Origin of the sequence: Pseudoalteromonas sp. PAR1 (assembly GCF_947311895.1) — a bacterium.
Classification (GTDB): Bacteria; Pseudomonadota; Gammaproteobacteria; order Enterobacterales; family Alteromonadaceae; genus Pseudoalteromonas; species Pseudoalteromonas lipolytica_C.
Map to the genome: position 1 here is coordinate 57,672 of NZ_CAMZMY010000017.1, position 54,631 is coordinate 112,302.

38 protein-coding genes (1 of these 38 running past the window's edge) are annotated in these 54,631 nt (G+C 40.8%); 20 read left to right on the forward strand and 18 right to left on the reverse strand.

Annotation, left to right across the window (positions count from 1 at the left end; genetic code table 11):
- On the forward strand, window positions 1-105 hold the 3' portion of the coding sequence (locus QL229_RS14485; protein WP_138558276.1) for a DUF1852 domain-containing protein. It extends 873 nt beyond the left edge of the window; the window shows 105 of its 978 coding nt (coding positions 874-978); its start codon lies beyond the left edge, outside the window; it ends in the stop codon at window positions 103-105.
- An 11-nt stretch (window positions 106-116) separates the two neighbouring features.
- Window positions 117-1,154 (forward strand): methionine synthase, encoded by a 1,038-nt coding sequence (locus QL229_RS14490; protein WP_138558277.1) that lies wholly within the window; start codon window positions 117-119, stop codon window positions 1,152-1,154.
- A gap of 635 nt (window positions 1,155-1,789) precedes the next feature.
- Here QL229_RS14490 and QL229_RS14495 read toward each other — a convergent pair.
- Window positions 1,790-2,203, reverse strand: a complete 414-nt coding sequence (locus tag QL229_RS14495) for a VOC family protein (RefSeq protein WP_138558178.1) — start codon at window positions 2,201-2,203, stop codon at window positions 1,790-1,792.
- Between the two features lie 494 nt (window positions 2,204-2,697).
- Here QL229_RS14495 and QL229_RS14500 point away from each other — a divergent pair, with 494 nt between their 5' ends.
- On the forward strand, window positions 2,698-6,456 hold the full coding sequence (locus tag QL229_RS14500; protein WP_199527478.1) for a TonB-dependent receptor: 3,759 nt from the start codon (window positions 2,698-2,700) through the stop codon (window positions 6,454-6,456).
- Between the two features lie 345 nt (window positions 6,457-6,801).
- A complete protein-coding gene (locus QL229_RS14505; protein WP_138558180.1) occupies window positions 6,802-7,137 on the forward strand; it encodes a hypothetical protein in 336 nt (111 codons plus the stop codon).
- Between the two features lie 419 nt (window positions 7,138-7,556).
- Here QL229_RS14505 and QL229_RS14510 read toward each other — a convergent pair whose 3' ends face one another.
- On the reverse strand, window positions 7,557-8,402 hold the full coding sequence (locus tag QL229_RS14510; RefSeq protein ID WP_249930236.1) for a hypothetical protein: 846 nt from the start codon (window positions 8,400-8,402) through the stop codon (window positions 7,557-7,559).
- Window positions 8,403-8,644: 242 nt separating this feature from the next.
- On the opposite strand from QL229_RS14510, the gene QL229_RS14515 reads away from it, so the two are divergent.
- Entirely contained in the window at window positions 8,645-10,456 is a 1,812-nt protein-coding gene (locus tag QL229_RS14515; protein WP_281547104.1) for a diguanylate cyclase, read from the forward strand.
- Window positions 10,457-10,636: 180 nt separating this feature from the next.
- Window positions 10,637-11,113, forward strand: coding sequence for a hypothetical protein (locus QL229_RS14520; RefSeq protein ID WP_135926760.1), 477 nt, complete (start codon window positions 10,637-10,639; stop codon window positions 11,111-11,113).
- Between the two features lie 3 nt (window positions 11,114-11,116).
- Here the strand turns inward: QL229_RS14520 and QL229_RS14525 are convergent, their stop codons facing one another.
- Window positions 11,117-12,322: an anhydro-N-acetylmuramic acid kinase gene (locus tag QL229_RS14525; RefSeq protein ID WP_138558182.1), complete on the reverse strand. Its 1,206-nt coding sequence runs from the start codon at window positions 12,320-12,322 to the stop codon at window positions 11,117-11,119.
- A gap of 258 nt (window positions 12,323-12,580) precedes the next feature.
- Between QL229_RS14525 and QL229_RS14530 the strand changes: the two genes are divergently transcribed.
- The 3 genes from QL229_RS14530 (at window position 12,581) to QL229_RS14540 (ending at window position 16,699) form a co-directional block, all read left to right on the forward strand.
- A complete protein-coding gene (locus QL229_RS14530; RefSeq protein ID WP_138558183.1) occupies window positions 12,581-15,316 on the forward strand; it encodes a TonB-dependent receptor in 2,736 nt (911 codons plus the stop codon).
- A gap of 164 nt (window positions 15,317-15,480) precedes the next feature.
- Complete coding sequence (locus QL229_RS14535) at window positions 15,481-16,476, forward strand: hypothetical protein (RefSeq protein WP_138558184.1); 996 nt, start codon at window positions 15,481-15,483, stop codon at window positions 16,474-16,476.
- Window positions 16,466-16,699: a helix-hairpin-helix domain-containing protein gene (locus QL229_RS14540; RefSeq protein WP_138558185.1), complete on the forward strand. Its 234-nt coding sequence runs from the start codon at window positions 16,466-16,468 to the stop codon at window positions 16,697-16,699. Before QL229_RS14535 ends, QL229_RS14540 begins: the two co-directional genes overlap by 11 nt.
- Here QL229_RS14540 and QL229_RS14545 read toward each other — a convergent pair.
- Both QL229_RS14545 and QL229_RS14550 read right to left on the reverse strand, forming a co-directional pair.
- Complete coding sequence (locus tag QL229_RS14545; RefSeq protein WP_138558186.1) at window positions 16,696-17,541, reverse strand: SMP-30/gluconolactonase/LRE family protein; 846 nt, start codon at window positions 17,539-17,541, stop codon at window positions 16,696-16,698. The two genes, QL229_RS14540 and QL229_RS14545, sit on opposite strands and share 4 nt — an antisense overlap.
- 10 nt (window positions 17,542-17,551) lie before the next feature.
- Complete coding sequence (locus tag QL229_RS14550) at window positions 17,552-17,953, reverse strand: hypothetical protein (protein WP_138558187.1); 402 nt, start codon at window positions 17,951-17,953, stop codon at window positions 17,552-17,554.
- 185 nt (window positions 17,954-18,138) lie between these two features.
- Here QL229_RS14550 and QL229_RS14555 point away from each other — a divergent pair, with 185 nt between their 5' ends.
- Together QL229_RS14555 and QL229_RS14560 are read left to right on the forward strand one after the other, a co-directional pair.
- Window positions 18,139-19,170 (forward strand): NADP-dependent oxidoreductase, encoded by a 1,032-nt coding sequence (locus QL229_RS14555; protein ID WP_138558188.1) that lies wholly within the window; start codon window positions 18,139-18,141, stop codon window positions 19,168-19,170.
- A gap of 47 nt (window positions 19,171-19,217) precedes the next feature.
- A complete protein-coding gene (locus tag QL229_RS14560; protein ID WP_063527596.1) occupies window positions 19,218-19,835 on the forward strand; it encodes a glutathione S-transferase in 618 nt (205 codons plus the stop codon).
- A 74-nt stretch (window positions 19,836-19,909) separates the two neighbouring features.
- Here QL229_RS14560 and QL229_RS14565 read toward each other — a convergent pair whose 3' ends face one another.
- From QL229_RS14565 to QL229_RS14575, 3 genes are all read right to left on the reverse strand, one after another.
- Window positions 19,910-20,818 (reverse strand): diguanylate cyclase, encoded by a 909-nt coding sequence (locus tag QL229_RS14565; protein WP_199527471.1) that lies wholly within the window; start codon window positions 20,816-20,818, stop codon window positions 19,910-19,912.
- A gap of 99 nt (window positions 20,819-20,917) precedes the next feature.
- Window positions 20,918-21,586, reverse strand: a complete 669-nt coding sequence (locus QL229_RS14570) for a response regulator transcription factor (protein WP_135926753.1) — start codon at window positions 21,584-21,586, stop codon at window positions 20,918-20,920.
- Window positions 21,579-22,883 (reverse strand): DUF4118 domain-containing protein, encoded by a 1,305-nt coding sequence (locus QL229_RS14575; RefSeq protein WP_235404338.1) that lies wholly within the window; start codon window positions 22,881-22,883, stop codon window positions 21,579-21,581. The genes QL229_RS14570 and QL229_RS14575 overlap by 8 nt, the downstream gene beginning before the upstream one ends.
- Window positions 22,884-23,060: 177 nt before the next feature.
- On the opposite strand from QL229_RS14575, the gene QL229_RS14580 reads away from it, so the two are divergent.
- Together QL229_RS14580 and QL229_RS14585 are read left to right on the forward strand one after the other, a co-directional pair.
- Window positions 23,061-23,720 (forward strand): TrkA family potassium uptake protein, encoded by a 660-nt coding sequence (locus tag QL229_RS14580; protein WP_054553462.1) that lies wholly within the window; start codon window positions 23,061-23,063, stop codon window positions 23,718-23,720.
- Window positions 23,717-25,084: a TrkH family potassium uptake protein gene (locus QL229_RS14585; protein ID WP_138558189.1), complete on the forward strand. Its 1,368-nt coding sequence runs from the start codon at window positions 23,717-23,719 to the stop codon at window positions 25,082-25,084. Before QL229_RS14580 ends, QL229_RS14585 begins: the two co-directional genes overlap by 4 nt.
- A 56-nt stretch (window positions 25,085-25,140) precedes the next feature.
- Here QL229_RS14585 and QL229_RS14590 read toward each other — a convergent pair whose 3' ends face one another.
- The 3 genes from QL229_RS14590 to QL229_RS14600 form a co-directional block, all read right to left on the reverse strand.
- Entirely contained in the window at window positions 25,141-25,986 is an 846-nt protein-coding gene (locus QL229_RS14590; protein WP_138558190.1) for a DUF3037 domain-containing protein, read from the reverse strand.
- Window positions 25,983-26,693 carry a HipA family kinase gene (locus tag QL229_RS14595; protein WP_062564731.1) on the reverse strand — a complete coding sequence of 237 codons (711 nt, stop codon included), beginning with the start codon at window positions 26,691-26,693 and terminating at the stop codon, window positions 25,983-25,985. Before QL229_RS14595 ends, QL229_RS14590 begins: the two co-directional genes overlap by 4 nt.
- Before the next feature lie 119 nt (window positions 26,694-26,812).
- Window positions 26,813-28,747 (reverse strand): RecQ family ATP-dependent DNA helicase, encoded by a 1,935-nt coding sequence (locus QL229_RS14600; RefSeq protein ID WP_138558191.1) that lies wholly within the window; start codon window positions 28,745-28,747, stop codon window positions 26,813-26,815.
- Window positions 28,748-29,006: 259 nt separating this feature from the next.
- Between QL229_RS14600 and QL229_RS14605 the strand changes: the two genes are divergently transcribed.
- From QL229_RS14605 to QL229_RS14615, 3 genes are all read left to right on the forward strand, one after another.
- Window positions 29,007-30,311 carry an NAD(P)/FAD-dependent oxidoreductase gene (locus QL229_RS14605; RefSeq protein WP_281547105.1) on the forward strand — a complete coding sequence of 435 codons (1,305 nt, stop codon included), beginning with the start codon at window positions 29,007-29,009 and terminating at the stop codon, window positions 30,309-30,311.
- A gap of 125 nt (window positions 30,312-30,436) precedes the next feature.
- Window positions 30,437-32,560: a hypothetical protein gene (locus QL229_RS14610; RefSeq protein ID WP_281547106.1), complete on the forward strand. Its 2,124-nt coding sequence runs from the start codon at window positions 30,437-30,439 to the stop codon at window positions 32,558-32,560.
- Between the two features lie 88 nt (window positions 32,561-32,648).
- Complete coding sequence (locus QL229_RS14615) at window positions 32,649-33,221, forward strand: manganese efflux pump MntP family protein (protein ID WP_135926747.1); 573 nt, start codon at window positions 32,649-32,651, stop codon at window positions 33,219-33,221.
- On the opposite strand, the gene QL229_RS14620 is transcribed toward QL229_RS14615, so the two are convergent.
- Entirely contained in the window at window positions 33,218-35,689 is a 2,472-nt protein-coding gene (locus tag QL229_RS14620) for an EAL domain-containing protein (RefSeq protein WP_281547107.1), read from the reverse strand. The two genes, QL229_RS14615 and QL229_RS14620, sit on opposite strands and share 4 nt — an antisense overlap.
- A 118-nt stretch (window positions 35,690-35,807) precedes the next feature.
- Here QL229_RS14620 and QL229_RS14625 point away from each other — a divergent pair, with 118 nt between their 5' ends.
- From QL229_RS14625 to QL229_RS14635, 3 genes are all read left to right on the forward strand, one after another.
- Window positions 35,808-36,755 (forward strand): diguanylate cyclase, encoded by a 948-nt coding sequence (locus QL229_RS14625; RefSeq protein WP_281547108.1) that lies wholly within the window; start codon window positions 35,808-35,810, stop codon window positions 36,753-36,755.
- A 42-nt stretch (window positions 36,756-36,797) separates the two neighbouring features.
- Window positions 36,798-40,316: an ATP-binding protein gene (locus QL229_RS14630; protein ID WP_281547109.1), complete on the forward strand. Its 3,519-nt coding sequence runs from the start codon at window positions 36,798-36,800 to the stop codon at window positions 40,314-40,316.
- Between the two features lie 128 nt (window positions 40,317-40,444).
- Complete coding sequence (locus QL229_RS14635; protein ID WP_199527463.1) at window positions 40,445-41,950, forward strand: DUF2235 domain-containing protein; 1,506 nt, start codon at window positions 40,445-40,447, stop codon at window positions 41,948-41,950.
- On the opposite strand, the gene QL229_RS14640 is transcribed toward QL229_RS14635, so the two are convergent.
- The 6 genes from QL229_RS14640 to arfA form a co-directional block, all read right to left on the reverse strand.
- On the reverse strand, window positions 41,947-42,699 hold the full coding sequence (locus QL229_RS14640; protein ID WP_281547110.1) for a transporter substrate-binding domain-containing protein: 753 nt from the start codon (window positions 42,697-42,699) through the stop codon (window positions 41,947-41,949). The genes QL229_RS14635 and QL229_RS14640 overlap by 4 nt on opposite strands.
- Window positions 42,700-43,258: 559 nt before the next feature.
- The gene (locus QL229_RS14645) at window positions 43,259-44,086 is read right to left on the reverse strand and encodes a MipA/OmpV family protein (protein WP_281547111.1); all 828 of its coding nucleotides are present in this window, start codon (window positions 44,084-44,086) and stop codon (window positions 43,259-43,261) included.
- A 247-nt stretch (window positions 44,087-44,333) separates the two neighbouring features.
- The gene (locus tag QL229_RS14650) at window positions 44,334-46,967 is read right to left on the reverse strand and encodes a glycosyl hydrolase family 18 protein (RefSeq protein ID WP_281547112.1); all 2,634 of its coding nucleotides are present in this window, start codon (window positions 46,965-46,967) and stop codon (window positions 44,334-44,336) included.
- A 65-nt stretch (window positions 46,968-47,032) separates the two neighbouring features.
- Window positions 47,033-48,640, reverse strand: a complete 1,608-nt coding sequence (locus QL229_RS14655; protein ID WP_281547113.1) for a lytic polysaccharide monooxygenase — start codon at window positions 48,638-48,640, stop codon at window positions 47,033-47,035.
- 52 nt (window positions 48,641-48,692) lie between these two features.
- Window positions 48,693-51,725 carry a glycosyl hydrolase family 18 protein gene (locus QL229_RS14660; RefSeq protein ID WP_281547114.1) on the reverse strand — a complete coding sequence of 1,011 codons (3,033 nt, stop codon included), beginning with the start codon at window positions 51,723-51,725 and terminating at the stop codon, window positions 48,693-48,695.
- 463 nt (window positions 51,726-52,188) lie between these two features.
- Complete coding sequence (arfA, locus tag QL229_RS14665) at window positions 52,189-52,380, reverse strand: alternative ribosome rescue factor ArfA (protein WP_054563243.1); 192 nt, start codon at window positions 52,378-52,380, stop codon at window positions 52,189-52,191.
- Between the two features lie 232 nt (window positions 52,381-52,612).
- On the opposite strand from arfA, the gene QL229_RS14670 reads away from it, so the two are divergent.
- Window positions 52,613-54,439, forward strand: a complete 1,827-nt coding sequence (locus QL229_RS14670) for a cation:proton antiporter (RefSeq protein WP_281547115.1) — start codon at window positions 52,613-52,615, stop codon at window positions 54,437-54,439.
- Window positions 54,440-54,631 lie beyond the last annotated feature (192 nt).

Sequence of the window (54,631 nt, forward strand, 5' to 3'; positions counted from 1 at the left end):
GAGCGCAGCCAACTGGCTGTTGCACAAGGTAAATTTACTGAACAACACTTTATTAAGCCTTATCAATCAGTACTTGAGAAGTGGTCTGCTAACTACACTATTTAATGAGAGTAAAAATGAAAAAGTTATTACCGACATCTACAGCAGGCAGTTTACCAAAACCTGCTTGGCTTGCTGAACCTGAAACCTTATGGTCACCTTGGAAGTTACAAGGTGCAGAGCTTACCGACGGCAAACAAGACGCACTACGCGTTGCCTTACAAGAGCAACAACAAGCTGGCGTTGATATCGTGAGCGACGGCGAGCAAACTCGCCAGCACTTTGTGACCACCTTTATCGAACACTTAAATGGCGTTGACTTTGAAAACCGTAAAACCGTAACCATTCGTAATCGCTACGAAGCAAGTGTTCCGAGTGTGATTGGCCCGGTATCACGCAGCAAACCAGTGTTTGTTGAAGACGCCAAGTTTTTACGTTCGCAGACCAAGCAACCTATAAAATGGGCGCTGCCAGGGCCTATGACCATGATCGACACCTTGTACGACGCGCACTATCAAAGCCGTGAACAACTGGCGTGGGAATTTGCCAAAATACTCAATCAAGAGGCAAAAGAGCTCGAAGCCGCGGGTGTTGATATTATTCAATTTGATGAGCCTGCGTTTAATGTGTTCTTCGATGATGTTAATGACTGGGGCATTAAGTGCCTAGAAAGAGCAATCGAAGGCTTAAAGTGCGAAACCGCCGTGCACATTTGCTACGGCTACGGCATTAAAGCCAACACTGATTGGAAACAAACACTGGGCAATGAATGGCGTCAATACGAAGAAGTATTCCCAAAACTTCAAAAGTCGAATATCGATATTATTTCGCTGGAGTGTCACAACTCTCGCGTACCCATTGAGCTATTAGCACTGATACGCGGCAAAAAAGTGATGGTTGGTGCCATTGATGTAGCAAGCAATAAAATTGAAACCCCTGACGAGGTAGCGCACACATTACGTGAAGCGCTTAAATATGTTGATGCCGACAAGCTTTACCCATGCACAAACTGCGGTATGGCTCCCCTCCCTCGCAACATAGCAAGCGCCAAGCTCAGTGCGCTAAGTAAAGGCGCAGAGATTGTGAGGGGGGAGATTCTAGCGGCTAGGCTCTAGCTCTAGGAGTAGTTGCGAGTTACTAGGGAAAGGGGGAAGTTGCGAGGATCGAGGTGCGAGGTGCGCATCTCCCTCGAGCCTTGTCGCCATAAATGACGACCTACATTGTAGGTCGGGCTTTAGCCCGCCAGATTTTAAATTTGAAATGGACCTGATTCTGTAGCAGCGATTTCACATCGCGTTTATGGTTTTATTTTTACGAGAGTAAGTTAGCGAGTTTCTAGGGAAAAAGCTAGCGAGTTACTAGGGGAAAGGGGAAAGTTACGAGGAGCGAGATGCGAGATGCGAGATGCGCTTCTACCTCATCCCTTGTCGCCATAAATGACGACCTTGTAGGTCGGGCTTTAGCCCGTCAAATTTTAAATTTGAAATGGACCTGATTCTGTAGCAGCGATTTCACATCGCGTTTATGGTTTTATTTTTACGAGAGTATGTTAGCGAGTTACTAGGGGAAAGGTGAAAGTTACGAGGTACGAGGATCGAGGTGTGCACCTACCTCATCCCTTGTCGCCATAAATGACGACCTTGTAGGTCGGGCTTTAGCCCGTCAAATTTTAAATTTAGAATAGAGCCGGATTATACGTAAGCGTGAAACGTATTTCGCGCGCCCGAGAACTTAATCCCTAGCGCCACTGTTAACCTTTAGGGTGTTTAAGCTCAAGCAAGTCCCATTTGTTGCCATATAAATCCTGAAACACCACCACAGTGCCGTAAGGCTCTTCTCTTGGTGATTCATTAAATACAACACCTTTACTTTTCATGCTGTTGTAATCACGCCAAAAGTCATTGCTGTGTAAAAACAAAAATACTCGACCACCGGTTTGATTACCAACAGCGTGCATTTGCTGTTGATTACTGGCTTTTGCAAGTAGCAGGTGTGTACCATTAGAACCCGGTGGCGAGACTAAAACCCACCGTTTTCCCTCGCCTAAATCGGTATCTTCAATCAATGTAAATTGTAACTTTTCGGTGTAGAAGGCTATGGCTTCATCGTAATCATTTACCACCAGTACAACACTGCCGATGTGTTGCTTTATCTCATTTTTCATTACAAAACCTTGCTGCATAAAACCCATTTGGATTATCAGTGTGCCTATTAACGAAAAACAAAATAACTGATTAAGTGAATGACAGTTTAAAGCCGCAGCACAGCAATATCAGCGGATAAAAAACAAGAAAATAAAGAATAAAATATTCAAAGAAAAGACACCAAAAAAGCTCAACCAATTGTTTTAATTGATCATGTATATATAAACACCAGAAAAACCACCTCGTCCCCAAAACGAAAAAACCCAATTAAATACAAAAAGTTAAATGCTTTTAGGTACAAAACAAAAGAAAATTCAAAAACATCAAATAAATAATAAAATATTCTTGATCTGTTCTATATTTGTACTATTTTAATTTAAGCAGCGACTGTATAGGTGTTGTATTTCGGTCACTGGTAATTAAAAAGTAAGATCCTTTAAGGGTCTTAGTTTCGCTATTAATGCTCAGTAACAACGAGTCAGATTAAAATAATAACAAATTTGAAAGGTGCAAAATGAAAGCTCTTCGCTTATCTAAAATGACCATTGCAGTTCAGTCAGCAATGCTATTGACTGCAAGTATGTCAATGCCAACCTTTTCACAAGAGGTGAAAAAGGACTTACCCACAAATAAAAATTCAGAAAAAAATCTCAAAGATGAAGAAATCGAAGTTATTCAAGTAACAGGTATTCGCTCATCTTTGCGTGAGAACTTGAATAATAAACGATATTCAGATGTTATTGTTGATTCTATTAATACAGAAGATATTGCCAAAAACCCTGATAAAAATATGGCTGAAGCGTTGCAACGTGTGGCTGGGGTACAAATTGAGCGACAATTTGGTGAAGGCTCGAAAGTGTCTATTCGTGGCACGTCACCCGAACTAACCAATACCCTAGTTAATGGTCAATCAGCCAAATCAGCATCCTATTTACCAGGCCAATCAGAAAGTAATGCCTTTGATTTTTCAAATATTCCAGCAGAGCGTGTTTCTAAAATTGAAGTCCATAAATCAGCTCGTGCCGACCTTGATGCCGGTGGTATTGGCGGCACCGTCATATTACATACTAAAAAACCTTTGGAACAAGAAGATGGCTATGGGTATTTTAATGTTGAATCAGAGTATAACGACTCTTCAAAGAAGTATTCACCACAAGTATCAACAGCCTATAATTTTGTCTCTGAAAATAAAAAGTTTGGCGCTTCAATTAGCGTAAGTCATCAACAACGCAAGGCATTTCGTACCGGTTTTGAATCAGATGGTATTGCTGGTAATGAAGGCGCGATCAGCACAGGCTTTGCACAAACAGATGCAATAGAGTGTCCAACAGAAGCATGTGCCAGCAGCGATATCAATCTGCGCCATATGAACAATCATGCCCTAATCATTACACGTCACATGGCGTTAAATGGTTATACCTACGGTGACTTAGAAGCAGTCGCAAATAATGGTGCTTATTGGCCAACAGAAGATCCCAGTAACTCTGGTGTATGGAACAACTATACACAAAATTGGGGGCAACTAGATGAAGTGATAGACCCAACTTATATTGACCCAGTATGGGGGCTTTTTTGGGGTAGCAGAAGAGAAGCAGGGTTAGGTCAAACTCCTGCTAGAACATTAGGTAACATGGTCTACGCGCCAGCTTTCTCAACCGATGAAAGCCGCCTAGATACAACTTTAAACTTTCAATGGGCACCTATTGATAACTTAAGTTTAAACCTAGAGATAAATCAGAATAAATCTGATCGAGATAATAAAAATGACAATTTATATGCTCAACCACACCGTATTGTACAACTGCTGTATAGCAACGAAGTGCCTGGCATCGATCCCCGACTCGTGATGGATCCTGAACGCGATATTGTTTTATCAGCAACCTACCCTATTGATGGCACAAATTTAGTTCGCGGTGCAGGCATGGTCTGGGATGGTAACAACTATTACGATGGCGATATTCGATGGGGCGAAATGATCCGTCGCGACTCAAACGATAGAAGTGGCACCGAAACTGAACAAAATCGCTACCATCTTACTGTTGATTTTGAACACGATGACTTTGTAATGAAGTTTCAAGCTGGTCACACAGAAGCAGAGAGTACCGTACTCGATCGTGGAACCACACTTGCCAGTCGTTATGGGGATTACGAAACGCTTTACTCAGGTGACGATGCATCTTTAAAAATCCCAACTTATGAAGGGGTCAATTTAGGGTATGGATATAACCCCGATACCGGCAAAGTATATTGGGGGCTTGAGGCTGACCCATCACTAACAGGGCAAGCGCTTATCGATGCACAACAGCGCGCTAAAAACTTCTTGCTTGCGCCTACTAACGAGTTTTATTTACTAACGGGTGGCTTAAATAACTCTGCTCGCTACCGTGAAAACACCGAAGATTTTCTGCAAGGAGATATTACGTGGTCTTTCGAGAATGACTTTTATATTGATAGCATCAAATTTGGCGCTAAGTATCGCGATATAGAACGTACACAGCGCTACTATACAGAAGGAGCGCGTTTTCATGGCTATGCAAATGAATCAAGTGATTTTCCTCTCATTCTAGCAGAGCAAATTGTAGGTGGTACAGTATCTGGCTTAGACTCTGCGGGTCATGATATACCTAATGAATATTTTGATATCGACCAAGCAAAACGTGACTCGTTGCTCAATGATCACTTTTTATTACTCAATTCAGAAGGCACACCGAATGAAGGTGCTTGTGTAGATGCAATCGCAAACTCAGCAAACCCTGAAAACTATTATGGCTGTCGTTCTGGTTTAACTGAATCGGCAGGATCAGCCTATAAAGTAACTGAAGAATTACTAGCCTATTATGCAATGGCAAACTTCAGTGGTGAAAAATTCAGAGGTAATGTAGGTATTCGCGTAGTCGACACACAACGAGAATCTGTCGGTAATGAAGTGGCAAAAGATGAAAATGGTCAGCTTCTTTCATACCCTATTGATGAAACCGATCCAAATTATGTCGCGGGTCTTGCTGGTTTTAATCAGTATTCGCCGCTTGTGCAAAAAAGTAGTACTAAAGACTATTTACCAAGTTTTAATATTGCTTATGACCTTGCTGACGATCTTGTTCTAAGAGCCGCCGCGTCAAAGAATATTTCTCATCCGAGCCTTACTCAGCTCAGAAGTAACTTTAGCTTAGTAACCGAACGCTACCGATTCTACACTGACGGTAGACAGCAAGATTTAACCCCAAATGGAGATGCTGAGCGCCTACCAATGGATTCGCAGCGCCGAGGATCGGTTGGTAATCCAAACTTAGGTTCATATTCATCAGTCAACTCTGAAGTAGGCGTAGAATGGTACTTTGCTGAGTCATCTATTTTTGCCATTACAGCCTTTCAAAAAGATATTAAAGATATGGTGCGATCATCATCTCAAGTTCAAGACTTAAGTTACCTAGGGGATGAAGGGAAAACAGATGATAACGGTTACTCAATATACGGAGACTACGTTGTTAGTTCTTACTTCAATACAGGTGAGCAAAAAGTAAAAGGGCTTGAATTTCAGTTACAACATGATTTTGGTAATGGTTTTGGTGGCTTAATTAATTACACTTATACAGATGTGCCGGACCAAAAGTTCAACACCTCAACCTTTTCATATGAAATCGCTGATATGACTGATACAGAAACTCATTTGAGTGATCCGTCTCAACGTGAGTACTTTGAAGTTACTGGTTTTAATACTCAAACAGTTAGCCAAACAGAACCTATGTTTGGACAGTCACAAGACACCCTCAATGCATCTATTTATTTTGAAAATGACACTTTTTCGGCACGGTTGTCATATAACTATCGAAGTGAATTCGCTAATGCCAGCTTTACAGACGGTATTCGTTACACTGATGCGCGCCAACAACTCGACTTCAAAGCGACCTATCAAATCCTAGACAATTTAGTAGCAAGCTTTGCAGTAACAAACTTAACCAATGAAAATGTTGTGCAATACATAAAAACATCACAAATTGTTAATGACCCAGTTATTAATAAAATGAAATGGATCGACGAAATTGGCGAAGATGGTGTCGCAACAGGCAATCGCGTTGTTGCTAAAGATGAAAATGGCAACAATATTGTTGAGTCTTCTGTCTCAGGAGAAGAGGCCTTTGCCATTTTATCGCAAGCAAGTGGTATTCCTGTTGAAGAGTTAAAACCTTATTACCAAAATCATTTAGATAAGATATTTGTTAATGAGTGGACTAATGGCCGTCGCTACTACTTAGGCATAAACTGGACCTTTTAGCGATTATTTTTCTATTAAGTGGTTATTAAAATAGCCACTTAATAGTTTACATCTAGCCTTCGCACCTCATTTACAGCAACTCGATTAAAGTAACTACTCAATACTTGTTAATCATCTGCAAAATAAACAAACCTGTTCTAACGCCCAACTATCAATCTAACTTTTAAAAAAGAAATTCTTTAAGCAAATAACCCACTACTAAAAACTTAAGCCATTATTTAGCAATACTTATTTTCTAAACCCTCAATAAAATAATAATAAAGAAGTAAGCCTGACTGGATAACCTAGCATCTTTTTGCTAAATTCATTTGGACCATGGAGTGGGATTTAGTTAAAGGAACAACAATGAACGAATTTGATATTTTCATTAAAAATATTGTTTTAAATTGCATACGTGAGCAAGGTAGCTGCAGTGATCTTCATGAAGAAGATGAACAACTAACTTTCTATGTGAACATAAACAGCAGCGATAAGTTATGCTCCCAGAAACAGTTTAAAATAACTTACCCAATTAGTTACTCAATTGAGTCTGCACTTAGATACGAAATCGATTTACTCAGATACCTAGATTCAGGTGAAATAAGAACCCCTTTTACATCAGATATTATTGAAGTACTAAAATCAGAACTTGAGTATTTTGTATCAAGCAGCAAACCGCAGGGTGAGTACCATATTTGTTGATACCTGAGTGATAGCCTGATAAAAAAAGTTTTATCAGGCTGTTACTAATCAAGTTACTGCCATTTCTTGCTGTAGCAGTGACGTGGATCATTTTATTGTATACACGCAATTAAATGGCAAGCTCTTCATTAATCTAGCCAAACATTGCCGGTTTGATGTGTCCAAAATATAGATGCTTTGCCATCACTACGCTGATAAAAATGCTTTACCTTTATCAGATGACTAACTTTTGAAATGACCTTTATATTGCCTTGAACAAACGCAGTTACTCGTTGCTGTATTTTAAGTTTGCTGGTTCTTCCTACTAAAGACTGCTAAGTGAAACTTTTAAACACAAAATGAGAATGCTTTAATTGGCTATTTTCAAACATCCTCATTGTGTATTCCAATTAATTCATCAGCTTATTGGTAAAGTAATTTTAATTTGTTTGGTAATAAAAGCTTGTTTTAGAGAGTGGTTTTATTATGTCGTACTCTAGACCAAAAGCATTTCTATCACCGCTTTTAGGTATAGTGTATTTGTCTAAAAGGACTACTCCCCAATGATTATCGCTAAGGCCACCAAAGATCACATTGACGCTGTCATACTCATCTTTTGTAATAGCTGCAACCTTATACTCAACCATTAAATCTCTGAGTTCTTGTGTATCAGCTGATAGCTCCATCAAGTTTGGCTCTGCATCAGGGCTTAGAATTTTATAATCGGCAGAGGGTACAAACCCAGCATATCTTGATGGTGTATAGCTTATTAATTGGGTGGGAGAATAAAAAGTATTGTTAACACGGTACACGTGCGGCGCAGATTGCTGGACAAGTTTTAAAGTTTGGCTATTTTTAAATGCCAAAATCTCTGCCTCCGATACATCTAAAAATGACCGAATTAACTTAAGTCTTTGTTCAGTACACTTTTCTTTTTTACAAATAACTAAATTTGGAAGTTTTGTTCCAACTTGCTCTTTAACATTTAAAAACTGGCTACCAAGCACTCCTAAGTTAAAGTTAGTGAACGCTTGCTTATCTTTGTCATTTTTAAATTTAGTGGCATGAATATCAAAGATGCTAAACGGATAAAAAGAGGGTAAGTAGGCAAGCTCTAAATCGGTTTGCGGCATCATTTCATCCATGTGCTTTAATACCGCGCGATACTCTTTATCTATTTCATCATTAAAATAGTCTGGTCTTTCAGCCAGTGCTGTAACAGAAAATAAAAAAGCACTACAAAGTAATATTTTGTTTAACATGAAAAAATAAATCCTTTTGATCAAAACTATTTTGAAAACCATACCATTTGGGTAAAAAATTACATAATTTTCAGTTGAGCCACTTTCAAGCTTGAAAGAAAATCAAAACAGATTAAAGCATTAAATTATTTATATTTTTTCAACATAAAATCTTATAAGCAACAATTTCATTATGCTAAGCTAGCTGCAATTATAAAAAAATATCATTGATTGGTATCAGAGTAGCTGTATGGAGTAATGCTCAGATGATAAGGATATTGTGCATATTGCTATTTGCAACCAATGTGGCTGCAAATGATGTTCAGAGTGAAATCAACCGTGTTCTTCACGGTAATACAACATATTCTGAATCTGTCGAAATTTTAGCTAGATTAGAGCAGCAAATGCCTTATGCAGATGTGCAAGATGATGCGCATGTAATGGCATTTAAATGTTGGTTTTCTAATACATCTACTCCTAGCGGGCTTAGTGAATATAAACATTTTCTAGAAACAGCCAAGCCAATCATCCAAAAAGCAAATAATATTACCTTAAAACATGAGCTTGCTGTCTGTGAAGCAAACCAAGAGTATACACAAGGTGATTATCAAACAGCTCTTGAGCACTTAAAGCCTATAATCAACACTACATCAGTAGAAAAAACAACCTCCCCTAAGCAATTATCAACCATCGCTACTGCTCACATTGTACTTAACCGAATTCAGTTAGCTAAAGGCAACTATCAAGAGGCATTCGACTCTGCAAAAACAGCTTATCAGTTATTTGAAAAAGCAGGTAACGACTACGAAAAAGCACTCGCATTAAAAGAAATCGCCGATATTCACATAGCGTTGTACAACTATGAACTTGCAATTGAACAATTGCAGCGTGCTAAGTTAGCGCTATCGAAATTTAATGAGCAAGAGCAATACAAGGTACTCGATTTACTCGCGTATGCTTATGAAGAAAAAGGCGACTTAATAAAGGCGGTTGAATTATACGAGTCGATTAAAAAAGATGTTCGTCGTTTCGAAAGTGATAATGGCTATGCTTACATATTAATAAAGCTGACAGAACTCAATATAAATTTAAACAGGTTATCTCAGGCAGAGCCATATCTAACTGAGCTAAAAACACTTTCTGTTGATGACAGTTGGATTTTGACTCTTTACAACTTCACTAAATCAGAATGGTACTTGGCTACAGCTCAGTTGCAAGCAGCCGTTACATCTCATGAGAAGATAGCCGGGCAACAACAATCTTGGCCCGAGAGCTTACAGGAGCGCTATTTAAATTTAACCTCACAGCTTGCCGCTGCAACAGGAGATACTTTCTTACAAATAACATCTCAGCGGCAATTAATCGATTTAATAAATAAAAAACAGCAGGCTTTAGCAAATAACATGCTTATTTCTGCCAGATTAAACTTTAACTATGAGCAACAAAACCGTGAAATTACTCGTTTAGAACATGAGTCAAAGCTACAACAAAAGCTTTTAGCAGTAGCAGAAGATAAGTCATTTTGGCAAGGCTTAACGGTGATGATAACTTGCTTATGTTTACTGCTATTCGCTATTTATACCTTCAAACAAGTTCGCCAGAAAAAGTATTTTGAAATACTCGCTTTAAAAGATGAGCTTACCGGCATACCAAATCGAAGAGCTATTCTAAATTTAAAACGAAGTGTCATGCAGCAAAACAAACTCAATAAACAAGTCAGCTCTTTGATTTCTATCGATATTGATTATTTCAAAGCGGTCAATGATCAATACGGTCACGATATAGGTGATGAATTAATCATATCCATAGTCAATACGATTGTGCACACAGTCCGTTGCTCTGACCGGGTAGGTCGTGTTGGTGGCGAAGAGTTTTTAATTGTGCTTGAGAATCAATCTTTAGAAAATGCACAGGAGATTGCTGAGCGTATTAGGCTTTCTGTTGCCGAAAAGGAGCATACCTCATTATCAATAAGCGCTACTGTTAGTCTGGGTGTCATTGAAATTGCACCTAACGAAACAACGGAGCAGGCCGCGAAAAGGGTCGATTTACACCTTTATAAGGCAAAAGAAGGGGGGCGAAATACTGTTTACTCTTAACTTTTGTAGGAGTTCAACAACAATCAAATAAATAGACTTAGGTTTTAACAAACAAATTAAACATTCAACTTTGTTCTGATTTTACGATAAATAATACGTAATATGACAATAGTCATAAATCTGTAATTTAATTAATTCATAATTGGCGCTAATTTAATCACCTAATGTAATGAACAAGTAATGGACAGTGCCTTGGTGCAACTTTCGTTTGCACTCCCCTCTAATGAAGACCCTTTATGTGCAGCGCTTGCGCACACTATGGAATATGAACAATTGCATTTTGCTGCCAATGAGCAAAAGCGTGTTGTATTTTGTTGTGTGCTACCTGACGATGCTCACGAAGGTGATGTGATCTCTATTAGTGCAACACGCCCTGATGCCCGCGAGTCTGCCTATTTTACTGCGTACACGTTAACACAACACGATTTAGAACAGCACGTGATCAGCCTTACTTTAGAAAATGTCACGCACAGTGGCGAATTTGTGCTGCAATTAATGCTGCATGGCATGCATGCAACACTTAAAGACAGCGCCCAATTCGATGTTAGCATTGCTGCAAGCACATCAGCAGAGCTTTTAACTAGCGAGCAAGCTAAAAACCAAGGTCTACGCCGTTACATCAGCAATATTGGCGCAACCTTTTTAGCTTTTTTTTAGGGCCTAGTCAGCAAAGCTAATTTTACCCATGGTAATATCGGGGATCCCTTGCTCGGTATTACCAAAGCGTTGTTGCCCACCCGACAAACATTCGTTCGCTAAAATCGCAAATAACACAGCCTCTTTTGCATCTGGATTTATACCTAACGAATCAGTGTTATTTATTACAGTAAGCTCTGGGCAATGAGCCAAAATAATCTCCATTAATAATGGATTATGAACCCCACCACCACTGGCGTATACAGCCACATCAGTTAAGCCTTCACTGCATTGGTTAATTGCTTTAGCAATCATAACTCCTGAAAACTGCACTAAAGTTGCCATAACATCTAAGTGCGATAACGCTTGCGTATTTGAACGTGCTTGTGCCGCTGCTAAATAGTCTAGATTGAACACTTCTGGCCCGGTGGTTTTTGGAAACCCTAAACCAAAAAATGCATCATCACACAGCGCAGTGAGTAAAGCTTCATTTACCGCGCCTTTTGTTGCAATAGCGGCATCTTTATCATAATGAAGGGGTGCAAAGTAACGCTGTACATAGGCATCCATAATGGTATTACCTGGGCCAATATCAGAGCTAAAAACCGCTCGTGGATCAGCCGATTTTGGCAAGTAGGTTAAGTTTGCAATGCCGCCCATGTTTAACAATATGCGGTTTTCACTGGTACTTGTGAAGTACAAATAATCACCATATACAGCAAGCGGTGCACCTTCACCACCCGCTGCTATGTGTTTTTGTCTAAAATCACCTATGGTGGTAATGCCAGCAGTCACTGCAAGATGATCGCTATCGCCAATTTGTAGCGTTGCATTGCCATATTCTGGGCGCTTATGTTGGTTTTTAGGGCAGTGATAAATTGTTTGACCATGACTGGCAATCACATCTATCTGCTCATTTTCGACCCCCCAAGAGGCTAACGTTTTTGCGACCATTTCACCATGTAACTGGCCAATCCATGGATTGAGTAAAGTGACTTCTTCAAGGTCGCACTCGCGTTTGGCAAATACTCGTTTTACACGCGTTTTATAATCATCGTCATAATCGACGGTGGTAAACTTTAATACTTCTACATGGGTGTTCATACCCTGCCCTGATACTTCACACAGTGCGATATCAAGACCATCTAACGAGGTACCACTCATCAGACCAATAATTAATTTTTTTTCTTTTTTTGCGCTTAAATACAGTTTCTCAATATGTTGATGCATAAATAAATCACTTAAAATCAGCTTATTAGATGTAAATAAGCGGGTTGACGACTTGGAATAGTTTATATTTTAAAATAATAGATTTAAAGAATAATTATTGCAAAGATTTTTAAATTGCTTTAAAACTGTACCAGTGTTCTCCCCAAAAGGAGAACACGACGTATCATAACAAAAAGTATGACTCTTTAAATTAACTAAATGGTCTAGGTAGTAAACCAACCTGCGTTGATTTAAATGATAAAACGCAAGGGAATCATCATGAAAGCAAAGACAACAACCGGACATCGCTCACTATTGCTGCTCTCGCCTTTAGCTCTCGCTGTAAGCTCAGTAATTAGTTATGCCCACGCAGAAGAAAGCACTGAAGCAAAAAAACCTGAAGTGATCACCGTAACAGGTTCACGTATTCAACGAACTGAGCTGGTTTCAAGTAGCCCAGTGGTGAGCGTTGATGAAGCACAAATTCACCTAGACCGTGCAGTGAACGTTGAAGATATTACCGCAAAACTGCCACAAGCTGCGGCGGGTGCCAACAGCACCGGTGCCACAGTCGGTGACTCATTTGGCTCATCAACGATTGATTTACGCGGCCTAGGCCAAAACCGTACATTGGTACTTATTGACGGCACTCGCGCCGTACCATTTAGTTTTCGTAACTCGGTTGACGTAAATACCATTCCTGCCGGATTAATTAAACGCGTTGATGTATTAACTGGTGGTGCAGCGGCGGTTTACGGTGCCGATGCCGTAGCTGGTGTTGTTAACTTTGTTTTAGACGATGATTTTACTGGCGCTGAATTCTCAACCAGTTACGAAAGTGCCGACGGCGGTAACGAAAAGCTTAACTTTGAAGCTATTTTTGGTGGTGACATCGCAGATGGCAGCGGTCATGTAACAGGCTATATTGGTTATACTGAGCGTAAAGAGCTATTAGCCGGCGAGCGTGACTACGCGCTTGAAAACTCAACAGCCATGATCAACAGCGGTGGTTATTATACTGACGTTGCATCTGGCAATAGTATCGGTATTGCTGATTCTGGTGCTGTAACAAGTGAGCGTCAAACAGCTAATTTCACTCCTGATCGTTATTTAACTCAACCAATGGACCGTTTTTCTGCGGGCTTATTATTCGACGTTGATGTCAGCGACAGTGCCATTGCTTATGGCCGCGCAATGTATTCTAAAGTGACCGTAAATGGTGCTGGTGCCAGTGGTCAAACCCCGATTTTTGTTAACGAGCAAGTAACCCTAACGCAAGACAATGCATATATTCCTGATGAACTACGCAACCAACTGACGTTTGACAGTGAAGGCAATGCCCTTGTTAATGTTGAACGTAACCTAGGTTTAGGTGTGCAACACACCGAAGCGGTACGTGATTCAATGCAATTTCAACTAGGTTTAAAAGGTGATATAACAGACTACCTATACTATGACGTATACGGTCAGTACGGTAAAACCGACGAAGTAGCCACCATTTATAATAATGCGTATCGCAATGATAACAGTGGTAATAGTCGCTTTGCTGCCCTTGCAAACTCGGTAGATATTTTTGATCCAAACCATGATTTCAGTGACTTTAGCGACCCACTGCTATATACCACTCGCGACCGTACACAAAGCGTAATCTCAGCAACGTTATCGGGTGATTCTGGGTTCTTATTTGAATTACCAGCCGGTGCTATTGATTTTGCAATTGGTTATGAATACCGTAAAGAAACCGGTAAACAAACACCGGGCGATGCATTTAGAAACGGTACCAGCTTCGCATCTATTAGCGCATTTGATATGGATGCAAGCTTTAGCTCAGAAGAATTCTATGCTGAAATTTTAGTGCCTATCTTGGTTGATAAACCATTTGCTGAAGAGCTTAGCTTTGAAGGTGCCTACCGTATTTCTGATTACTCAAATACCGAAGCAGAAGACACCTACAAACTAGGTATCAACTGGGCAATTAACAGCGATATTCGTATTCGTGCAAACCGCTTAACCGCGTTTAGAGCACCTAACTTAGGTGAGTTTGCCAGCCCAATCACAGCGCTATCGTTATCATTATTTGACCAAAACAGCGATCAATTTGTACCACGACTAGCAGGGCGTTATAACGGCGATCCATGTTTACTTGGTACCGGTGATGCGACCCAATGTGCTGCGCTTGGTGCACCGCCAGTTGGCACTGAGTTCGACTCAAGTACAGCAAAATATACCTATGGTGGTAACCCAAATATTAAGCCAGAGCAAGCCGAGTCAGATACATTAGGCATTGTTTACACACCTAGCTATTTAGAAGGCTTTGACTTATCACTCGATTACTACAGTATTCGCGTAACAGATGCGGTAAGCCAAATTCAGCCAGGTGCTGCGCTACAAAGCTGTTATGTTGACGACCCGAACCCGAACAACCCATTGTGTGGAGCGGTACTTCGTGATCCAAACACCGGTTTCATTAGCACAGCTATCGTTAATGACTTTAACTTAGCCGCAATTGAGCAAGAAGGTATCGACGTTGCAGCAAATTATGTCATTGATGCACCAGAGCAAATGGGTGGTCGTTTTAGATTCTCGTACCAAGGTAACTTTGTTACTAAACAAACGCGCCAAAACAACAGCACAGTGCCTGAAGTTGACTGTAAAGGAACTTATGGCAGTGCCTGTTCGGGTGACTTTGCCAGTGTTTTACAAGCTGACTACAAACACCGAGCAAGCATTGATTGGCAGTTAGATAACATGAACTTCCAACTTGGCTGGCGCAGAATTGGTGAAGTAGAGTATGCTGTTGACCGTTCAGAAACAATTTCAGCACAAAATTACTTAGACTTTGCCGCTGCATGGCAAGTTAATGAGGAACTTGCTGTTAACTTTGGTGTCGATAACTTATTAGATCGTGAACCACCAACACCTGAAATAGGCGCAAACCACTTTAACACTGTGAGTGATTATAGTGTGATTGGCCGCTCGGTCGGTGTTTCACTAAGATATGCTCCAAGCTTTTAATTAATCCTACTGTTTTAGCTACACAGGATTGATCCCCTCAAGCGCACCCTGCCCGGTGCGCTTTTTTATTTTAAACAGGCAGTCATTATATCAACAATAAAAAAGGGACAGCGTTTAGATTGTTGGTTATGATATGAGCAACAAAAAGCAGCAAGGAAGATGTAATGCTCAAATCAATAAAGTCAAAAATCCCATTTATTTTCCTGATTAGTATTAGTCTTTTTTGGGGTATGTATTACCAAGGTAGCCACCCATTAAATGACTTTGGTAAAGCAAACTTTGAATGGTTATATCTACTTGATGCACTGATAGTATTACCTGTACTTTGCTTAATATTAATTAAAAATAAGAAAGAAGCGACTTTTAAAGCATTGATGCTGTGCTCACTCGCTATTTTAGTGGGGAGTTACATTATTCCCGAACAAAACAAATTTTTAATGAATTACTTAGAGCAAGGTCGTTACGGGCTTTTAGCTTTGATTGTAATTTTAGAGCTAAGTGCTCTCATTACTGTGTACCTGGCAATAAAATCCGCTTTAGGCAAGCAAGCCGATCCAGATATAGCTATAGAAAGGCCAATTAACAAACTTTTCAAACAAAGTGCTATTGCAAACTTTTTATGTTTCGAAACACGGATGTGGGCTTTCTTATTTTACGCTAAACACATTAAACCAAGCTATTTCACTGGTGAACAACATTTTAGTTACCATAAAAAAGATGGATCACAAGCTAACTTACTTGGCTTTATTTTTATTATCTTGTTAGAACTGCCACTGATGCATTTATTTTTACACTTTGTATGGTCATCATCAGCAGCAAACATTATCACTGGTTTAACTATTTTTAGCCTTTTATTCTTTACTGCAGAGTATCGAGCGGTTGCAAAGCGTCCTGTTTCTATCAGTAAGTCGCAACTCGTTATTCGCTATGGGCTATATCCTGCTTACAATATTGCTTTAGCAAATATCAAAACTATTGATTTTAATACCGACTTCATTGCACGCGCACGCACAATCAAACGTTACAACTACTCTGGCTACCCGAATATTAAAATCACGCTCATTGAGCCTATTGGAGATATCAACACTGTTTTTCTAGGACTAGATAACCCTCAGCATTTTATAAACTTAATGAAGAAGGAACGAAATTATGCCATTTAGCGAGCAAGAGCGCAGTGCGCTTTTAGCACTCAAAGGTGTTGGGCCAACGGTGATAAAACGGTTTGAAGAAATTGGTATTGAATCGTTTGAGGAGTTAGCCGGGTTTGATGCCAACACAATTGCTGAACGTGTAGCGTCAATGCTGCATTCAAGTTGTTGGCAAAATAGCCCGCAAGCGAAAGCGGCAATCAACGCCGCTATAACGCGATCAAAGCAAGGCTAAAGTTCAATCACTTCTATTGCACCGCGCTTTTGCATGGTGACATACACTTTGCTTTGCGTATCGTTAAAGGCCAAATTAGTTGGATGCTGGCCTTTTAATTGGTAGCTATTTAATAGCTTGCCGGTAGGCGATACTTCAAGCACCTTTCCTGCACCGTAACGAGTGATAAACACATGTCCTTGATTATTAACGCGCATGCCATCTAAGCCATGCTCAGCAAACTTAATCAAAGCTTTTTTATTACTAATGTTTAAGTTCTCATCTAAGTCATATTGCCAAACAACTCGCTGCACACTCTCGTTCACATAAAGCTTGGTGTTGTCGTTATTAACCGCTACCCCATTGGTGGTACCCATGTTTTTTTCGAGTAAATGAGTGCTGCCATCTGCATTAATACGCCACAGCTGGCCCGTTTCGTTCGCCCAGTTAGGGTCACTTGCAAACAGCGCCCCGCTTTTGGTGATAGCAATGTCATTGGGTTGATTCATTTTACTATTATGGGCGAACACTTCTGCTTTATTGCTGCCAGCAGGTACTTTTAAAATATTGTGGTTAACATAATCAGCAATAAACAAATTGCCTTGTGAGTCAAACTGTAGGCCATTACCAACGCTGTCATTTGGTAGCCTTACAAATAACGATGTTTTGCCCATGTTATCAACGCGGCCAATGGTTCCTTGCTGGGCATAGTTCACCGCGTACAAGGCACCGTTATACATGGTTGGCCCTTCAACGCCTTGCGTAAAAACGTTATCTTTAACAAAGTCTTGGCTATCTATCGCTAGCGCAGTTGGTGAGCAAATAAGTGCGCTCAAAACGAAAAAATGACGCGTTGATTTCATGGTAATCCTTTTAATTATCTAAGCTGGTATACACTGCTAATATGGGATATTCGTTTTCACCAAAAGACAAAGTCAATGAGCGCCTTTCACCATCATCTAACTTAATGCCTTCGTCAAAGCTTTGCGGATGTACACGACGCCCATCAGCAAACAGCGCCATAATGTGGTCAGCCTGTAAAATACGCGAGCCTGATGCTTTGTTTTCAATCGTCACAACAGCTAAACGACGACCACTTTCACTGCTCATTAATACACTATGGACAATGCTAAATTGACTTTGCTTTGGGTAATGTTTGTCATCATTTTCAAATGCAAAATTACCGCTTTGCAGCATCACTGGATCAACCGATAACACGTCGTTATTTGCATAAGCATTAACAGTCACCAAGCCCACTAACAAAATACGCTTCATTACTATCCTTTTAAGTTAGCTTAATTTTAAAACAGCATACACCGTTCCCATATTTAGCGCAAAAACTCATCCTAAAAAAGGGGATGCGTTATCAAGTAATTACAATTTTAGTGTTGATTTTTAATGTTATGCCCGCAAAACGTTAAAGGCGTATCTTAATTTACTGCTGGCAAAAGGAGCCTAGTATGTCTGATATTCAAAATCGTCAATATATTCTTGAATCTCGCCCAAGTGGCGTAGCGAATGAAAACAATGTTGTTTTAAAAACTAACTCAGTATCAGCGCCAAAAGATGGCGAGGTATTACTCAGAACCATTTATCTATCACTTGACCCCTATATGCGAGGACGAATGAGCGATGCTGAATCATATGCTGCTCCTGTAAAGATTGGTGATGTGATGGTAGGCGCAACCGTATGCCAAGTTGAGCAATCAAACCACCCCGACTACCAAGAAGGTGAATGGGTATTGGCCTATACGGGCTGGCAAGAATACGCAATAAGCGACACTGAAGGCTTAATGAAACTGGGGAAAAACCCTGAAAATCCTTCGTATGCACTTGGTATTATGGGTATGCCTGGTTTTACCGCCTACATGGGGCTTTTAGATATTGGTGAGCCAAAGCAGGGCGAAACAGTCGTGGTTGCTGCAGCTACAGGGCCTGTCGGTGCAACTGTAGGGCAAATAGCCAAATTAAAAGGCTGTAAGGTCGTTGGCGTAGCTGGCGGTAAAGAAAAATGCCAACATGCCGTTGAAAACCTAGGCTTTGATGCCTGTATTGATCACAAAGCAAATGATTTTGCAGAGCAGTTAAGCGCAGCGTGTAATAATGGTATTGATGTTTATTACGAAAATGTCGGTGGCCATGTATTTGATGCCGTGTTACCCCTGTTGAATACAAAAGCACGTATTCCGTTATGTGGTTTAGTATCACAGTACAACGCTACCGAGCTGCCGCCAGGTCCAGATCGCTTATCTATGCTTATGGGTCACATTTTAAAGAAACGCATTAAAGTGCAAGGGTTTATTATTTTTGATGACTACGCCCATCGTTATGAGGAATTCGCAAAAGACATGCAAACATGGTTAAGCGAAGGAAAAATCAAATATAAAGAGCATCTTGAAGCTAATTTCGAAAATACGCTGAACGCCTTTAATGCGATGTTAAATGGTGAGAACTTCGGTAAAACTGTCGTGCAAGTTCAGCAGCCAATTTAAATTTCAAGGCGTAGTCAGCTTGGCTACGCCATTTTTAAGGATAACGAATGATTAAATTACACCATTTAAATAAATCACGCTCTAAACGTATTATTTGGTTACTGGAAGAGCTTGGTGTCGATTACGACATTGTTGCTTATCAACGCAATAAAGAAACCTTCTTAGCACCTGATGAACTAAAACAAATTCATCCGCTGGGTAAATCGCCCGTTATTGAAGATAACGGTAAAGTAATTACCGAGTCTGGCGCAATTACTGACTACTTAATTAGTAAGTACGGCAAAGGCAAGTTTATGCCAAGCCAGCAAAGCGACAGCTATGTTGACTATCAGCAATGGCTGCATTTTGCTGAAAGCTCTGCCATGGTGCCTCTTTTACTAAAACTCTTTATTACTAAAGACGGCTGTCAAACTAACTTTATTGCCGACTATGCCGATAATGAAATTGCAAAAATACTGAGCTATGTTAATCAGCAATTACAAGGTAAGCAGTACTTAGTCGATGACACATTGACCGGTGCTGATTTCATGATGTCTTTTGTTGTAGAGCAAGTTGCTCAGGCGGGTAAGCTGTCGTACTTCCCTGAAATCGAACGCTACTTTGAGCAGCTAAAAACTCACGAAAGCTATCACACAGCCAATGAGTTAGAAGCAAAATACGACTGATCTAATATGCAGTGACAATTTATAAACTGTCACTGTTTTCCTTCTTCAAGAAAATAAAGCTGCAAAGCTACCAATCAGGTTACACACACTTGGTTGCGTCCCGATTCTTTTGCCTGATACATAGCTTTATCCGCAGCCTCTATTGCTGTTTCAATATCATCGTCAGCGCGAATAGAAGAGACCCCAAAAGAGCCGGTAATTTTTATCTGTTTATCTTTACCTATATCTATTTCAAGTTCTTCAACACCGACTCTCAAGCGCTCAGCAAATGATTGAGCACCTTTTAGGTCTGTTTGTGGTAAGCATACTAAAAACTCTTCGCCGCCATAGCGATACAGATGATCATATTTTCTTAGGTGAGAGTTAATACACTTAACAAGAGCAACCAATACTTTATCTCCTACGGAATGACCATATTGATCATTAACACGTTTAAAATGATCGAGATCGATCATAATCAACGCACAGCTAAGTGACTTTCTTTTCGCAAGCTCATGCTCCTCTCGCAGATTGCTAAGTAAATGAGTGCGGTTGTTTGCACCTGTTAGGGGATCACGATTATGCAAAAGTTTAGAGAAGTCTTCATTCACTGCCTCAAATAAATAGCGGACTCTATCTAAATCTTCATGAAATTGATCCAAAAGATTGACCGGGATTTTTGAATTAGCTTCATTCAAAGATAAAAGTACTTTAGCCCCGTGGTGCATTTTTTGATGCGCAATTTCAATTTCAGCAAAATACGGGTGTAAATTTTTAGAACTAGAGGGGAGTTTATTAAACCAAAGGCCAAATTCGCATAATGCATGAGCATTATCGTCAAGATCTTCTTCACATGCTGGTACATTGGCAATAAGGCTACGCAGTAAGCGTTTGTACCAACATTGATGCCATTCAATTGCTTGCTCAATTGCAGCAATGAGTTCTTCAAGTTGTTTATTTGAAAGTGAAAATATCCGTTTGCCACCTTGATCAGCAGTAGCCAATTATCAAGCACCTTTTCATTATTTTCGTAAACTAAAACAATAGTTTAAAAAGCCTATAAGCTCAACAGCAAATTAAAAAAGTCGTGACTATTATTAAACTCAATCAACTAATCGATAACCCACAGCGGGCTCAGTTAAGATATGTTTAGGGCTTGCCGCATTTTGCTCAAGCTTTTGTCTTAACTGACCAATATGTACACGCACGTATTCAGGACGATTAATATACTGCTCTCCCCACACCTCAGATAAAATAGCGTTATGCGTTAATACCTTGTCTTTTTGCTGAAATAACAACAGCAAAATAGCGTACTCTTTTTTAGTTAGTTTGACTTCTTCAGCACCTTTACGCACCACATGTTTATGCGGGTCGATGTGAATATCGCCACATTGCAAAGTTAGGCTTGGTGTTGTTTGTGTGCGCAGAAGCACCCGAATACGTGCTAGTAATTCGTTTGCGCTGAATGGTTTAGTTAGATAATCGTTAGCGCCGTTATCAAGGGCGGTGACTTTTTCTGTTTCTCCGTCGCGCGCAGAAAGTACTAATACAGGGAGCAAACTCCACTGCCTAAACTCCACCAGCCAATCTTGCCCATCCATATCGAGCAAACCTAAATCAAGCAGCACTAAATCAAACTGCTGCTGGCTTAAAAGTGCAAACGCATCAAGCCCTTTCGCGCACACACTGACTTCATGGTTACTTGCTTTGAGCAGTGTTTTTAAAAAACTTTGCAGAGGCGGTGAGTCCTCTAAAACCAAAATATTAGCCACGGCTGTTACTCCAAATTAATATAGCTGTTGCCTGCTTTGTCTGCTCATTGAGGGTTAATTCAAAGCGCCCTTCATGACATTTAGCAACCACATCGCAAATAACACTCCCAAGGCCAACGCCTTCATCTTGACTCGTCTCATGCTTATTAGCAAAAGGGTTAGTTAACACAATTTGGTATTCATTGCGTGTTTCAATAAATTGCATGTTCGCCGAACCATCTCCGTAACGGGCTGCGTTCTCGAGCATATTGGCAAAGGCAATTTCGAGTAAGGTTTCATCGCCAAAACAGATGCTTTGCTGGTGAGCCTCAACGTGAAGTTTAAAGTTCTGTAATTGCTGCTGACGGCGTGATTTAGCCTCGCTAATTAAGGTCAAAATGGGTAGTTTTTGCCATTTAATATTCTCAGCTAACTTATTCACTTTACTGAGCTCCATGACTTTATCAAAGTGCTGGTTAAGAATTTTACTTTGCTCATAAATATTAGCAGCTTGCTCTTTGATAACCTCAGAGCTTAGTTGAATATCATCATCAGCCAACATGCTTGATGCGCCCATAATAGTCGCTAATGGCGTGCGTAAATCATGGGATAAACTCCGTAATAAGGTGTTTTTTGACCTCTCTAGCTCCGCCTGTACTTTTATCGCCGCTGATTGCTCGCGAAGTAAGGTTTTCTCTTGAACCTGATACAGTAAAGAGCACGCTGTATTCGCCAAAGCAAGTTGCTCGGCATTAAGCGCTTTAGCAAACGCGATGCCGCCAAATTCAGCTTGTTGCTCATTTAAATAAATAAACTGCTTAGACGCTGTTAACTGCCAATCACATGCAACCTTTAAATGTGCGGCCATGGTTGTTAAAAACAGCTGCTTTTGTTCCTCAAGGCTATCGAGATCATTAAGTTTTTTAGCTAATTCATACAATAAGCGACTATTACTAGCATGGGCTTGCACATCGCGAACCTTGGTATTGAGCTCCCCAGCAAGGTGGCTTATCACTAAACCTACAATCAACATCACCAAAAAGGTGACCACATATTCAATATTTTCGATGTGAAAAGTAAAGTAAGGCACCACATAAAACCAGTCGGTGCAGGCTACACTCACTAGGGTTGTCAGCGCTGCAACACGGCGATTACTTCGCACCGCAACCCAGGTCACCCACAGCAGCTGTAGCATCACAATATCGGTGGTTGTAAACAGTTCTCGAAACGGAAATATCGCGAGCACCACCACAAGTGGCATCAACACACTTAAAAATGCGGCTTTTAAATACTGTATTTTGAATACTGACTGCATCATCTTTTCACTTATTTTTTGTCCCTATTAGATTAAAGGGTTTTCAGTTTTGTCACTATAAAGTTTTTATAAAGTTTTTTTATCTCAGCATAAAATCTTTATAAAGCTTTCAACCTCTCTAAAGACTTCTGTTTTTTTGCTATTAGCATTTAGCGCGTACCCACAATAGCGAGAAAGACAATGGCTCAGTTTGCAGTAATCGGATTAGGACGTTTTGGCGTAACCGCCTGTTTAGAACTTTCAAAACAAGGTCATACAGTGTGTGCCGCCGATATTAGCGAAAGCACCGTTAATCACTATGCCGACCAACTCAGTTTTACTGTGGTGGTTGATGCCAGTGATGAAACACAATTAGCACGACTCGATTTACCCAGTTGCCAAGCCGTATTGGTGGCCATTGGCGAGAATATTGAAGCCAGTATTTTATGTGTATTGCATTTAAAAAACTTAGGCGTAAAGCAAATTTGGGTAAAAGCCTGTACCAAAAGCCACCATCAAATACTAAGTAAACTCGGCGTTGACCGTATTATTCACCCTGAAGAGGAAATGGGCGTAAGGGTTGCACAAGCGCTTAACTACCCAATGGTTAATCAATATTTCCCGCTTAACCAATCCACGTTTATTGTTGAACTAGGCATTGATCTACAGCTTTCAGGTCGCAAAATTGGCTGGCTACTCAAAGAGCGTAATAGCGATATTAAACCACTCACACTAAGACGTGATGATTACTTCAATACTGAGCTGACTAACGACACCGAGCTGCGCCACGGCGATAGTTTGGTGCTACTGGGCTCTAAAACTTACTTAACTAAATTAGCAAAACGGTTTCGTGCATTATGATTAACTGGCAAGCCAACGTTTACCCTAAACAATTTAGCGGTGTAAAGTGCCGTAAGCGGCAAAAAATAAACCCACCATTAGTGCTCACTATCGGCTTTATTGTGTTAATTACGCTTGGCACGGGCTTGATTATGCTACCAATGGCAAGCACCCAACCGATCAGCTGGCTCGATGCATTATTTACGGCAACCTCTGCGGTTACAGTAACAGGGCTAGTGGTCATCGACACCGGTACTGATCTGACTGTATTTGGTCAAAGCGTAGTAATGCTGCTGATTCAAATAGGTGGTATTGGCTTTATGACCGTGGCGGTGATTTCAATATTAAGTTTAGGAAAAACTCTAGGCTTACAGCAACGCTTACTCGCCAGCCGCGCTTTTGACACTAACGATTTAACCTCGGTGATCAAGGTTGCTAAGTATGTTTTAGTGTATTCATTAGTGATTGAGTCGGTGGCATTTTGCTTACTCTTTATTAGTTGGTTCGATGACTACGGCGCACTAAAAAGCGCCTATCACAGTCTGTTTTATACGATTTCGGCGTTCAATAATGCGGGTTTTGCGTTAAGTGGCGATAGCTTATCGGCATTCAAAGGCGATATAACCGTAAACCTGGTGATCACCACTTTGTTTATCATCGGTGGCTTAGGGTTTACGGTGCTGATTGATATCTACAAACAAAAGCGCTGGTCATTACTGTCAACCAATACCCGTCTGGTGTTAATTGCTACCTTAGTGCTCAACTGCATCGCATTTATATTGATTTTTTTCTTTGAACACGCCAATCCCGCAACATTAGCGCCGCTATCAACGTCTGAGCAGATATTAACGGCTTGGTTTCAAGCGGTGACACCTCGTACCGCAGGGTTTAATACCCTACCGATTGATGGTTTGAGTCAAGATTCAACGCTTTTGACTATGCTGCTGATGGTGATTGGCGGTGGTTCAGTCAGCACCGCGAGCGGCATAAAACTAGGCACCTTTGTGATCCTAATTTTAGCGATGCGCAGCTATTTAAAACAGCAAACCACGGTCACCGTGTTTAACCGTCAGCTGAGCGACAAGTTAGTGATAAAAGCATTAAGCGTCATGATACTGTACTTATTTATCGCTTTTACCAGCATTATGATCATCACCAAGCTTGAACAAGGGTCGTTACTTGATATTACCTTTGAGGCAATTTCGGCACTCAGTACCGTAGGCCTTTCACGGGGTATTACTGGGGATTTAAGTGCGCCTAGTCAGCTCATCATCATATTGCTGATGTTGATAGGTCGAGTTGGGCCACTAACATTTGCTTATTGTTTTGCTCGCCAGCACAGCCAACCTTTGACTTACCCTACTACCAGTATTCAAATTGGCTAAAAATCTGTAAAAAAGGCAACCAAGAAAAGGTTGCCTTTGGACTTTATTTGGAATTTCTAAGTAGAAATTAACTTAAATTCTTCATCTTCAAAACTAGTAGCAAAACTGTAGATACTTTTCCTATCTTCAAAGAGAGTGAATTTTGTATTAAGCATTTCCATTTCATTAGTAACTTCATCGTATGCTTTTAAAAACTCTGTTTTTTGGCTTTTGGGCTTCTCAAGCGTAAATAGCATGTTTTGTGCTTCAATAGCTCCAGCCTGAATTAATCGCCTAACGCGATTTATCCATTGTTCACCGTGTTCTATTAATGCTAATGGTTTTGTTTGATTAAAAGACAATGGCTTTATTGCTTTAGTAATTTGACTTCCTTTTGTTACAAAAGGAATATCAATTTGAACACCCAAGCCAGCAGGCAATTTCTGCTGAGTATAATGCACGCCCCTGATATTATCTTTTAAATCTTGTCTTAGAGCCTTAACCATTTGCTGTTCGCGGTACTCTTTAGTCACAAAGTTTCTGGCTATATACTTGTTATATAGCTGTTCAAGTGCGATTTGAGGAGCTTCATGCAGTACAGCTCTTGTCTCACTAAAACTAACAATCCCTTCCCTGAACCGAGTAACTTCTTCAAGCAACTTAACTTGTTGTTCGCCATAAAACCTAGAGCCTAAGCTTTTCACTCTTGTTAATTCTTTTTCAAAAGTAACTAAAGCACTTTTATAAAGCTCACCGTTTAAATCGTCAAAAAATTCTGTAACTCGACCAAAGCTTTTAGGTGCTAATTTGTAGTCAACAAAACCTGTTTTTGGAGAGAATAATAATATTCCAACATTGGCAAATTCTTGTGTTTCACTGAAAGGCATAAAACGTATGATTGAGTATTTGCATAAATTTTTCATCTTATATCCTCCCAAAATTTTGCCAATTTAAATTGTTTTAATACTACGATTATTTCACTCTCAATGCTATCTAAATCATAATATTCAAGCCATTCTTCAGGTAAAGAGTTTATGACAGCATCAATATTTTTTAATGAAGCCTCCATCTTATCTTCGTACTCAACCCGGCTCCAAAGTGGTAACTGCGGATCATTCCAAGCTGACCTGCCTAAGTGTAATTCTTTATGCTTCTCTAAAGAAAAATTAGGTTCAAAAGACAAATTATGATCGAGTACATAAACTTCTTTTTTTAAGGGCTCATAGAACAGATTTGGATTACCTCCAAGGCTTGTTAGATTCCTATCATCATTTTTTATCCAATAATCAAAAATATAGAGATCTCTTAAAAGTTCATTTGATAAAAATTCCAACTCAGCAAATGTAACATCTTGAATATTAGGTATGAATCTAGAACCAAAACACATACCAGGACCAAGATCATCATATCCATATTCAACAAGTGCATCATCAACATATATGAGATCATAATCAGGGTTAGGTAAACCAAAACTTCTACATAAATGCGCAGCAATCCACTCTTTAACCAACCCTTTAGCTGTAGCACGAGCACCTTTTACAATGTATTGCTCATCATTTTCAGTCCTACACAAAAATGGTGTCGTCTGGCCTTGTTTAAATTGTCTGACAATTTCCGTAACAGCTAACATTTATATCCTTAAAAACTCAAAGCCTTATATAGAAAGTATAATTTTATTTCGCGAATAAACTTTATACACGTTTTTGTATATTTCAAACTATAAATATTTATTAAACATTAATCTATCCGCTACAACTGCTGTAGCAAGCTTTTAATGTCACTGTAGCGTTGCTGTTCGCAAAGGCCAAAACCTGATAGTTGCCTGACTTTATTACGAGTAAATAAAGGCACGCTCATGCCCGCTAAAAAGCGGCACTGTGTATCGATGCTCACATCACTAATCCCTTTTGCGGCTAAGTGCTGTTTAAGCTCAGCAACTTTACTGGCAATCACATTTTGCTCAGGCATTTGATGCACTAATGAATAGCTAAGCTTTACTTGCTGGCCTCTACACACTGAACAATGGCCACATTGCTGGGGTGCATGTTGATCATCAAAATAGCGAGCTAAGTTATAACTTAAGCAGCTATCAAGTTCAAAAAAGCGAACTAAAGTGGCGATACGTTTAATTTCAGCCTGTTCTTTTTCGATAAAATATTGGTGCAGTTGCTGTGCTAAATCAGCGTGGCTTATTACCGTGTTATTCACCTCATACACTTGCGTGATGCGTTTGGTCTCAAGGGCAATATGACCTTTTTCGGCCAAATAATCGAGCGCTGCAACCACGCGCTTTCTATCAACTTGAGTGGCACGGGTTAACGCATCAAAATTAAGTGTGCCCCAAATTTTCTTAAACTCAGTATGTTTGAATACCTGTTGTAAAAATGCTTGTCGGTCAGCATCAAACTGGCTAAGTAGCTCGTTTTGCTCCGTTAAAAACTTATATTTAAAATCGGCGTAATAGGCATATAAAGGTGTAATAGCCCCTTGCATTTCTAACTGCACCAGTAAGGTTTTTAACGCTAAAGCACGAATATTACTTTCGCTCGATAAGCTGTACTCTTGCATTTCCCACTGGTTGTTCGTTTGCTCGTTACGAATGTTATTGATGACATAGTCAATCCCACTTTGCTCGGGAGTGTCGGCATAAACGAAGTTTTCAACGGTATTTAAGCCATCAAGGTTTGCTAGGGTAAAACAGTTTGATGGCGCACCATCTCGCCCTGCGCGGCCAATCTCTTGGCTATAGTTTTCAATCGATTTTGGCAAATCATAGTGGATCACAAAACGAATATCAGACTTATCAACGCCCATCCCAAAAGCAATGGTTGCCACAACGATATTGATTTTACCCGCCATAAAATCATCTTGAATTTGCCAGCGTTTATCATCCTCAAGGCCTGCATGATAAGCCACCGCATTAAAGCCGGCTCTTGCCAAGCCTTCTGCTACTTGCTCAGCGGTATGTTGTAAGGTGACATAAACAATCCCAGCCCCTTGTTGGCTGGCTATGATACTTGCTAATTGCTGAGGTTTTTCTTGGCTTGCAACACTAAGCACTGATAAGTCGAGGTTGCTGCGGTAAAAGCCCGTCTGTACTACACATTCTGGGGCAATAGCAAAACGCTCGCACATATCGCGCTTTACTTTTTTAGTGGCGGTGGCGGTAAGTAGCAATACCAATGGAATATTAAGCTCTTCACGATAGCGCGGCAGTTTTAAGTAGTCAGGCCTAAAATTGTGACCCCATTCAGATATACAGTGCGCTTCATCAACCACCAGCATCGAAATAGGCACTTGTTTAATAAATTCACGAAAGCGCTCATTCTTAAAGCGCTCAACTGAGACCATTAAAATTTTCACCTTCCCTGATCGCACATCACTCATTACCGTATGGCTTTGCTCACTGGTTTGGCTTGAATCAAGGCTTGCCGCGTAAATACCTTTGCTATTTAAAAAGCTGATTTGATCTTTCATCAGCGCCAATAATGGCGATACCACTAAGGTCAAGTTGGGTAAGTGCAATGCACTTAATTGATAACACAAAGATTTACCTGAGCCAGTTGGAAAAATTGCCAACGACGATTGCTGATTTAATAACTGCTCAATGGTTTGTTGCTGACCTTGGCGAAATTCATTAAAGCCAAAGTATTGATTCAACGAAGTGTGTAGTGGTGTAGTCATCCTGATCCCTCACTGTCATTCCCTTTTTCAGGTAATGATAGGTCTCTTACTGCGAATTAGCCATACTAACGTGTTTGGCTCTATCTCCCAAGGTCATTCATATAACTAAGTTAACTACATTGTTCTTAATGGGTACTGACAAAACCATCAAAAAGGCGCACAATGGGTGGGTTGCCATGGGGTATTGATGGATGGATTTGCAATACCTAAGCGCTTTTTCGCAAGAGTGTTTAGGTATTATACTTTTGAGGGCAACGTAATGATTAACCAACCTCCTAAAATCGTGATAGTCGGTGGTGGCGCTGGTGGCTTAGAACTGGCAACACAATTAGGACACAAACTCGGGAAAAAACGCCAAGCAGAGATACTTTTAATCGATAAAAACCGCAGCCATATTTGGAAGCCGTTACTTCATGAAGTAGCGACGGGGTCGATTGATGCCGATTTAGACGGCGTTGTATACTCAGCTCATGCAGCAAAACATCATTATAATTTTCAACTCGGTAGCTTTTGCCACTTAGATCAAACCAACAAAACCATTACTTTAAGCGAGTTAAAAGACGAGCTCGGCCACCGTATTTTACCTGAGCGTCAAGTGAGTTATGACTACCTAGTACTTGCTATAGGCAGTGTCAGTAACGACTTTAATACCCCAGGCGTTAACAAGCATTGTTTCTACCTTGATTCAAACCAACAAGCTGAACGCTTTCAGCATGCCCTACTCGATAACTTCACCCGTTTACATCAAGATGATGATCCGCAGCATTCTTTAACCATTGCTATAGTCGGCGGTGGTGCAACCGGGGTTGAGCTGTCGGCAGAGCTTTATCATGTGTCAGACATGCTAAAAATGTATGGCCTTAATAAAATGACTGCTAAACGCTTACACATTGATTTAATTGAAGCAGGGCCGCGAATTTTACCCGCTTTACCCGAGCGCATTGCAAATTCGGCTAAACGTGAGCTGGTTAAGTTAGGAGTAACAGTACGCGAAGGCACGCAAGTAAAAGAGGCCACAGAAAACAGCTTTATCACCAAAAACGATGAACATATTAAAGCCGATATTATGGTTTGGGCTGCAGGCGTAAAAGCCCCTGATTTCATTAAAGACATTGGTATTTTTGAACTCACCCGCAATAATCAAATTAAGGTGAATCAATACCTGCAAAGTAGTGTTAACGACGACATTTTTGTAATTGGCGATTGCTGCGCATTTACCCAAGAAGATGGCACACAAGTGCCCCCAAGAGCGCAATCGGCCCATCAAATGGCACAATGTGTTGAAAAAAACCTAATAGCCACACTCAAAAATCAGCCACTCAGTGCCTTTACCTACAGTGATCATGGCTCTTTAGTTAATTTGTCACGCTACAGCACGGTAGGTAGTTTAATGGGCAACCTAACCAGTAATAGCTTTTTTATAGAGGGTAAAATAGCGCGATTTATGTATATTTCGCTCTATCGTATGCATCAACGTGCCATTCATGGCAGCACAAAAACCTTTGCATTGTGGATCAGCGAAAAAGTACTGCGCGTTGTTAGGCCAAAAATGAAACTGCATTAGGCTACAGTGCAAAACATAGCCGACAAATCAGTTGTTTGTCGGCTATTTATGCTCTTCGTCCCTAAGTCATTGACAGCACAATATAAAGCCATACAATTTCTGCAAGTTAAGTCCATGGATTGAATATGAAAAAAGGTATTTCACTCACAGTATTTATAGGCCTTTGTGCAGTAGGAACCTACCTGTACTTTGATAAACAGACCCAAAGCGAGACAGTTACTGCTGAATTGCCCATACACACTAATAATGTTGCTAGCCTGAGCTCTGTAACTGAAGATGTAAATAAACAAAACACCAGCAAAGCATCAGCTCTAAAAAAGTTACGACTTGCAAAGCTTGAGTGTGAGCAACAAAGTATAAAAGCCACACAAGCGGCCACTGATCATAGCCAAATTGATGCTGCTCTTAAGCAAGCACTCAAAGACGGTTTACCCCTCTCAGAAATTTTAAGTTATTCAGAGCTAACCAAAATATCTTATCGCTCATTTGAGTCCTTACTGATAAACGCAATTAAAAGTAATGCCGAAGAGCAGTTTCAGTATGCAGACTCAATAAGTATATTAAAAAACTGGCAAGGACTTGAGATTGTTGATTATTTTGATGCCGACACTGTTAAAAAATTAACATCTAATGCTGAGTCTCTGAACATTAATACCCATTCAATCATGTTCGACGTACCACTCCCAGAGCAAGTAAATAAAACAGCGCTATACAAATTATTAGATAACACTGATAACTTTAATACGTATTTAAAATCACCTTTTCAGCTAGGTCCATCGGCACTTATTTCGCCGTCAATCTTATTTATTCTAAATGCGCATAGTTTAACTGAGACAGAATTTGAAAATGCCATATCGACAAAAGACTTTACGATAAATGACATAGCCATTGCCATAAAAAGCAACTTACCCAATACGTATATAGCAGCATTAATAGCGCAAACGGCACAGTTAAGCGGTGTACCAACAGCCATGAGTGATAATTTTATTCATGAGCAGCTCTATTTAAATCTGGCTGATGTTGCAGTCAGTGAGTTCAATGTGCCGATATTAGAGCTTTTGAATGAGCGCGGTATTGAGCCAACCAATCTGCCCGATGTATTCACGGCGATGGATATCGCTCTTGTTAACTTAAAAGGTAGCTCAAACAACCAAGTACAACCTATTGAAAACAAACACCGAGAGACATTAAAGTACCTTAAGGATAAAGGCTACAAAGCCCATGGCGAGCATGTGAGAGGCACATCAGAAGATCGCTTGTTGATGTTTAAGTCATCATTTTTACCAAACAGCTTATTGTTCGTAGGTGAGCAATTTGCCGCAAAAGCATTTGATGAATTAAGCGATATTCCCCTGATTGCAAACAAAGCAGCCTTCAAGCATCAAAGCAAAGATGATTCAGCTATTTCAGACGCGCTGCGTGCCTACGAAAAGCAAAAGCAACAATTTAAACCCGCTGATGAAGCGTGCCAACAGGTAGAACAAGATTTAAGTAATTTAGAAGCGATTAAAACCCGCTCACAAGCAATGGATGAAATAAAACAACTCGAAGCACGCCAAGGCCCATTGACCGCTGACATGTTGCAAGAGATTGACCCCATGCTTGTTCATTACTGGCATCTCATGCATTTTCGTGATTTAAGGCAACAAACCCCTTATCAACCAGATGCCTTTAAAGAAGCAATTAACAATAACGACTTTAATGCTCTCGCAACTATTACGCAGGGTGCCAAACTCAGCACGCACCAAACGAATTTATTGCTTGCAAAAACCTTAGAAAATATCGAACAAATGAACGCTATTTGGCAAAGCAGAGCTAATCCAACTTCACCAAGCGCCCTTTACTTACTGAAGAATCTTCCACTATCAGATTGGCAATCATTAGCCGAAAGTGGTTTTGATTTTTCGTTAACAGATACATTTGACATGGATATGTATTTTTATGCGACTGATCACTCAAATAAAGCAATTGAGTTTTTAATCAAATTGGGAGTACCCCACGACTTTTCAAAACCAGGACTAGATATTCTCGATCAAGCACTTGAGCAAAGTTATAACACGCAAACTCTTGTTGACTATATGCCAAATGCACTCAAACTCGTTAACCATTTCGAGCAAAATCATTTTAGCCGGGTACAACGACTCAAAGAACTCGCTCCAAGCGTCTATGAAGCGCTTATTCAACTTGAGCCAAAACTCACACCTGCTGAAGGTACACTCATGAATAACTATCAATATAGCGCTTTATAAGTTCAATACAGAGCCCTAAAAACAAAAATTAACCTATCTGTTTAAAGTTCTAGTGCGTATAATACGCACTTTTTGTGGGGCGCAAAAATTGAACATTGTTACTCTGAGTGTATTATCTCTTGCTATGTCTACCGATGCATTTGCCGCATCAATCACTAAAGGCAGTACACTAAAAAGCCCACGCGTTTTAAGTGCGATTAAATTGGGTTTGATCTTCGGCTGTATTGAGGCCATTGCCCCTGTTATCGGCTGGCTAATTGGCAGTGCAGGTGCTGAATATGTTGAAGCCTATGATCACTGGATTGCTTTTGTGCTATTGGTAGGCCTAGGTGTTCATATGTTGCTTGAAAGCCGTAAAGAAGATGACGATGAAGACGATACATTAACAGCAACAAATAAACGCTCGTTAATGGCCACCTTACTAACTGCTGTTGGTACTAGTATTGATGCTATGACAGTGGGTATCAGCCTCGCATTCATGAAAGTAAACATTTACTTAGCAGCCGCCATGATTGGCCTTGCAACAACGATAATGGTCACTATTGGTTCATTACTTGGCAATGTCATCAGTGGCTGGGTTGGTAAAAAAGCTGAAGCGATTGGTGGTATAGCTCTAGTGTTAATTGGCTGCGGTATTTTGTACAGTCATACTATGGCTTAATCTAACAACGCATCAAACGCTTCTTTGGGCATTGGTTTATAAAAATAATACCCTTGCCCAAGCTCGCAGCCTAATTCTATTAAACTCTCTAAATGTGCTTTTTCTTCGATTCCTTCCGCTACAATCTGTAAATTTAGAGTATGCGCTAAGCTTGTAATGGTTCTAACAATATCCATACTTTGCGTATCAGTGAGCATATCGCGAATAAATGACTGATCGATTTTTAACACATCCACCGGAAACAGTTTTAAGTATGACAAACTAGAATAACCTGTACCAAAGTCATCAATAGCAATCGCTAACCCCAACGAAGCTAGGTTATTCAACATACTTTTGATTTCTTCGAAATCATGCATCAGTGCGCTTTCTGTTACCTCTAACTCTAACAACTCACTTGGAAGCCCTGTCTCTTGGAGTGTTTGAGCAACAGTATTGCAAAAGTTTTTGTCAGTAAATTGTTTCGCGGCAATATTTACCGCTACTTTTATTTTATAGCCTTTATCAGCCCAATCTTTGGCTGCAGCACAACTTTGTTTTAAAACCGATAACCCTAACGCATGAATTAAGCCCGTTTCTTCGGCAAGCGGAATAAAATCCAGTGGCGAGACAAGGTTATTATTCTCATCCCGTAAACGTACTAAAGCCTCTACGCCTACAATTTCCTCACTGGCGAGAGCCAGCTTGGGTTGGTAATAAACATCTATCTCTTCGTGTTCAATTGCATTTCTTAATAGCTTTTCAATGCTTTGACGCTGCTTAAATTGATGTTCTAAGTCGTCAGAGTAATAACAAAACCGGTTTCGCCCTTGTTCTTTTGCTCTGTACATAGCAGCGTCTGCATGAGTCATAAGCTCTTCTGCGGTAGATGAGTCGTTTGGATTCATACTCACACCAACACTCACAGACAAGTTATAATCTTGGCCATCAATGCGAAAAGGCATTGCCATCGTATTTATAATTTCTAGAGCAATACTATCTACGTTACTTGTCGATTTTACATCGGGGATCAGCACCACAAACTCATCGCCACCAATACGTGCGAGTGTAGTATTTAAATCAAGCAATGACTCTAGCCGATTGGCAACATGCTTTATAATCAAATCGCCTTTATGATGCCCTAATGTGTCATTTAAATATTTAAAGTGGTCGATATCTATCAACATCAAAGCCACACTTTTTTTCATGCTTGAGGCAACTTTACACGCATGAACCACCCTATCATGTAGCAAAACTCGGTTAGGCAAATCTGTCAATAAATCATGATTTGCCAAGTGGGTCATTTTTACTGCCATTGCTACCGACTCACTGACATCATGAAAAACGATGATGCCACCAATAATGTTGTTTTCAATATCACGAATAGGAGCAGCAGAATCTTCAACGCGATGAACACGGCCATCAAAACCAACCAATTGGCTATTAAGGGCCATTGCAACAATACGATGCTCTTTTAAAGCAACTAAAATAGGATTCACTAAGCGTGTATTTGATGATGCATCAACCAGGTTCATAACTTCTTCAATATGCCTGCCTTTTGCGTCATCGGCATGCCATCCCGTCAAACGCTCTGCAATGGGGTTCATAAAGTTAATTATTGCGTTGTTGTCCGTAGCAATCACTGCATCACCAATCGAATTGAGCATAACTCGTAGACGTTCTGATTCATTCGATAGCTGTTTTTTTGTATTGGTAATAGAGGTGATGTCCGAAAGAGTAAGAATGACACCAGTAACCTCTTGCTCTATTACTTTTAAATTTATTTGCGCTCTAACATATTCAATCCTATTACGAGGACTGGGCAACTGTATATTTAAAACTTCTTGCTCTATGCCTTCAGTTATACAACGATGAAAAGCCTCATACAGCTTTTCAGGTAATACATCTTTAGCGAAACAACCAAGCATTTGCTCACTGCTTTTTGCAAACCAATGGGCGGTTTCATCATTACTAAATAAATTTTCCTCTGTTTTTGACCAGTAAGATATATAAACAGGAACTTGCTCAACCAATGTTGAAATATCATTTTTTGCTGCAAGAATTTGTCTTTCTTGATGTTTGATTTTTAATTGATTTTGTACTCTTAAACGACAAATAGTTAAATCGACAGGTTTAATGATTAAATCGATACCACCGCTTGCAAAACTCTGGTATTCAAATTTTTGTCCATTGTGTGAAGTTACAAATATGACACTAATTGATTGGGTGATAGGGTTGTTTTTAAGCTGTCTACAAACCTCAAAGCCATCCATATCTGGCATTTCAATATCAAGTAAAATAACATCTGGTTGAAATAATACCGCTTTTTTAAGCGCCTCAGCGCCATTATCGACACATTCAATCTCACCAAGGTCGTTTAAAGCTTCTAACATAATCATTAAGCTTGTTGGCTCGTCATCAACAACCATAATTTTACTGGGTTTGTTCTCTTGATGAGTAAAAAGCACTTCCGTCGCCTCTTTTAAAATCATTAAGAAAACTCTAGTCCTTTATTATTGCCATCGCCAATTAAAATTATTTTTTAGCACCTTTAACTATAGGAATTTAAAAAATGCGGCTACGCTTTATACAAAAACTAGAGGAATCATTTTGCAACCTTTGGCAGCCAACGATTTAAAACTTGATGAGTCTGTTATTTTAATAGTTGATGACGAACCAATTAATACAACAGTGATTGAAAGTTTACTTGCTCCGCATTTTAAAACTCTCACCGCCGATTGCGGTGAGAGTGTTTTGCCCATGTGCGAGTCTCACTCTCCTGATTTAATCCTCTTAGATGTTAATCTAGGCAACACAAATGGTTTAGATGTATGTAAGCAGTTAAAAGCACACTCTCAGTACTGTCATATCCCGGTTATTTTTATTACCTCTATCATGGATCTTGAAGCTCAGGATAAATGCTGGCAAGTGGGCGGTGTTGATTTTGTTTCTAAGCCCGTATACGGCAATATCTTATTGAATAAAGTTAATGTTCACTTAACCATCAAAAAGCAAGCTGACCTGCTAAAAACAATGTGCGAACAAGACAGCCTCACAGGGTTAAATAACCGACGCTACTTACAAAGTACACTTGAGCAAAATATTCGTTTAGCAAAACGTTATGATAATCCTCTTTCGGTGTTAATGATCGATATCGATTGGTTTAAAGAATACAACGACACTTTCGGCCACCAACAAGGTGATGAGTGTTTAAAGTTAGTCGCTCAAGAGATTAAAAGAAGTGTTAACCGCTCAACCGACACCACTGTGCGTTTTGGTGGTGAAGAGTTCTTATGTGTATTACCAGATACTGATATCCAAGGGGCTCAGTATATAGCTCATAAACTATTAGCTAATGTCAAAGCGTTAAATATCACCCACCCAAACCCAGAAGCGACAACGGTGTCTATAAGTATTGGCAGCGCTACCTTGCAGGGGCACGAAAACTTAGATTCTGAACAATTGATAAAATGTGCTGACAAAGCACTGTATCAAGCCAAACATCGAGGCAGAAACTGCAGCGTTTGCCTACTTGCTGAAATATCAATCATTGCCTAATCTCAATGTAATCGAAAACAACACCTTCTAACTAAGATTAAGATGATGTCATACAACTTTGTGCGTAAAACTTCTCATCAATATTCAGAAAGTCGTCATCAATTTTATTGGGCTTTTTTATTTATTATGACGGTGTTGTGTTTAGCTATTTTTGTATTTGAACAACAATTAGAAAAAGAGCTAACTACTTCGATTAAATCACGTCTTGAGGATTCAAGTAGTACAGTGAACCTTCAAGTCCAAGAAAATATCAGTAAATACAAAAATGACTTACATTTTCTATACTCCACACCGCCTATTGCAGGACTCGCACGAGCAGCGGCAAATAATGGCAATGACCCCCTCGACAACACGACAACTGCACAATGGAGAAAACGACTTGAAACAATCTTTGTTGCTTTCATACAGGCAAACTCTGAGTTTGAGCAATTACGGGTTATCAGTACTCAAGATGCCGGCCAAGAATTGATTCGTGTTGATAGAGCAGCCGGTGGCATCGTCGTAAAAGCGATCAACCAACTACAGAATAAAAGTAGTCGTGATTACTATCAGCAAAGTGCGCAGCTTTCTTTGGGTGATATGTACCTATCTGCCATTACCTTAAACCGTGAATACGGTAAGCTTGAGTTTCCATACAAACCAATGTTGCGACTTGCTTTACCTATTTTTGATGAAAACATGCAACGTTTTGGTTTTATTATAGCCAATGTAAATACCCAAATTCTGTTTAACTCTCTGTCTGAGCTTGTTCAAACTCCTCTGAGCTTAATTCTCACTGATAATGAGGGTTACTTTCTTATACATCCAGATCAACGTTTTAACTTTAGCCGAGATCTTGCACCTTCGAATCGCTGGGATACCACTTATCAAACTAATACTGAAAACCTCGGTGGCTTAGTGAGTATTAACGCTACCTATGATAATAATAAAAAGAGTGAAGTGCTCAGTCGCAGAATCCCACTTTCAGGTGATACTGAATCAGGCTTTATAACATCTCATATCTTACTCTCCCATGACGACATTGCAAAAATCCGCCTCGAGCGACGGATCAGTACGTATGTTTTCTTTCTTGGTGTTTCACTATTTTTGCTTTTTATGTTGGTGTTTTTTTATCGAAACCTCAAGCGCAATCAAGAGCTTGCTCAGGCAAGAGCCGTATCATCCGCTATAATTAGTGGCTCTAAAGATGCAATCATTAGCATAAACAACAAAGGGGTTGTTACCAGCTGGAATAAAGCAGCAACAAATTTATTTAGCTTTCAACGAGAGCAAGTACTCGGCACCGACATTAATACACTTAAACTTTTGCCAAATATCGATATACAAAAGGTATGTACCGAGTTAAGAGATAGTCGCAAGCGATATGAAATTGACATTGATTTTACACCTCAGTCACAGACTAGCTGTCACTTAACAGTCTCATTTTCTGCCATTATTAACGAGCATCAACAGCAATGCGGCACAGCAATTATTATTCGAGATAACACTCTCGAAAAAGAAGCTAGCAACAAAATAAAGCAAGCTAACAATGAGCTCGAAGTTAAAGTTGCAAAAAGAACCGCACAACTTGAAAAAGCCAGCCAAGTTAAAAGCGCCTTTATCTCTAATATCAGCCATGAAATGCGTACACCATTAAATGGTATTATTGGTACTCTGAATTTAATTAAACGCGAATCACTTAGTAATCAACAAAGGCATTATTTAGCAATGACTGAGGTAAGTGTGAATAACCTCAACGTGTTAATAAACGATATTCTCGATCTATCTAAAATTGAAGCAGGCAAGTTAGACCTTGATAAAAAAGCGTTTAATCCTATTAAGTTTTTTGAAAGCTTAGCTGGCAGCATGGCCGTTAAAGCACAAGAGAAAAACTTAGAATTTATATTAGACATCGCCGATGTAGAATTTAATTCTATCGTCACTGACCCTCATCGCTATTCACAAGTACTAACTAACCTTATTAATAACGCGATTAAGTTTACCAAAACTGGGTATGTTAAGTTTTCAGCATACACCCGTACCATTGATACAAACACCGCCGTATTAACATGTACTATTAAAGACTCAGGCTCAGGTATTCCTGACGAACATCAAAGCAAGTTATTTAATGCATTTACCCAAGCAGATAGCACCATTGCATCACAATATGGCGGTACGGGGCTTGGGCTTTCAATCTGTAAGCAACTTGCCAATTTACTCGATGGCGAAATAAGTTTTGAGTCAATCGAAGGACTAGGTAGTACATTTGAGTTTTCGATTCGCTTAAAAATTAATGACGTTCAAAAATCCCCTAGCAATCAGCGTTTAAGTGGCAAAACATTTGCACTTTTTGTTAAGCACCCAGAGCTCGAAAGTAGCATGGCCAAACTCATAAACGTGTATGGCGGAGAACTATCCAATATTGACATTGAAGACTTTGAACTCACTAAGAGTATGCCTTTCGAAACCCTTATTTTAGAACCCGGAAACCCACTATTAGCTAAGTTAGATAGTTATTGTGAAAATGAATGTTCAAGCTCATTACCATTTAAATTAGTTGTGCTAATAAATCCTACAGAACCACCCCCTCAGGCAAGATTTTGCTCTTTCACACGACTATCTAAACCAGTGCTTATTTCTGAGTTTTTACTAAAACTCGCCGATGAACGAGTTGCACAAGATCTGAGTGTGCAAAATCAAAAACGTCGAGATAGCGATGCGCAAACACACATTGACGCCAGCGTCGAAGGTGCAAAGATACTTATAGTCGATGATAACGAGATAAACGCAGCAGTTGCTAAAGGTACTTTGACAAGTCTTTCACTTCGCTTTGAAGTGGCTTCAAACGGTAGACAAGCTGTAGATATTTTGGCAAATACAGATGTAAATGATCCTTTTCACTGTGTGTTGATGGACTGTCAAATGCCCGTATTAAATGGCTATGATGCCGCCACAGAAATTAGGAATGGAGCTGCAGGAGAGCATCATATTAATATACCTATTATTGCTATGACGGCAAATGCAATGTTAGGTGAACGTAATAAATGTCTAAATGCAGGAATGAACGACTACATAACTAAACCCATTAGTGCTGATAAATTAATCATGACAACAGCAAAATGGATATCATCAGTGTTTCCTAAACAGCCACACCCGAAGAACAAAGCTCCCGAAAATCAGGCGCAAGTTACCACAGCACCAGAACATAGCGAGCTAATTACCGACGAAAAAATTCATTGGAACAAAGAAGCTGCCCTTGCCCGGTTGATGAATAACGAAGTGCTTCTTAATAAAGTGTGTAAGATGTTCTTAGACAGTTCTAATGAAAAAATAACGCAGTTAATCACAGTAATTAAAGAGCAAGATTATCACGGTATTGCCACAATAAGCCATGCCCTAAAAGGCACCTGTGGTGACGTTGGCGCCACTAAATTACATCAGCATTTTACAGAGTTAGAAGTACTCGCTGCTAGCAAAGGAAATACCCTTAAAGATATCCAACATAAGCTAATCGATATCGAAAAAGATTACGAGGTATTACTCAGCATATTACAAAGGCACACCATAGCGAGAGTAAGTTAATAAATAACGATAAAAAAATACGGGCTTTGTCAGAACAAAGCCCGTATTTTTTTATCGCGCTATGAATTTGTCTTCTAATTTTAATAAATGCTCTGTATGTTATGACAAACCACTAAAGGAATGACGCTATGAACGCTAAAACGCTGATTTTCAACTTTGATGGCACGGGCAGTGAGCCTCGTGATGCAGAACAATTTAGTGCCGCACACTTCAAAGAAGACGCCAGTATCTCAAATATTCTCAAACTTCATTTACTGTTTGGCGGTGCACTAAATAGTGAACCTGAGACCCCCTTCCCGAGCCAGCTTAGTTTTTATTACCAAGGTATAGGTACTCAAGGTAGTCGCTTTAAGCGTTTATTTAACCAAGCCTTAGCTCCTAGAGGTGATGACGTTGCCAGCATTTTAAACCGTGCAATGAATGACTTTAAAAGCTACTACGCTGTGGGTGATAAAGTTTTATTAACCGGTTTTAGCCGCGGTGCGGCTCTTGCGCGACGCTTTGCAAAGTGCCTTGAACCACTGATCAGTGACGACGTATACCTTTGTGTATTTGACACTGTGGCATCAATTGGTTTTTCAAAAGTAACTAAAGCAACCCGCGGTGCAGAGCACGTTATTTTTGAAAACTACACGCTAGCAAGCAATATAAAAGCAGCCCTTCATTGCGTGGCTCTTGATGAAAAGCGCCGTGCTTTTGAGCCAACATTAATTAACAAAGCCCCCCATGTTGAAGAAATATGGTTTGCGGGAGCTCATTCAGACGTAGGTGGCGGTTATTATCGTGATGGATTAGCAGATATTTGCTTACGTTATGCCATTGAGTGGTTGATTGAACAAAGTGTCTCACTTAATCTACTGACAAGCGCAGAAATAAACTACAACAGTTTGCTCCCAGCTGAGCATCGCAATTTGATAGCGCAAGATGATGTGACAGTAACCCCAGATCCGCTTGCTCTGAGCCATCAGCAAAATTATTTTTGGTTCAATCCGTTATTCAAGCTTGTAGATCGCGAGTGTTGCGTGTTGGTTGATAACGAACAAAGCGAACACCCACCTACTATTCATTACACGGTTGCAGAACGTATCAATCGCTTAACAAGTTACCGACCTGAATCACTAAAGAGCCTTAATTATGATGTACTTTACAGTGATGAAACTCGTTTAAGTTTTACAGGATTAAGCCCACATATTGCACTTGATAAACAAAATATGACGGTACTTAGCATAGATGAAAGTAAAGATGTATTTGTGTATGGCGCCGAAAAGTACAATCATACAGGCTTAATGTTAGAGCAAGGTGGTACCTATCGATTCACTCCCTACCCAGAACAAATTTGGTATGACGATGGTATCAGCTGTGGGCCCGGCGGTTGGCATCGCGACAATATTCAACTTGGAGTGAAAGAAATTCCAATGGCAGTGCTTGAACCATTTAGACGTTTGCCACACGCACAATGGTTTGCGCTGATTGGCGCAATAGACAACAACGACGAAAACTTGTTTGAGATTGCCGAAGGTGCCGATATTCGGATTGCAAAATCAGGCGAGTTTTGCCCTTTTGCCAACGACCTAAACCGCTTTTATGGTGCAAACGCGGGCCGCATAAAACTTCGTGTTACGCGTTTAGGTTAATTTGTAACATAGCGAGCGATAATTTCTTTTATCGCTTGCTTATTCGACACAATTGCTTGGCTAATCGCAGCCCTTTCATTAGCATCCAAAGTTACTTTACTCAGCATCAAATACACATCGTTATTGTGTATTATATAGGGGTGAAGGGCGATACCACTGTATTGATTATTTTGAATTAAATAAAGCCCTGCTAATTCGTCATCAATAAAAAAATCAACCCGCTTAGCGCTAAGCATAGCAACGCGCTGACGTAACGAAGGAACAGTGATCAGCTGCGATTTATATTTTTCCACAGTACTAAGGTGTGAAAATTCGGGGCCATAATAACTACCGCTGTTTGATAAGATAATTTGTTGTTGTTCAAGCAAGCCTTGCAGATCAAGCTTTTCTAAAAATGGTTTCGGATACCAAAATAACCGCATGACTTCTAGACGATAAGGCTCTGAAAAATAACTAAATGCATCTCGTTCTTTGCTATAACTCGCCGCAGGCAACAGATCAACATTGCCATGCTTTAGTTCAGCAAAGCCCCGTTTTGACGAAGGCATAATGACGTATTTAGCGCAAAACCCAGCTTCTTTAAGTACTAAGTTAACCACATCTATATCAATACCTGTGAGCTTTCCATTTTGCGTAAAAGTATACGGCGCCCACTGCTGACTAATTCCCACTTTTAAGGTTTTATCGCAGCTAAAAGCCGAGTTGCTTACTACAGCAACAACAAGTAAAAACAGCGCTTTTAACCCCATCAACCCACCTTAGCTTAACTACCTACAGACCGCTTTATTCAAGTATGGTTGATAATACCTGAAAGACCAGTGTATAAAATAAGAAAGGGAAAGTTACTAGTTTCAAGATTAGAGCATGTAGTAGCGATTTTATATCGCGTTTTATGTGTTTTTCTTGTCTCGCAAATCGCGTTAATCTTCGCGGTATAAAGCCTCTGCTACGTGGGTGTAGTGCAGAAGCTCTCTTGCTGTGTCTATGAATAGGAAGGGCTTCATCCGACAGGCTGCGATGAGCACGAAGCAGACATAAAACCACTTCTAGTAAAGTGTTAGCTGTGTTTATCAAAGCCGAACCAAGGTTTCTATTTCGGGGTTTATTTTGCTAATAATTAGGTGTTGTTTTTAATCGAAACAGTTAGCTACACTTTTTACGATTTTAAGTTAGCCTTAGGTAGTGTAAAAAAATATGTGAACGCAATGAATGGTCATTTCATTGCGCTCAGAGGGTGGCAATATGGCTTAGCATTTACCAAGGTAAGCTGTTGGCTTACCTAGTTCAGTTAATAAATATGTGGTTAAACTAAAACTTATAAATAACCCCAACGCCCACTTCAGCTTCGTAATCACTGCGTGCTATAGGGCTATCTCTGACTTCACTACTAAAATACTCGAATAACGCTTCACCATAGATTTGCCAATCACTGTTGAGATTTTGTCGATAATTATAATCAATACCAAACGAGCGCAATCCACCACTTAAATTTGTTTCTTCTAAGCCTGATGACGCTGATTGCATAGCATCAACACCAAAGCCATTATTGGCGTATTCGCTGTCGTGTACTACAAACACAAGATTGATTTCAGAGCCTGTGCCGTCCTTTTGTTCACCGAATCGACGTCCAACACCAAATAAGGCTAAATTGCCGTTTTCATTGGCAACGAAACGACTAACTAACCAATAACGCCAATCTTGGGTAAATGAGCGGCGAGCTTGTAAAACTAGTTCATACCCTTCTTCTTGATTACCAAGGCCATCTAATCTGCCATCGTCAGAATCACTTTCTTCTCGACCTTCTTCAAATCCAATCAAAGCATCTAGCAGCCATCGATCATTAAGTAATCCTCGCCAGCCAAATGCTTCTCCTGCAAAGTAATAAATATTATCACCACTGCGCCATTGCACGGCACCGGCTGGCTGTGCCTCCAGTCCAAATTCATCAGATCCTTCGTAAGCAGATTCATATTCTAACCCCACACCTAAGCCAAATGCCCAGCCATCTTCACCTTTGGTGAAATCATCAATAGATGGAAGGGGAACTAAAACTGTCTTATCTTCTTGAGCTAATGCTGTGTTATTAAAGGTAGTGTGTATAAGCAATAAAACGGCTAAATATATAAATTTTTTCATGGTACTTATTCTGTTTATTAAATGGGTTGTTACATAAACAATTTTACGAATTAGCTTAGGATATGGTTCATAAATAATTTTGTATTTTTTCTTCTAACCCGGCAGCAAACTCGTAGCAGCACATTTACACCCCGTCATTAGCTCTTTTATCGCATCTCGCTAATTGCTACCCACAAAAAAGCAGCCATACGGCTGCTTTGAAGGGAAATCACATTTTAATGATGGGCATTAAATGTGGTTATTACACTTAAAGTGCTTTCCATACATCCGCGACACCTGGCTCGTCTCCTTGAGTCCACCATTTCGCTTCGTATTTATTGCCTTGGTGAGTGACTTGGTCGCCACCGTTGTAGATACCCGCCGCTTGCCACACAACATTACCATTACCGTCGGTTGGTTGTGAACTTGCTTCCCATGGGCCACCTAAATCAGGGCGATCACCTTGTGTCCACCACTTAGCTGTGTACTCTACGCCGTTGTACGTTACTTTATCACCACCTACATAGATTGCAGTATCACTCCAGCTGGTTTCACCATCTGGCGGAGTTGTTGTGCCAGAATCTGTCACGGTGGCATTAAAGCTCACTGCTGTTGCAGTTTGACCATCACTTACCGAAACCGATACAACATAACTAGTATCAGCATCAACGCTGCCCGCTTGTAAACTCACATCAGCTCCTGAGCCCACTAACGTTAAGCCTGCTGGCACTGTCCAGCTGTATGAAAGCGCATCGCCATCAGCATCAGATGCCGAAACCGCTACAGCCACACTCGCCTCTTCTGCCACGGTTTTATCTGCAATTGCCGCAACCACTGGTGCTTGGTTCTCGCCTGTTGTTGGTGCTACAACATTCACTGTAACGTTACGGCTTACACTTGCCTCGCCATCGCTCACAGTCACAGCAACCGTGTATTGCGTATCAGCAGTCACTGATGGCGCTGTGATAACAAGGGTATTTGAATTTTCACCCGTTACTGTTAACGCGCTGTCAGCTGTCCAGCTAAAGCTTAGCGGATCGTTATCCGCATCAGTTGCCGATGCACTAACAGATACACTTTCGCCCGCATTAACAGATACGATGCTTGATACAGATAGCACGGGCGCTCTATTGCTAGGCTCAGTGACTGTGCCGCCAAGTGCTTCGTGCATGGCGTTAAGGATATCACCATTATCTGCGTCAATTTCCCATGCAAACAGGCCGCCTAGGTTATATTGATTAACATAAGCACCTTTTGCTAAAACTGATCGACGGTTATCGTATGTAATTAATTTACCGTTACTACGGTTCCATACATAAGCGGCTTCGGCTTGTTCGTCATAACCAGTTTCAAAGCCGTTGATGCCATTTTCTGCAGCGCCCAGCATGTAGGTTTTAATGCCTTTATAATCGATAACACCGTCTTCCCATACACCTTGCGCTGTAGTGCCTTTTAGCTTGCCATTACCGGGGGCTGTCATTGGGTTATCAGCGATAGTCGCGTTTTCTGGATAAACACCTTCCCAGCCACGACCATACATAGCAGTACCTACCACGATTTTCTTCGACGGTACGTTTTGCGCAAGTAGATTTTGCACTGCGTTATCGGTTGTGTAAGCAGGGCCTTTATATGGAACGCCTTCTTCATCAACACCTGTGCCATCACACTGACCAACACGGAAATGCGATGAACAATAAAGCGCAGCCTGATGGCCCGTTACATTACTCCATGCACCATAATAGTCGTAGCTCATTAAGAAAATGTAATCCATATATTGTTGAGCTTGTGAGTAGTCGACATCTTCAATTTTGTCGTAACCTGCACCAATCGCTGATGTTAACTCATACTCACGGCCTGTCTCGGCTTCAAGCTTATCAAGCATCGCGCGCAGCTCTTGCATTAGCGCTACGTATGCTGGGCCGTCAGCAACTGGGTCGCCTAAGTTTGGATTAGCACCCTGACCACCCGGGTATTCCCAGTCAATATCAACACCGTCGTAGAACTTCCACGTTCTTAAAAACTCTTCCATTGATGCCACAAACGTGTCGCGATTGGCTTTATCGGTAAAGTAAGCAAATGGATCTGATAAAGTCCAACCACCTACTGATGGTAAAATTTTCAGATCAGGATAACGCTGCTTTAACGCCATTAACTGCGAATACGTACCACGAATTGGGTCATTACTATCAACACCTGGTAGCGCTTTTTGAATCGCAGCCCATGGGTCGTGGATCACCACTTCAAAATCTTGCGAGCCTGCACAGGCAGTATTTAGCGCGTTTTTAGGCCCACCTGTTAACGAGTCATTAGGTCCACAAATTGGAATAAATCCATACAAGATATGACTGAGGTTTTGCGCTGGAATATTGGTTACATCATAGTCACGGCCATAAATACCCCACTCAACAAAGTAGGCACCGGTTACAAGACCGTCTTTGGTGCCAATATCTTGGTTGTTTGGATCATAATCCATCGGTAATGGCGCTAAGTGACCGCCATCTGTATCGGCAATAACAATTGGCTTACCTTCACTGCGAGCACAGGTAGTACCGCCTTCACATAGTTCTAAATATAATGTGTGACGACCGGCTTTATCATACGGGAAGCTAATAACACCACTTTTGGTGCCTGCTGCAAGTGACCCTTCATTAACCAGCATATCATCGAAATACACTTTGTAGCTGTCGCCGCCATCCCCACTCCATGCGTTCCATTCAATGCTGATGGTGACTTCATCTACACGGTTCACCAAGCTCTTATATGAACCTGTACCCTCAAGATCAACCTCAACAAATGAGTATTCTTGTGGCTCCCAAATAATGGTTGGTGTTGAAGGTGCTGCATTCGCTGCACTTGCAAAGAGTGCAACACCAATGGCTGCAGTTAATTGTTTTATATTCATGATTCTCTCTTATCTGTTTTTATATAGCGTTACGCTGTTATTGATAAAGTTTGAACTACAAAACTTTAGATTTCTGTCCATACTTGGCTGGCACCCGGTACATCTCCTTGGGTCCACCACTGCGCTCGATAGCGCTGTCCTTGATAGGTTACTTCGTCGCCGCCTTGATAGGCTTTGCCGCTTTTCCACTCGATTGATGCACTGCCAGATTCAAGCTGCCATGCATCACTACTGTCTGGTTGTGCGCCTTGGTTCCACCATTTCGCACTGTAGATTCCGCCGTTAAAACTCACTTTATCGCCCGTGTTGTATTGGCTTGTGCTATTCCAAACAGGCACGCTCGGATCAACAGGGTCAGGGTCGATTACAGTGCTATTAAGTACAGTCACGGTAAAACTTACTTGGCTTGTGAGCTCGCCATCTGACACCGATACACTCACGGTGTAACTTGCATCAGCATCCACAGCAGGGGCAGTTAGCGTGATGTTGGCATCGCTGCCCGTAAAGCTCAGTGGTGCAGGAATATCCCAGCTATAAGTTAATGTGCTTTGTTGATCATCAAAGGCGTGCAGGTGTATCGCGGTGCTGCTGCCTTCTTCGACTTGAAGGTCATCTGGTTGATGAATAATCGGCGCGGTATTGTCAGGTGCAGCTTGTACGCTTAATGCAAAGCTGTAATTTGTATTCGTTGTAAAGACTTGATTTATCAATAAATCTGTAGCATCAAAGGCAATATCTCCAGCGCTATTTTGCACGCCAATATTAACTAAGTGCGCGTAATTAAGGTTTAACAGCGCTGCAAATTCAGCCTGCCAATTAGCTTGATTATCAGTTGTGATCTGCATTTGTTGAGTAAGTAACTCTTGACCATTTTCATCAAATAACCGCGCTGACACACTACCGCCAACCTCGCCGTTTTGTCCTTGACGAACAAAGTAGCTGATTGCTGTCCAATCGGTTGGCTCTGTCGGGGTCGCATCGTTGACAATATTAATATCGCTACAGTTGTAGAAGCCTTCGCCACCGGCATCATCTCGTTGCCAGCGCGTGTATAAAATGGCATCGCCACTGCGTCCTTGTGGAATCGATACGCTCATTTCATAGTAACGGTCGTTGTTAGCGTCAATGCTAAAATCAACATTGCCGTACTCTTCAACAAGCTCTAGATCATCCCACGTAAGCACTTGAGTCGCACTATCAAAGCCCGGTTTTGTTAAATAAAACTGCCAGAAACTTGGGTTATGCGGCGTACTCGCTAAAAAGCGCACTAAAATATCACCATTTGCATTAGGAATAACCTCACTGCGTTGCCAATGCGCTGAAGGTAAATCCATACCGCGTTTTTCTGGGTCGCCTGCGGCACATAATCGGCCATCAGGTACACTTTGTTTTACTGCATCAAGGTTTGTGTATTCAATGGTATTAGCTGAAAATTCAATGTCTTGCACAAACTGTACATGCCCTGCTTCAACAAATGCTGCTCGACAAGCAAGGTTAGGGATCCCCGTGCCATCAGCAGGCCACCAGTACCCGCCATCAGCATTACAAAATGCTTGGCGTGCCTTTGGGCTTTCTAAGAATCCGTGGGCATTCACATGGCTTGATGCACAGGCAAGCAGCATGCTGGTTGCCACTGCCGTTAGAGACAATGCCTTTGATTTCATTACTTTCATTGTTGTTCTCGCTGTAGAAATGCGGAGCAAAGTGCTTGCTCCGCTTAGTTGGTTAAAGCGTGCAACTCACCGTCCAGTCAGCCGATGTGCCTGGCTCTGTGCTCGTCCACCACTTTGCTTCGTAAATCACGTTGTTGTGATTCATTAGGTCGCCGCCAACAGCATGGCTTGGATTACCAGCCCAATCCGTTTGCGGCCAATTTGGATACACAGGGATGCTTGCTACATCAACACCATTACAGCTTCCCTCGCCACCCGTATCACCACCGGTGTCACCGCCAGTATCACCACTGCCTGCGGTGCCATCTGGTAGCATTGGGTATTCGTATTTGAAGGCGTAAGTTTTGCCATTTTTCTCAATCGTGAAGTTAGATGGCCCCGTAATTGGCATGTAGTACATAACTTGCGCCTCAACGGTTTCACCAGTGTTAAATGACTTTTCGATACCGCCCCACTCATTCACTAAGGTGATTGAAAAACGATGGAACTCATTTTCAAAGCCACCGATATTATCGCCAGCCGCATTAGAACCATTCGCTTCAACAGCCATGCCGAGCTTTTCTTGTGCATTCCAATTTGATTTGAAAATTGCCGAGGTAGAAACGGGCACATCAAAGCTGATTTTCGCGCCGCTTAAGTCGATACCTGAGTTATTGGTGAATGCGAATGTAGGTGAAATTGGGTAGTTATCATCACCAATTGGGAAGTCTTTCACCGTAAAGCTTACGTCAACCGCTTCGCTTGGAATGGTAAAATCAACATTACCTTGATGAGTGTTATAAGCCACACCACTTTGGTTAAATTTATCGTAAGCAAGTGTGGTTAAGCTTGAGCCCATGAAGTACTCACCTTTCGCTGAGTCATAATCATAGTCACCGGCAAGCTCCCAGAACATGATGCCGCCAAGGCCATTGTTGATAACATAATCAACTTTGGTTGCCATTGATTGCTCATCTTCAATTGATAAGAAAACCTTTTTCTCTGCATTCCAAAGCCATGGAGCAACCGCTACATCATCATAGAAACGTGTGTAAGTACCTGTTAATACATCGTCTGCATCGGTTTCTGGCGTTAGACCATAGATTTCAAGGTAAGATGGATTAATACCATTTTCGAGGTTTTTCGCATGCCATAGCGGGTTTGAACCAGCTGGCATTTCTTCACCCACATCGTTCTTATCGTGCCATAGGTTATCTATGCCAAGTGCACCATTACCGCATTGGTTTTTCTCACCAACGCCAGTCCCTTTCGCACATTTTGATTGATCGGGTAGCGCTGCTTGGCCCCATAAACCATTAGTACCACCCGACACATCTTTAAAGCCACGGGTGTAATATGGAATACCAATATTGATTCGACCCGCAGAAACCGCGCCGCGGAAGTAACGCACAGCCCAATCCGTATTTAAGTAGCCAATACCTTCAAACTCAGCGGTGGTATAAACGCCCCATTGCGCTAATTCAGAATCAAGGCCAGTATCAAACAAGGCTGCGTTGTGGCCTACATGTGAATTCCATGCACCATGTAAGTCATAAGACATAATGTTAACGTAGTCGAGATACTTCACGCTTTGGAATGTTTCCATGCCACGTAATAAGTAACCTGAAGATGGCGAAGCAATCGTTAACAAGTAATGCTTACCTGCCTTTTCACCTGCAATATCAAGTTCTTCACGAAGTTTTTGCATCAATACGCGATACGAGGCATTAAGACCTGCACGACGCGCATTAGAGATAGGAAAATCATCAGGGTGGCCTGAGTCATTCATTGACGATGGGTATTCGTAATCAATATCGACACCATCAAAGCCGTAGGTTTCGATAAATTCAACGGCACTTTTCGCAAAGGCATCAATTCCCGCTTGATTCACGGAGCCATCGGCATTGGTTGTCATCGTGTAGAAACCACCGCTGTTTACGCGAGTACCGTCTTCACCAAAATAACCGCCAGTTTCAGCCCAACCACCTACAGAGATTAAGGTTTTTACATCTGGGTGTTGTTTTTTAAATTTATTGAGTAAGTTAAAATGACCTGTGTAACTAAAGCTTGGATCCATTTCAGCGCCTGTAACGCCCGGCCAAGTCATGTTTGTCGCAGGGTTGCCAACTGCATTTGGATCACCAATCGAGACCTTGTTATTACCATCAACATGCGCAAAGGCATAGTTGATATGGGTGATCTTGTCCCAAGGAATATCATTCACTAAGTAGCTTGGCTGACCATTTGCACCATTTCGCCAACTCGTAAAATAACCAATAACTCGACGTGGATGATCGGCGCCCATTTTCTCACGGCCATTTTCATCATACACGCTACAGTATGGGGTATTCACACCCGGTGTTTGGTATAAGCCTTGCGGTTTACAATCGCTGCCAGGTTCGGTTGCTTCAACAACATTCACAACTTTGCTTTGTGTACCCGTCGCGCCTTCGTTATCGGTCACCGTTAAGGTAAATGAAAATTGTCCAAGTGCTGGAGCCTGCCACGTATAACTTGAAGAAGCAGCACTGGCTTGATGAACTTCAGTGCTGTTTTCAGTTAACGATAACGCAGTTACTTGGCCATCGCTATCAGTGCCAGAAAGCGCAAACACCACACTGTCACCCACCGTTACTTGTGATGGTAGTGAGCTAAATTCAATGCTCGCCACGGGCGCTTGGTTAACCGGCTCTACGTCATCAGACACACTCACTGAATGTGCAACCGCTGTAGAGGTTAGCCCTAAATCATCCGTTGCGACCGCATTTATGACAACGCTGTCACCTCTAGTAAATAAAGAACCTTCTACTGGTGTTAAGCTGCTAATTTGAGGTGCTTGATTTTCGCTGACAACGCTGTCACAAGCGCCCAATAAACGCCACTCTTGATCGACACCAGAGGTCTCCACAGGATTGGTTTGCGTCCACCACTTCGCTTCATAAGCGCTACCTTGTGCTTGAACCTGATCACCACCAACATGAGTTTGCCCTTGTTGCCACACTTCTAAGTTGCTGCAATCAATCGCAGCCTTTGCTGTAAAGCCGTATAAACCTAGCGACAGCGCACTCAGTTTAAAGGCATTTTTTATTAATTTATGCGAGCTCATTCGCTCCCTCCGCCCAAAGTTTTGATAACATTTATTTTACAAATCCAACTTTAAAGTAACACAAAGCACTATCACGTCAAGCTCAAAATTACCCATAAACGGTAAATTACCAGTTATTTTTTATGTATAATTTAATGAAAAACACTAAAAAAGAATTAATTATTTATATCAAACAGCAAAAAACAAACTGATTCTACAAGGCAAAAGTGAACATAAAATTAACAATAAATTAACCACAGGAAGTGCAGCACATCTGGATTGTATGAAAAACAAGCAAAGCTTGTGTGAGGAAAAACAAAAATAATTGAAGTATCTATTTTAGGTATATAACGAATAAATTAGTTTTTAGATAAAAATTTCTAAAAAAATTGACTTAATATTATTCTTAACGCGAATTTTAGGTAAAAAAAAGCAAACACTGAGTGTTTGCTTTTCACAAAAATCCTATTTGATCACAACTTAATTAAGCAGCGATTAAATAGGACTCTCGTCCTGCATGTTTTGCCTTACGTTGATAAGCACCTTTACCTTTTTTTGGTTTCTCTACTTTTGCTGTAAACAGCTTAGATGTCACCATTGCGGCGTACACATTGTCGTTAATTACACCGCGACCAGTATCAACTTGGCCTTGTGTGCGTTGTTTCTTTTTGCTCATTTTTTGCTCCTATTAAATGTGTTGCGAGTATATACCTAGCCAAACTCTACGCAAGCGATTTTTAAGAAAAAACAATGATTTTTTACCCCTCACTTTGTCTTAAGCACTTTTACTAAACATCATGCCTTGTTGTCATTTTATAGACTAAATTCGCATTTTGATTGCATTCACTACCTAACTGCTGGCAAAACTAGCAAAAACAACCATAGTTAATTAAAAAAACAGGATTACGATGACTGACTTTCTCTTAATCGCCTACATTTTTCTTCTGGCCGGCATTATTGCCGTGCCTATTGCAAGTAAATTAGGGCTTGGCTCTGTGCTTGGCTACTTACTCGCAGGTATTGTTATTGGGCCAACACTGACATTTTTAAATGTTGATGTGATTGCCATCCAGCATTTTGCTGAGTTTGGTGTGGTAATGATGCTATTTATTGTTGGTTTAGAGCTTGAACCCAAAGCACTTTGGTCAATGCGAAAACAGCTTATTGGTCTAGGTGGTGGGCAAGTGATTTTATCTGCTGCCGCTTTTACAGGTATAGGCTTAGCGTTTGGCCATGCTTGGCAAACAGCTCTTACAATAGGCTTAATATTATCGCTTTCATCTACCGCGATTGTGCTGCAAACGCTTTCAGAGCGCGGGCTGTTAAAGTCAGATGGTGGCCAAGCCTCATTTAGCGTATTACTCACTCAAGACATAGCCGTTATTCCTATGCTTGCGTTTATTCCATTGCTTGCTTTACCAGAATTAGCGCCCGCAATTGCAGATACAGCCCATGCAAGCGAAGACGCGCATGCTGGTTTAAGTTTAGTGGCAAATCTTGAGGGCTGGCAAGCTGCGCTGGTAACCTTGGGTATGATTGCACTAGTGATCTTTGGTGGTAACTACTTAACCGCAACGGCTTTATTCTTTGTTATTGGTATCGCTTTGATGATGTCATTGGTTGGCTTATCACCTGCGCTTGGCACTTTTTTGGCAGGTGTTGTGCTTGCAAATTCACCTTATAAACACGAACTCGAAAGCAATATCGATCCCTTTAAAGGGCTATTACTAGGTCTATTTTTTATTACCGTTGGTGCGAGCATCAATTTTCAATTACTCGCTGATAACCTCGCTACTATTGTGCTATTAACTGGGGCACTGATTGTAACTAAAACAGCTGTGTTGTTAATTTTAGGCCGTATTTTTGGGCTTAGGGGCGCATCACTTTGGTTACTAGCGCTGGGGCTTGCGCAAGCTGGTGAATTTGGTTTTGTATTACTTGCTTACAGTGTGTCTAACAATGTATTGGCAGCAGCCCTTGCCGACCAGTTATTACTAGTTGTGACCTTATCAATGCTGCTCTCACCGGGCTTATTTATTCTGTATCAACGTGTGATAGCGCCTCGCTTTATTTGTGAGCAAGCCAAGCGAGATGAAGAAGAGTTTCCTGATGATAGCCATGTGATCATTGCAGGCTCAGGCAGAATGGGTGGCCTTGTTGACCGTATTTTGCAAGCAGGTGGATATAACACCACCGTAATTGATTATAATTATAAACAACTTGAAGCACTTGAACATGTTGGTATTCGTAACTTCTTTGGTGATGCAACTCGTCCAGATTTACTCAGTGCAGCTGGCATTGAGGATGCAAAATTACTAGTTGTAGCACTTGATGATGCCGAGCAAATAACTAAACTCGTGCGTTATGCTATGCAAAATTACCCGCATTTACATGTTGTTGCCCGTGCAGTAGACCGTCACCATGTGTATGAATTATGGACATACGGTTGTCGCGATATTATTCGCGAAACGTACGACAGCACTATGCGGATGGGCCGTTCTGCTTTTGAAGCGCTTGGTATTGAGCGAGAAAAAGCCCAAGAAATGGTCGATATCTTCAGTGAATTTGATAAAGAGATGCTTAGAGAAGCAGCAGACGCTTACGAAATAGGCGTACCGTTTGAAGAGAACCAAGCCTATATCGATTGCATTAATAAGCTGTTTGAAGAAAAAGAACCTAAAATAAAACAACAAATGCGCGAGATATGCGAGCGAGTTGTTAGTAGTTCGAAATAGCAAAAATATTACAATTATGGAGGAGGTGTTTTCACTTCCTCTTTATCTTCTCATTAACTTCTCTTTGTGAAAATAATTTGAACCACAGAGATGTATGGACTCCCCTCCCACAGGGGGGTAACGTAATAAGCGACAAAACTTTTACAAAAGGAATCCATACATGGTGAATCTTAACGTTATTGCGATTGATTT

Coding starts and splice junctions, on each gene's coding strand:
- QL229_RS14595 (WP_062564731.1), bottom strand. CDS start 26,693: ATGTTAGCTGTTACGGAAATTGTCAGACAATTTAAACAAGGCCAGACG.
- QL229_RS14650 (WP_281547112.1), bottom strand. CDS start 46,967: ATGAATATAAAACAATTAACTGCAGCCATTGGTGTTGCACTCTTTGCA.
- QL229_RS14550 (WP_138558187.1), bottom strand. CDS start 17,953: ATGAAGCGTATTTTGTTAGTGGGCTTGGTGACTGTTAATGCTTATGCA.
- QL229_RS14645 (WP_281547111.1), bottom strand. CDS start 44,086: ATGAAAAAATTTATATATTTAGCCGTTTTATTGCTTATACACACTACC.
- QL229_RS14670 (WP_281547115.1), top strand. CDS start 52,613: ATGACTGACTTTCTCTTAATCGCCTACATTTTTCTTCTGGCCGGCATT.
- QL229_RS14610 (WP_281547106.1), top strand. CDS start 30,437: ATGAAAAAAGGTATTTCACTCACAGTATTTATAGGCCTTTGTGCAGTA.
- QL229_RS14620 (WP_281547107.1), bottom strand. CDS start 35,689: ATGATTTTAAAAGAGGCGACGGAAGTGCTTTTTACTCATCAAGAGAAC.
- QL229_RS14555 (WP_138558188.1), top strand. CDS start 18,139: ATGTCTGATATTCAAAATCGTCAATATATTCTTGAATCTCGCCCAAGT.
- QL229_RS14540 (WP_138558185.1), top strand. CDS start 16,466: ATGCCATTTAGCGAGCAAGAGCGCAGTGCGCTTTTAGCACTCAAAGGT.
- QL229_RS14640 (WP_281547110.1), bottom strand. CDS start 42,699: ATGGGGTTAAAAGCGCTGTTTTTACTTGTTGTTGCTGTAGTAAGCAAC.
- QL229_RS14560 (WP_063527596.1), top strand. CDS start 19,218: ATGATTAAATTACACCATTTAAATAAATCACGCTCTAAACGTATTATT.
- QL229_RS14575 (WP_235404338.1), bottom strand. CDS start 22,883: ATGATGCAGTCAGTATTCAAAATACAGTATTTAAAAGCCGCATTTTTA.
- QL229_RS14520 (WP_135926760.1), top strand. CDS start 10,637: ATGGACAGTGCCTTGGTGCAACTTTCGTTTGCACTCCCCTCTAATGAA.
- QL229_RS14585 (WP_138558189.1), top strand. CDS start 23,717: ATGATTAACTGGCAAGCCAACGTTTACCCTAAACAATTTAGCGGTGTA.
- QL229_RS14635 (WP_199527463.1), top strand. CDS start 40,445: ATGAACGCTAAAACGCTGATTTTCAACTTTGATGGCACGGGCAGTGAG.
- arfA (WP_054563243.1), bottom strand. CDS start 52,380: ATGAGCAAAAAGAAACAACGCACACAAGGCCAAGTTGATACTGGTCGC.
- QL229_RS14490 (WP_138558277.1), top strand. CDS start 117: ATGAAAAAGTTATTACCGACATCTACAGCAGGCAGTTTACCAAAACCT.
- QL229_RS14605 (WP_281547105.1), top strand. CDS start 29,007: ATGATTAACCAACCTCCTAAAATCGTGATAGTCGGTGGTGGCGCTGGT.
- QL229_RS14505 (WP_138558180.1), top strand. CDS start 6,802: ATGAACGAATTTGATATTTTCATTAAAAATATTGTTTTAAATTGCATA.
- QL229_RS14525 (WP_138558182.1), bottom strand. CDS start 12,322: ATGCATCAACATATTGAGAAACTGTATTTAAGCGCAAAAAAAGAAAAA.
- QL229_RS14655 (WP_281547113.1), bottom strand. CDS start 48,640: ATGAAAGTAATGAAATCAAAGGCATTGTCTCTAACGGCAGTGGCAACC.
- QL229_RS14530 (WP_138558183.1), top strand. CDS start 12,581: ATGAAAGCAAAGACAACAACCGGACATCGCTCACTATTGCTGCTCTCG.
- QL229_RS14535 (WP_138558184.1), top strand. CDS start 15,481: ATGCTCAAATCAATAAAGTCAAAAATCCCATTTATTTTCCTGATTAGT.
- QL229_RS14660 (WP_281547114.1), bottom strand. CDS start 51,725: ATGAGCTCGCATAAATTAATAAAAAATGCCTTTAAACTGAGTGCGCTG.
- QL229_RS14500 (WP_199527478.1), top strand. CDS start 2,698: ATGAAAGCTCTTCGCTTATCTAAAATGACCATTGCAGTTCAGTCAGCA.
- QL229_RS14590 (WP_138558190.1), bottom strand. CDS start 25,986: ATGAAAAATTTATGCAAATACTCAATCATACGTTTTATGCCTTTCAGT.
- QL229_RS14600 (WP_138558191.1), bottom strand. CDS start 28,747: ATGACTACACCACTACACACTTCGTTGAATCAATACTTTGGCTTTAAT.
- QL229_RS14545 (WP_138558186.1), bottom strand. CDS start 17,541: ATGAAATCAACGCGTCATTTTTTCGTTTTGAGCGCACTTATTTGCTCA.
- QL229_RS14630 (WP_281547109.1), top strand. CDS start 36,798: ATGATGTCATACAACTTTGTGCGTAAAACTTCTCATCAATATTCAGAA.
- QL229_RS14495 (WP_138558178.1), bottom strand. CDS start 2,203: ATGAAAAATGAGATAAAGCAACACATCGGCAGTGTTGTACTGGTGGTA.
- QL229_RS14580 (WP_054553462.1), top strand. CDS start 23,061: ATGGCTCAGTTTGCAGTAATCGGATTAGGACGTTTTGGCGTAACCGCC.